Origin of the sequence: Staphylococcus sp. Marseille-Q1834, assembly GCF_916858875.1 — a bacterium.
GTDB classification, from domain to species: Bacteria; Bacillota; Bacilli; order Staphylococcales; family Staphylococcaceae; genus Staphylococcus; species Staphylococcus pragensis.
The window spans coordinates 461,372-519,042 of the sequence record NZ_CAKASN010000001.1 but is presented as its reverse complement, the minus strand read 5'-3'; the positions used below and the strand labels follow the sequence as shown (position 1 = coordinate 519,042).

At 32.3% G+C, this 57,671-nt stretch carries 58 protein-coding genes and 1 pseudogene (1 of these 59 cut by a window edge); 42 read left to right on the top strand and 17 right to left on the bottom strand.

Annotated elements, in window-relative coordinates:
- Nucleotides 1–113 precede the first annotated feature (113 nt).
- From LIX58_RS02670 to LIX58_RS02660, 3 genes and pseudogenes are all read left to right on the top strand, one after another.
- Nucleotides 114–289, top strand: a pseudogene (locus LIX58_RS02670) (IS6 family transposase); the annotation flags it as partial.
- A 207-nt stretch (nt 290–496) separates the two neighbouring features.
- A complete protein-coding gene (locus LIX58_RS02665; RefSeq protein ID WP_126564962.1) occupies nt 497–595 on the top strand; it encodes a type I toxin-antitoxin system Fst family toxin in 99 nt (32 codons plus the stop codon).
- A 504-nt stretch (nt 596–1,099) separates the two neighbouring features.
- Nucleotides 1,100–1,549 (top strand): DUF523 domain-containing protein, encoded by a 450-nt coding sequence (locus tag LIX58_RS02660; protein WP_126564963.1) that lies wholly within the window; start codon nt 1,100–1,102, stop codon nt 1,547–1,549.
- Nucleotides 1,550–1,831: 282 nt separating this feature from the next.
- Here LIX58_RS02660 and LIX58_RS02655 read toward each other — a convergent pair whose 3' ends face one another.
- From LIX58_RS02655 to hypR, 3 genes are all read right to left on the bottom strand, one after another.
- The gene (locus tag LIX58_RS02655; protein WP_049426256.1) at nt 1,832–2,035 is read right to left on the bottom strand and encodes a cold-shock protein; all 204 of its coding nucleotides are present in this window, start codon (nt 2,033–2,035) and stop codon (nt 1,832–1,834) included.
- Nucleotides 2,036–2,270: 235 nt separating this feature from the next.
- Nucleotides 2,271–3,593 (bottom strand): hypothiocyanous acid reductase MerA, encoded by a 1,323-nt coding sequence (gene merA, locus LIX58_RS02650; protein WP_126564965.1) that lies wholly within the window; start codon nt 3,591–3,593, stop codon nt 2,271–2,273.
- On the bottom strand, nt 3,580–4,020 hold the full coding sequence (gene hypR, locus LIX58_RS02645; RefSeq protein ID WP_226386044.1) for a redox-sensitive transcriptional regulator HypR: 441 nt from the start codon (nt 4,018–4,020) through the stop codon (nt 3,580–3,582). The genes merA and hypR overlap by 14 nt, the downstream gene beginning before the upstream one ends.
- A gap of 129 nt (nt 4,021–4,149) precedes the next feature.
- Between hypR and LIX58_RS02640 the strand changes: the two genes are divergently transcribed.
- From LIX58_RS02640 to LIX58_RS02620, 5 genes are all read left to right on the top strand, one after another.
- Nucleotides 4,150–5,085: an aldo/keto reductase gene (locus LIX58_RS02640; protein ID WP_154836459.1), complete on the top strand. Its 936-nt coding sequence runs from the start codon at nt 4,150–4,152 to the stop codon at nt 5,083–5,085.
- A gap of 321 nt (nt 5,086–5,406) precedes the next feature.
- Nucleotides 5,407–5,943 carry a flavodoxin family protein gene (locus tag LIX58_RS02635; protein ID WP_126564968.1) on the top strand — a complete coding sequence of 179 codons (537 nt, stop codon included), beginning with the start codon at nt 5,407–5,409 and terminating at the stop codon, nt 5,941–5,943.
- Between the two features lie 125 nt (nt 5,944–6,068).
- Nucleotides 6,069–6,545, top strand: coding sequence for a GNAT family N-acetyltransferase (locus LIX58_RS02630; protein ID WP_126564969.1), 477 nt, complete (start codon nt 6,069–6,071; stop codon nt 6,543–6,545).
- 30 nt (nt 6,546–6,575) lie between these two features.
- Nucleotides 6,576–7,880, top strand: coding sequence for an HD domain-containing protein (locus LIX58_RS02625; RefSeq protein ID WP_126564970.1), 1,305 nt, complete (start codon nt 6,576–6,578; stop codon nt 7,878–7,880).
- 69 nt (nt 7,881–7,949) lie between these two features.
- On the top strand, nt 7,950–8,456 hold the full coding sequence (locus LIX58_RS02620) for a YwhD family protein (protein ID WP_126564971.1): 507 nt from the start codon (nt 7,950–7,952) through the stop codon (nt 8,454–8,456).
- A gap of 92 nt (nt 8,457–8,548) precedes the next feature.
- On the opposite strand, the gene larC is transcribed toward LIX58_RS02620, so the two are convergent.
- The 4 genes from larC to larA are packed head-to-tail and all read right to left on the bottom strand — an operon-like array spanning nt 8,549 to nt 12,637.
- On the bottom strand, nt 8,549–9,742 hold the full coding sequence (gene larC, locus LIX58_RS02615; protein WP_126564972.1) for a nickel pincer cofactor biosynthesis protein LarC: 1,194 nt from the start codon (nt 9,740–9,742) through the stop codon (nt 8,549–8,551).
- A 15-nt stretch (nt 9,743–9,757) separates the two neighbouring features.
- Nucleotides 9,758–10,516, bottom strand: a complete 759-nt coding sequence (larB, locus tag LIX58_RS02610) for a nickel pincer cofactor biosynthesis protein LarB (RefSeq protein WP_126564973.1) — start codon at nt 10,514–10,516, stop codon at nt 9,758–9,760.
- Nucleotides 10,517–10,528: 12 nt separating this feature from the next.
- Entirely contained in the window at nt 10,529–11,356 is an 828-nt protein-coding gene (gene larE / locus LIX58_RS02605; protein ID WP_168210203.1) for an ATP-dependent sacrificial sulfur transferase LarE, read from the bottom strand.
- An 18-nt stretch (nt 11,357–11,374) separates the two neighbouring features.
- Entirely contained in the window at nt 11,375–12,637 is a 1,263-nt protein-coding gene (gene larA / locus LIX58_RS02600; protein WP_126564974.1) for a nickel-dependent lactate racemase, read from the bottom strand.
- 303 nt (nt 12,638–12,940) lie between these two features.
- Between larA and adhP the strand changes: the two genes are divergently transcribed.
- The 15 genes from adhP to LIX58_RS02525 all read left to right on the top strand — a co-directional run bounded on the left by adhP (nt 12,941) and on the right by LIX58_RS02525 (nt 26,929).
- Nucleotides 12,941–13,951 (top strand): alcohol dehydrogenase AdhP, encoded by a 1,011-nt coding sequence (gene adhP / locus LIX58_RS02595; RefSeq protein ID WP_226386043.1) that lies wholly within the window; start codon nt 12,941–12,943, stop codon nt 13,949–13,951.
- Between the two features lie 212 nt (nt 13,952–14,163).
- Nucleotides 14,164–14,685 (top strand): VOC family protein, encoded by a 522-nt coding sequence (locus LIX58_RS02590; RefSeq protein ID WP_226386042.1) that lies wholly within the window; start codon nt 14,164–14,166, stop codon nt 14,683–14,685.
- Between the two features lie 70 nt (nt 14,686–14,755).
- Nucleotides 14,756–15,913, top strand: coding sequence for an alpha/beta hydrolase (locus LIX58_RS02585; protein ID WP_168210204.1), 1,158 nt, complete (start codon nt 14,756–14,758; stop codon nt 15,911–15,913).
- A 372-nt stretch (nt 15,914–16,285) separates the two neighbouring features.
- On the top strand, nt 16,286–16,699 hold the full coding sequence (locus tag LIX58_RS02580) for a DUF1934 domain-containing protein (protein WP_168210205.1): 414 nt from the start codon (nt 16,286–16,288) through the stop codon (nt 16,697–16,699).
- On the top strand, nt 16,699–18,360 hold the full coding sequence (gene argS, locus LIX58_RS02575; protein WP_126564979.1) for an arginine--tRNA ligase: 1,662 nt from the start codon (nt 16,699–16,701) through the stop codon (nt 18,358–18,360). The genes LIX58_RS02580 and argS overlap by 1 nt, the downstream gene beginning before the upstream one ends.
- 97 nt (nt 18,361–18,457) lie before the next feature.
- On the top strand, nt 18,458–19,099 hold the full coding sequence (locus LIX58_RS02570; protein ID WP_126564980.1) for an endonuclease III domain-containing protein: 642 nt from the start codon (nt 18,458–18,460) through the stop codon (nt 19,097–19,099).
- Nucleotides 19,100–19,189: 90 nt separating this feature from the next.
- Entirely contained in the window at nt 19,190–19,954 is a 765-nt protein-coding gene (locus LIX58_RS02565; RefSeq protein WP_126564981.1) for a MerR family transcriptional regulator, read from the top strand.
- Nucleotides 19,955–20,023: 69 nt separating this feature from the next.
- A complete protein-coding gene (locus LIX58_RS02560) occupies nt 20,024–20,518 on the top strand; it encodes a DUF805 domain-containing protein (RefSeq protein ID WP_126564982.1) in 495 nt (164 codons plus the stop codon).
- 200 nt (nt 20,519–20,718) lie between these two features.
- Complete coding sequence (locus tag LIX58_RS02555; protein ID WP_186805164.1) at nt 20,719–21,654, top strand: ABC transporter substrate-binding protein; 936 nt, start codon at nt 20,719–20,721, stop codon at nt 21,652–21,654.
- A 114-nt stretch (nt 21,655–21,768) separates the two neighbouring features.
- Nucleotides 21,769–22,725 carry a FecCD family ABC transporter permease gene (locus tag LIX58_RS02550; protein ID WP_126564984.1) on the top strand — a complete coding sequence of 319 codons (957 nt, stop codon included), beginning with the start codon at nt 21,769–21,771 and terminating at the stop codon, nt 22,723–22,725.
- 54 nt (nt 22,726–22,779) lie between these two features.
- Complete coding sequence (locus LIX58_RS02545) at nt 22,780–23,484, top strand: HAD family hydrolase (RefSeq protein WP_126564985.1); 705 nt, start codon at nt 22,780–22,782, stop codon at nt 23,482–23,484.
- A 1-nt stretch (nt 23,485) separates the two neighbouring features.
- Nucleotides 23,486–24,280, top strand: coding sequence for an alpha/beta fold hydrolase (locus tag LIX58_RS02540; RefSeq protein WP_126564986.1), 795 nt, complete (start codon nt 23,486–23,488; stop codon nt 24,278–24,280).
- A gap of 154 nt (nt 24,281–24,434) precedes the next feature.
- Nucleotides 24,435–24,941, top strand: coding sequence for an SA0570 family protein (locus tag LIX58_RS02535; protein WP_126564987.1), 507 nt, complete (start codon nt 24,435–24,437; stop codon nt 24,939–24,941).
- Between the two features lie 300 nt (nt 24,942–25,241).
- Nucleotides 25,242–25,958, top strand: a complete 717-nt coding sequence (locus LIX58_RS02530; RefSeq protein WP_226386041.1) for a hypothetical protein — start codon at nt 25,242–25,244, stop codon at nt 25,956–25,958.
- Nucleotides 25,959–26,119: 161 nt separating this feature from the next.
- Entirely contained in the window at nt 26,120–26,929 is an 810-nt protein-coding gene (locus tag LIX58_RS02525; RefSeq protein ID WP_126564989.1) for an alpha/beta fold hydrolase, read from the top strand.
- Nucleotides 26,930–27,084: 155 nt separating this feature from the next.
- Here LIX58_RS02525 and sarA read toward each other — a convergent pair whose 3' ends face one another.
- The 5 genes from sarA to LIX58_RS02500 all read right to left on the bottom strand — a co-directional run bounded on the left by sarA (nt 27,085) and on the right by LIX58_RS02500 (nt 30,498).
- Nucleotides 27,085–27,459 (bottom strand): global transcriptional regulator SarA, encoded by a 375-nt coding sequence (gene sarA / locus LIX58_RS02520; protein WP_103297334.1) that lies wholly within the window; start codon nt 27,457–27,459, stop codon nt 27,085–27,087.
- A gap of 321 nt (nt 27,460–27,780) precedes the next feature.
- Nucleotides 27,781–28,719 (bottom strand): HlyD family efflux transporter periplasmic adaptor subunit, encoded by a 939-nt coding sequence (locus LIX58_RS02515; protein WP_154836463.1) that lies wholly within the window; start codon nt 28,717–28,719, stop codon nt 27,781–27,783.
- Between the two features lie 149 nt (nt 28,720–28,868).
- Complete coding sequence (locus tag LIX58_RS02510) at nt 28,869–29,795, bottom strand: DMT family transporter (RefSeq protein WP_126564991.1); 927 nt, start codon at nt 29,793–29,795, stop codon at nt 28,869–28,871.
- Between the two features lie 204 nt (nt 29,796–29,999).
- Nucleotides 30,000–30,224 carry a DUF2922 domain-containing protein gene (locus LIX58_RS02505; protein WP_126564992.1) on the bottom strand — a complete coding sequence of 75 codons (225 nt, stop codon included), beginning with the start codon at nt 30,222–30,224 and terminating at the stop codon, nt 30,000–30,002.
- A 67-nt stretch (nt 30,225–30,291) separates the two neighbouring features.
- Entirely contained in the window at nt 30,292–30,498 is a 207-nt protein-coding gene (locus tag LIX58_RS02500) for a hypothetical protein (protein ID WP_126564993.1), read from the bottom strand.
- A gap of 146 nt (nt 30,499–30,644) precedes the next feature.
- Here LIX58_RS02500 and LIX58_RS02495 point away from each other — a divergent pair, with 146 nt between their 5' ends.
- The 10 genes from LIX58_RS02495 to LIX58_RS02450 all read left to right on the top strand — a co-directional run bounded on the left by LIX58_RS02495 (nt 30,645) and on the right by LIX58_RS02450 (nt 40,380).
- Nucleotides 30,645–31,202, top strand: coding sequence for a tyrosine-type recombinase/integrase (locus LIX58_RS02495; protein WP_126564994.1), 558 nt, complete (start codon nt 30,645–30,647; stop codon nt 31,200–31,202).
- 33 nt (nt 31,203–31,235) lie between these two features.
- On the top strand, nt 31,236–33,638 hold the full coding sequence (locus tag LIX58_RS02490) for a DUF4040 family protein (protein WP_126564995.1): 2,403 nt from the start codon (nt 31,236–31,238) through the stop codon (nt 33,636–33,638).
- Nucleotides 33,625–34,050: a Na+/H+ antiporter Mnh2 subunit B gene (gene mnhB2, locus LIX58_RS02485; RefSeq protein ID WP_126564996.1), complete on the top strand. Its 426-nt coding sequence runs from the start codon at nt 33,625–33,627 to the stop codon at nt 34,048–34,050. The genes LIX58_RS02490 and mnhB2 overlap by 14 nt, the downstream gene beginning before the upstream one ends.
- Nucleotides 34,047–34,397, top strand: coding sequence for a Na+/H+ antiporter Mnh2 subunit C (gene mnhC2 / locus LIX58_RS02480; RefSeq protein ID WP_126564997.1), 351 nt, complete (start codon nt 34,047–34,049; stop codon nt 34,395–34,397). The genes mnhB2 and mnhC2 overlap by 4 nt, the downstream gene beginning before the upstream one ends.
- Nucleotides 34,387–35,886, top strand: a complete 1,500-nt coding sequence (mnhD2, locus tag LIX58_RS02475) for a Na+/H+ antiporter Mnh2 subunit D (RefSeq protein ID WP_154836464.1) — start codon at nt 34,387–34,389, stop codon at nt 35,884–35,886. Before mnhC2 ends, mnhD2 begins: the two co-directional genes overlap by 11 nt.
- Nucleotides 35,883–36,365, top strand: a complete 483-nt coding sequence (gene mnhE2 / locus LIX58_RS02470; protein WP_126564999.1) for a Na+/H+ antiporter Mnh2 subunit E — start codon at nt 35,883–35,885, stop codon at nt 36,363–36,365. The genes mnhD2 and mnhE2 overlap by 4 nt, the downstream gene beginning before the upstream one ends.
- Nucleotides 36,362–36,664, top strand: coding sequence for a Na+/H+ antiporter Mnh2 subunit F (gene mnhF2, locus LIX58_RS02465; RefSeq protein WP_226386040.1), 303 nt, complete (start codon nt 36,362–36,364; stop codon nt 36,662–36,664). The genes mnhE2 and mnhF2 overlap by 4 nt, the downstream gene beginning before the upstream one ends.
- Complete coding sequence (locus tag LIX58_RS02460; RefSeq protein WP_226386039.1) at nt 36,639–37,172, top strand: Na+/H+ antiporter subunit G; 534 nt, start codon at nt 36,639–36,641, stop codon at nt 37,170–37,172. The genes mnhF2 and LIX58_RS02460 overlap by 26 nt, the downstream gene beginning before the upstream one ends.
- 330 nt (nt 37,173–37,502) lie before the next feature.
- Nucleotides 37,503–39,545, top strand: a complete 2,043-nt coding sequence (locus LIX58_RS02455) for a cation:proton antiporter (RefSeq protein WP_154836465.1) — start codon at nt 37,503–37,505, stop codon at nt 39,543–39,545.
- Between the two features lie 187 nt (nt 39,546–39,732).
- Nucleotides 39,733–40,380, top strand: a complete 648-nt coding sequence (locus tag LIX58_RS02450) for a metal-dependent transcriptional regulator (RefSeq protein ID WP_126565002.1) — start codon at nt 39,733–39,735, stop codon at nt 40,378–40,380.
- A gap of 97 nt (nt 40,381–40,477) precedes the next feature.
- Here LIX58_RS02450 and LIX58_RS02445 read toward each other — a convergent pair whose 3' ends face one another.
- A complete protein-coding gene (locus LIX58_RS02445; protein WP_154836466.1) occupies nt 40,478–41,221 on the bottom strand; it encodes a M50 family metallopeptidase in 744 nt (247 codons plus the stop codon).
- A gap of 274 nt (nt 41,222–41,495) precedes the next feature.
- On the opposite strand from LIX58_RS02445, the gene tarA reads away from it, so the two are divergent.
- On the top strand, nt 41,496–42,257 hold the full coding sequence (gene tarA / locus LIX58_RS02440; protein ID WP_126565004.1) for an N-acetylglucosaminyldiphosphoundecaprenol N-acetyl-beta-D-mannosaminyltransferase TarA: 762 nt from the start codon (nt 41,496–41,498) through the stop codon (nt 42,255–42,257).
- A 447-nt stretch (nt 42,258–42,704) separates the two neighbouring features.
- On the opposite strand, the gene LIX58_RS02435 is transcribed toward tarA, so the two are convergent.
- The 3 genes from LIX58_RS02435 to tagH all read right to left on the bottom strand — a co-directional run bounded on the left by LIX58_RS02435 (nt 42,705) and on the right by tagH (nt 45,254).
- Complete coding sequence (locus LIX58_RS02435) at nt 42,705–43,730, bottom strand: NAD-dependent formate dehydrogenase (protein WP_226386038.1); 1,026 nt, start codon at nt 43,728–43,730, stop codon at nt 42,705–42,707.
- 242 nt (nt 43,731–43,972) lie between these two features.
- Nucleotides 43,973–44,335, bottom strand: a complete 363-nt coding sequence (locus LIX58_RS02430; RefSeq protein ID WP_126565006.1) for a DUF2294 domain-containing protein — start codon at nt 44,333–44,335, stop codon at nt 43,973–43,975.
- A gap of 124 nt (nt 44,336–44,459) precedes the next feature.
- Entirely contained in the window at nt 44,460–45,254 is a 795-nt protein-coding gene (tagH, locus tag LIX58_RS02425) for a teichoic acids export ABC transporter ATP-binding subunit TagH (protein WP_226386037.1), read from the bottom strand.
- A 330-nt stretch (nt 45,255–45,584) separates the two neighbouring features.
- On the opposite strand from tagH, the gene LIX58_RS02420 reads away from it, so the two are divergent.
- The 4 genes from LIX58_RS02420 (at nt 45,585) to tagD (ending at nt 49,183) form a co-directional block, all read left to right on the top strand.
- Complete coding sequence (locus LIX58_RS02420) at nt 45,585–46,397, top strand: ABC transporter permease (RefSeq protein WP_126565417.1); 813 nt, start codon at nt 45,585–45,587, stop codon at nt 46,395–46,397.
- A 98-nt stretch (nt 46,398–46,495) separates the two neighbouring features.
- Nucleotides 46,496–47,584: a teichoic acid glycerol-phosphate primase TarB gene (gene tarB, locus LIX58_RS02415; protein WP_126565008.1), complete on the top strand. Its 1,089-nt coding sequence runs from the start codon at nt 46,496–46,498 to the stop codon at nt 47,582–47,584.
- Complete coding sequence (locus LIX58_RS02410; RefSeq protein ID WP_154836467.1) at nt 47,581–48,645, top strand: glycosyltransferase family 2 protein; 1,065 nt, start codon at nt 47,581–47,583, stop codon at nt 48,643–48,645. The genes tarB and LIX58_RS02410 overlap by 4 nt, the downstream gene beginning before the upstream one ends.
- Before the next feature lie 139 nt (nt 48,646–48,784).
- Nucleotides 48,785–49,183: a glycerol-3-phosphate cytidylyltransferase gene (gene tagD, locus LIX58_RS02405; protein WP_103298519.1), complete on the top strand. Its 399-nt coding sequence runs from the start codon at nt 48,785–48,787 to the stop codon at nt 49,181–49,183.
- A gap of 72 nt (nt 49,184–49,255) precedes the next feature.
- Here tagD and pbp4 read toward each other — a convergent pair whose 3' ends face one another.
- Nucleotides 49,256–50,542: a penicillin-binding protein PBP4 gene (gene pbp4, locus LIX58_RS02400; protein ID WP_126565011.1), complete on the bottom strand. Its 1,287-nt coding sequence runs from the start codon at nt 50,540–50,542 to the stop codon at nt 49,256–49,258.
- 157 nt (nt 50,543–50,699) lie between these two features.
- Between pbp4 and LIX58_RS02395 the strand changes: the two genes are divergently transcribed.
- The 4 genes from LIX58_RS02395 to LIX58_RS02380 form a co-directional block, all read left to right on the top strand.
- Nucleotides 50,700–52,427, top strand: a complete 1,728-nt coding sequence (locus LIX58_RS02395) for an ABC transporter ATP-binding protein (RefSeq protein WP_126565012.1) — start codon at nt 50,700–50,702, stop codon at nt 52,425–52,427.
- Between the two features lie 328 nt (nt 52,428–52,755).
- The gene (locus LIX58_RS02390; protein WP_154836468.1) at nt 52,756–54,927 is read left to right on the top strand and encodes a bifunctional glycosyltransferase family 2 protein/CDP-glycerol:glycerophosphate glycerophosphotransferase; all 2,172 of its coding nucleotides are present in this window, start codon (nt 52,756–52,758) and stop codon (nt 54,925–54,927) included.
- A gap of 267 nt (nt 54,928–55,194) precedes the next feature.
- Nucleotides 55,195–56,424: a NupC/NupG family nucleoside CNT transporter gene (locus tag LIX58_RS02385; protein WP_126565014.1), complete on the top strand. Its 1,230-nt coding sequence runs from the start codon at nt 55,195–55,197 to the stop codon at nt 56,422–56,424.
- Nucleotides 56,425–56,970: 546 nt separating this feature from the next.
- Nucleotides 56,971–57,671, top strand: partial view of a YitT family protein gene (locus LIX58_RS02380; RefSeq protein ID WP_126565015.1) — the 5' portion only. 133 nt of this gene lie beyond the right edge of the window; 701 of the gene's 834 nt are visible here — the first part of the coding sequence; it begins with the start codon at nt 56,971–56,973; the stop codon falls past the right edge of the window.

Here is a 57,671-nt window from a genome sequence, read left to right as displayed (position 1 = left end):
AAAACTTAGTAATAAGGGATTCTGTTGCAAAGTTAATTTTATAGTATAAGTTTAATAAAAAAGAAGCGTTCTCTACAAACTATTTCAGATATAAACAATTTAACAAGGACGTCATAACTGTAGCTGTTGGCTACTGTATAAGATATGCACTTAGTTATCGTGATATATTTGAAAATTAAGAGAACGTGATGTAAAGATTCATCATTCAACGGTCTACCGTCGGGTTCAAGAATATGCTCCTATTTCGTATCGAATTTGGAAGAAAAAGCATAAAAAAGACTATTATAAATGATGTGTTGATGAGACATACATCAAAATAACAGGGACAAACCTTATTATATCAAGGTTTGTCCCTTTCTAAAGCGTTATGATTTATACATATAGACATAATGCCATTTATCGGAAGTTATCTATAACTCATCTAGTACAGATGATATAATATACAGGTCGCCTATCTCTCAGGCGTCAATTTAGACGCAGAGAGGAGGTGTATAAAGTGATGCTTATTTTCGTTTACATCATAGCGCCAGCCATCAGTGGCTGTGCCATTGCGTTTTTTACTCATTGGCTAAGTAAACGCAATAAAAAAAGGTGACATATAGCCACACCAACAAAAATCCCCTCACTATTGCGAGTAGTGGGGGGATTGGCGTATAAGTGAATACTTATTTTCGTTACTTAAATTATAACACTGTTGAGTGAAGAAATGCAAAAAGCAATTTTTCAATGCAAATTAGAACTTCTTACAGCGCCTGAAAACAGATGATAATAATCTATTTAAAAATGAAATTTTCTAATGGAAGATCACCTATAAAAAAGGAGATAGTGTATAAAAATTAAAAAGGGGTATTAAGCGATGGAAATTTTGATTAAAATGATAGATATAATCGTTGCTATTGTATCTACTTTTACGGATGAGACTTCGAAATATTTAGCGAAAATAAAAGAAAAATGGGATAAAATTAAACAATAAGATTGAACTTTTAAGTTTTAAGTTTTTCGTTGGTTATATTGGTATCATTTTTCAGTTATTCTTTTATCATTTTTATCAAGAAAAGAAGAAACTCGTTTCCAAAACCTAAAATCTGGAGGTTAATAAATGATTTTTATAAGTGCATGTTTAGTCGGCCAAAATGTTAGATATGACGGAGGAAACAAACTCAACAACAATTTAAAAAAACTTGTAGATCAAGGTATTGCAAAACCAATATGTCCTGAAATTTTAGGAGGACTATCCACTCCAAGAAATCCTGCAGAGATCGTAGGGGGAGATGGTTTTGATGTTTTAGAAAATAAAGCTAAAATCATTGATAATCAAGGAAACGATGTTACACAAGAATATGTAAATGGAGCAATGAAAGCATTAGATACTTGTCAAAAAATGAACTGTAAAACATTAATCCTAAAATCCGATAGCCCAACTTGCAGTTCAGAAAATATTTACACTGGTGAATTTAACGGAAACAAAAAACAAGGGGTAGGAATATTTTCGGCACTACTAATAAAAAACGGAATACAAGTTTATAACGAAAAAAACTATAATATTTAGAGAAAAGAGAAAACGTATTTTTCATATCGAATCAGTATTCAAGTTGATAATTGCTCTTAATAAGCTAAGTAGACTTATTAAGAGCTCTTTTTAATTTTGTCTAAATTTCTACGTAACCACTCATAATAAATATAGTTGGTCAGTTGAGAGAATACTACCATGTTAAAATGATGATTAGTTATATTTTTCTGACTTTGTAACAGAAACTAATTTGCTTATATAAATGTAAAAAACGCTAGAAAGATTCAAGTATCTTCCTAGCGTTCAACTTAAAATTTAATCTTATGACATTACAACTACGTTAGTAGCTTGTTCGCCACGTTGACCTTCAGTAATGTCGAAATCAACTTTTTGGCCTTCTTCTAAAGTTTTGTAACCTTCACCAGCAATACCGCTGAAGTGTACGAATACGTCACTTCCGTCTTCTCTTTCGATAAAGCCAAAACCTTTTTCTGCGTTAAACCATTTTACTGTACCGTTATTCATATAGAATACCTCCATGTGCTTTTGCACGAAATATTTGTAACAAATTCATTTATAAAAAAGAGAGTATTCTAAACAAACACACTACAATTAAATTCACGAGCTTTTATTACGTAAGGTTAACTATAAAGGTTTACATTTAATAAGTAAAGCTTTTTATTTTTTTAGATTTTGATAAATTAATATTATTGCTATCATAATACTGTCATAACAGTATATAGTCTCTTAAAAAATTTTTTTAAATATTAAATAAATCGTTAAAAGATTCTACCATTGTTGGATGTGTATAAATATCATCTCTTAAAACTTGGTAAGAGATATGCTGATCAATTGCTAATTTGATTAAATTAATAATTTCCTCTGATTCTTTACCATATAATGTAGCGCCTAAAATTTCACTATTCTCTTTATCTATAACGACTTTAAACAAACCACGTGGGTCGTTGTTAATTTTATGACGAGGTACTGTATTAATAGCTAATTTATTTTCAATAAAATCATAGCCTTGTGCTTCGGCTTCTTTCGCTGTTAATCCAACGCGAGAGAGTGGAGGATCAATAAAGACAGTATACGGAATGACGCCACGATTTTCTGTAGTACGGTCGCGATTACCAAATAATTCAGATTTTAAAATTCTAAAGTCATCTAATGAGATATAAGTAAATTGTAGACCCCCTTTAACGTCACCAGCTGCGTAGATATTTTCAACTGAAGTTTGAAGATGCGCATTAACTTTAATTTCACCACGTTCTCCAAGTTGAATATCCGTATTTTCAAGCGCTAAGTCTGTATTTGGAACACGTCCTGTTGCTAATAAAATTGCATCAGCTTTAAACGTTCCTTTTGAAGTTTCAACAATTGTATGCGAGCCGTCATTTCTGAAGGCTTGTGTTTCTGCTTCTGTGACAAACGTAATTCCTTTCGCTTCCAAATCTTTTAATGCATATTCCACTACTTCGTTATCTTCACGTGGCATGATTTGTTTGCCATACTCCACGACAGTCACGCTTGATCCAAAGTTTGCGAACATCGATGCAAACTCTAAGGCAATATAGCCACCACCAATAATCACTAAATCTTTAGGCTGTGTCTCAATATTTAATAAACCGCGCGAATCGTAAATATTTTGTGCGATATCAAGCCCTTTAATCTTAGGAATATTGGATTTTGCACCAGTGTTAATTATGATTTTATCCGCTGTAAGCGTATGTGCAACAGTACCATCTTCGTTCAATAACTCAACTTCGGTATTTGATTTAAATTGAGCTTTATAATCTAGAACATCAATATTTGCATCGTTTGCTAAATGAGCGTAGTTCTTTTTATTTAGGGCACTGACCACTTCTTTTTTTCTTGAAAATGCAGGACCAAAATCTGCACCGTCAATTCCGTCATGCACAAGTACTTTACTAGGTATACAGCCATGATTTATACAAGTACCTCCGTAGTTATTTGATGATTGTTCTACTAAAGCGACTTGGTGTCCTTGTGATGCTGCGTATTTTGCAAGTGTTTTACCGGCTTTACCGAAACCGATGATTAATAAATTATAATGTGTCATTTATTGTTTCCTCCTGAAGCGTTTCTTTGAGTACGTCATTAATCGTCAAGTTACTATAAAAGTCGAGGGTTAAAGCTATTTCTTGCGCTTTGTAGCGATTCATTGTGTGTGCAATGTTTCTTGATATTTTACAATGACTCTGCTCGTTACCTGTAAAAATGCGTTGTGCGTTAGCTTTATCTAACACGAAAAGCTGATAAAGTGTAGACAACTTGATAGAGGGGGTTCTATCGTTTGCTCGGTAGCCTCCGCCTTTTCCGCGAAGGGTATCTATATAATCATTATGATTCAATATAGTGGTGACGCGACGTAGTTGAACTGGATTAAGACAGGTAAGCTGGGCTAGGTCTTGGCTACTGAAATGTTGATCTTTATGTTTAGTTAGAAAAGTTAGAACGTGAACTGCGATATTAAATTCTAAATTCATAGTGTACTCCTTTAATGTAACTTGATTAGTTACATTAAAGTATATTTTTACAAGTTAGTCAAGATGAATGTATTATGGGTATTGGGGTAAACTATAAATAGTTAATTGAAAATAAAGGAGCGATAATGAATGGCAAATTTAGTACAATTAGGTAAATCAGATGTAAATGTATTCCCAATCGCATTAGGTACGAATGCGGTAGGTGGTCACAACTTATATCCGAATTTAGATGAAGAACAAGGCAAGGAAGTTGTACGTAAGGCGATTGATAATGGCATTACTTTATTAGATACAGCCTACATTTATGGACCTGAACGTTCTGAAGAATTAGTTGGCCAAGTGGTTCAAGAATATCCTCGTGAGAAAGTTCAAATTGCGACTAAAGGTTCTCACGTTATTCAAGAAAATGGAGATGTTATACACAACAATGATCCTGAATACTTAAAACAACAAGTTGAGAATAGTTTAAAACGTCTTCAAGTAGATTATATCGATTTATATTATATTCATTTTCCAGATGAAGATACGCCAAAAGATAAGGCTGTCGCTGCATTACAAGAATTAAAAGAAGAAGGTAAAATTAAAGCGATTGGTGTATCTAACTTCACATTAGATCAACTTAAAGAAGCGAATAAAGATGGATACGTTGATGTTGTGCAATTAGAATATAACTTATTGCATCGTGAAAATGAAGAAGTGATGAAATATGCAGCTGAAAATAACATTACATTCGTACCATATTTCCCATTAGCGTCTGGTATCTTGGCAGGTAAATACGATGAGAATCAAACATTCGATGATCATCGCGCTAGACGTCGTGATTTCCAACCTGAAGTATTCAAAGACAACGTTCGTCGTGTAAAAGAATTAAGTAGTATTGCTGAAGCACATAACACTTCAATTGCTAATGTCGTATTAGCATTCTATTTAACACGTCCAGAATTAGATGTTGTAATTCCTGGTGCCAAACGTGCTGAACAAGTTGTAGAGAATATTGAAGCGGCGAATATACAATTAACTGATGAAGAAATTAAAAAAATTGATGAACTTTTCCCTATTGAATAATAAAAGATAAAATTTTAAATGATTTAAAGTAATTTAAGCTCCTACTCCGTTTATAAAGGTGTAGGGGCTTTTCAATATAGATGATTGTAGAGACTGGTTAAATATTTTATAAACTTATTACATAAAAATGCAATGACAGGGTACAACAATAGTGTAGAAATATTTAGGGTATTTTAAGTTTTTTTGAAGCGAATAATTAACATTTTTATAGTAAAATAAATGAAGTTTAGTGTTTTGATTAAAAATAATTATATTAATTTATATATATTATAGGAATTTGACTAATAAGTTTACGGGTTTATTGAAAGTGAGGAATGTTAGATGATAACTGTCTTATTTGGGGGAAGCCGTCCAGAAGGTAATACGGCACAAATTACAAAGTATGCTTTAGAAGGTTTAGATTATAATTGGATAGATTTAACGCAATATCAATTCACTCCAGTTAGAGATTTACGTCATGAAAATGAAGATATTAAAACGTATTCAGATGACTATAAAGAAATTATCGATAAAGTTTTAGAAAGTGATACAGTTATTTTCGCTTCACCAGTTTATTGGTACAGTATTTCAGCCTCATTAAAGGCATTTATCGATAATTGGTCTGAAACACTCATTGATCCTAACTACAAAGACTTTAAGGAAAAGATGGCTAAAATAGATTTCCGTCTTATTTTAGTAGGGGGAGATTGTCCTAAGGTTAAAGCTAAACCTTGTATTACCCAAATGAAATACACATTGGACTATATTGGTGCTGAGTTAAAAGGATATATCATTGGTACGGCTGAAAGACCAGGGGATATTATGAAAGATGCATTTGCATTAGAAAGAGCTAAAGAGTGGAATGAAACGTTAGGCTAAGTGATAAGAAAGTAGTTTCACGCTCTGAGTTATGAGTCTGAGGTTTACTTACATAGTAAGCGTTTAACAACAGACTATGATATAATTCGATTATTAATTCCATTGTAAAGTCAGGAGAATCAAGTATGTTTAAAGTCAGAGAAGCGACAGCAAATGACGTTGTAGCTATCAGAGATGTTGCTACTAAAGCATGGTATAACACTTATTTAAATATTTACGCTGCATCAACGATTAATGAGTTACTTGCTGCTTCGTATAATGAAACACATTTGAAAAAACGTTTAGAAGAACAACTTTTCTTAGTAGCTGAAGAAGAAGAGGAAATCGTAGGGTTTGCTAATTTTATTTATGGTAAAGAATTATATTTATCAGCACACTACGTTCACCCAGAATCTCAGCACAAAGGCTATGGTACAAGTTTACTTGAGAAAGGTTTAGAATATTTCCAAGATAAATATGATGTGGTTTACCTTGAAGTTGATAATAAAAACGAGGGTGCAATCAAATATTACCAAAATCATGGTTTTGAAATTGTACGTTCTTACCAACCAGAAATGTATGGTGAACAATTAGATTTAGCCTTAATGAAGAAAAAATTATAAAGAAAAGCGTATGTTCTTATGAAAGGGAGGATGACATTGACGCAAACACCTTATGTTGAACAAAAATTAGCTGAGGAGAAAGTATTTAAAGATCCGATTCACAAATACATTCATGTTAAAGATCAGCTTATTTGGGATTTAATTAAGACTAAAGAATTTCAACGTTTACGTCGCATTAAGCAATTAGGCACACTTTATCTTTCTTTTCATACTGCAGAACATAGTCGTTTTGGTCATTCTTTAGGTGTTTATGAAATTGTACGTCGTATGATTGACGAGTCTTTTGTAGGGCGTGAAGCTTGGAATAATGAAGATAGACCGCTAGCTTTATGTGCAGCTTTATTACATGATTTAGGGCATGGTCCTTTTTCACATAGTTTTGAAAAGATATTTAACACAGATCATGAAGCATTTACACAGGCTATTATTACTGGTGGCACTGAAGTGAATGAAGTTTTAAGTCGTGTGTCTGAGACGTTTCCACAAGATGTGGCCGATGTTATTAATAAAACACATGAGAATAAATTAGTCATTTCTATGATTTCTTCACAAATTGATGCTGACCGCATGGACTATTTGCAACGAGATGCCTATTTTACAGGCGTTTCTTATGGCACATTTGATATGGAACGTATTTTGCGTTTAATGAGACCTTCTAAAAAAGAAGTACTTATCAAAGAAAGCGGCATGCATGCTGTAGAGAATTTCATTATGAGTCGCTATCAAATGTATTGGCAAATTTATTTCCATCCTGTTAGTCGAGGGGGAGAAGTGCTTTTAAATAATTGCTTAAAACGAGTGAAACACTTGTATCAAGAGGGTTATCATTTCAAGACGTATCCCCAAGATTTTGTACCTTTCTTTGAAGGGAATATTACGATTGAACAATATGTTGAATTAGACGAAGTGGTCGTTTTATATTACTTGAAAAAGTGGATTGAAGAAGACGATGTCATACTTAGCGATTTAGCGCGACGATTTATTAATCGTGATTTATTTAAATATATTCCATTTGATGGTTCGATTATTACAATTACTGAACTACAAGAATTATTTATTGAAGGTGGCATAGATCCAAATTATTATTTCGTTAGTGAAGCCTTTTCTGATTTACCATATGATTATGACCGTCCAGGTTCAAATCGTAAGCCTATTCATTTATTAAGACGAAACGGAAGTATTAAGGAAATCAGTAGTCAATCTTTAGTCATTTCAAGTATTACGGGTATAAATCGTGAAGATTATAAATTGTATTATCCTAAAGAAATGATTCTTAATATTAAAGACCCACAAGTTAAAGGTTCAATTATCAATTTATTGAATGAACTAAATTAGTAAATTGAAACTTTTTTATATAACACGTATGATATGCTATGGAATTTAAGTTTGTTGGAGGTGTAACACGTGTCTGAGAATAAAGGTTTTAAATTTAATATTATTAAGAATGATCCTCTAGATGGCCATAAAGGTACAAATATCGGAGCGATTAGTTTAGATAATATTGCACCGGTATTTATAGATGTAGCAAATAAAGAAGCGTTTATAGATATTGGCGGAATGCATGCACGTGCTCAAGTTGAAAAAGGCGTAAAATGGATTAACGAGAAAGAAGAAGTTGAAGGTGACGAAGCTAAAGAATATTGGCTTTGTTGGGTAACTACTGAACGTGGTGAAAATGGTCCGTATTATGCTGGTGTCACTGCTTGTTACTTACTTGTTAATAAAAGTATCCGTAGAGGATATAAAAGTATGCCTGAACATGTAAATATGATGGATAAATCTATGAAACATAAATTTATCATCGATCAAATTGGTGAAGATAATAAAAAAGTGCTCAAAGACTTTTTACAATCCCATAACGAAGAAATGTGGAATAATTCGAGTGAGGAATTATTTAAAGCATTTGAGTAAATAAAACATATTAAAAATCCCCATCATTGATAGACCAATGGTGGGGAGAATTATAGTATTTATAGTCGCTTGTTAGCTGAATTACATACATTCTATTTTTCTAATGTATCTCCAATGCTAAATTGATTATAGACTGTCTTCATAACCTCATTATATACGCTTTGTAATGGTAAGTTAGCGTGTTTACTTGCCAGTTTTATGTCTTCAAATTCAGGTTTCATTTTTAATATTTTTCCTTCTTTTAAAGAAAATTTAATCGTAATTTCCCCATATGACGTATTTACTTTACGAAATGTTCTACTTAAAATTTGGCGATCAACTGAATAACTACGTACACCTAAAGAAGAAGTATGTGTTAACACTAAGTCTTCAATATATTGTTTGTCACTAGTTTTACAAATAATAGTAAGTTGAACAGCAGGACGGTTCTTCTTCATAGTAATAGGTGTGTAGTAAACATCTAACACTCCTTTATGTAAAGCAGTTTCCATAAAGTGACCTAACATTTCAGGCGTCATATCATCAATCTGGCATTCAATGACCTGTACTTGATCATTGGCGTGTCGCGATGCATCTTCAAATTGAATAACTCTTAATACATTTGGGAAGTCGAAATCTTTATTACCTGCACCATACCCAATTTCTTTCATAGTTGCAGCTGGAAATGGTCCGAATTGGGTAACTAAACTTTTAGCAAATGAAGCGCCTGTTGGTGTCGTTAATTCACTTGCAACATCGAATTCAGCTAACGGGATACCTTTTAAGATTTCAGCTGTAGCTGGTGCCGGAATTGGGTAAATGCCATGTGCGATGTTAATTTTGCCATTACCCGTTGGAATAGGTGAGCAGTATAATGTATCGATACCTAATTGTTCTAATGCGATACAACCACCGATAATATCTATAATAGAATCCATTGCACCTACTTCGTGGAAATGAACATCTTCAATTGTCATGCCATGTATTTTTGCTTCAGCATAGCCAATTGTTTCAAATATCGCTTTACTACGTTCTTTAACACGATCTGCTAAGGTACTTTCATCAATCATTTTAAAGATATCAGCAGCTTTTCGATGGTGATGATGTTCATGGAAGTCAATTTTTAAAGTCATCGCATGAATGCCTTGTTTAATTTTCTTTTCAAAATGAAGCTTAAAATCATCGATAGGTAATGTTTTTAGCTCATCTTCAATAGCTTGAGGATTGGCTCCTAAATCTACCAATGCAGACAGTAACATATCCCCAGCAATACCTGCATGGCAGTCTAAATATAATGCATTACTCATATTTGTAACTCCATTCTATTTATTTTCTAGCATATTAATAATCATTGCGGCGTTATAGCCAGCTCCAAAACCATTATCTATATTGAGAACACTAGTGCCTGGAGCACATGAATTAACCATTGATAATAGGGTAGTGACACCATTTAAGTTTGCGCCATAACCTACGCTTGTAGGAACGGCATAGACTGGATGATCTACTAGTCCACCAACTACACTTGCAAGTGCGCCTTCCATTCCCGCTATCACTATCGAAACTTTACCACAACGAATCTCTTGAATTTGTTCAAATAAACGATGAATACCAGAGACCCCGACATCATAAAAACGTTTCACCTGTATACCCATAACTTCAGCGGTAATAGCAGCTTCTTCAGCAATAGGAAAGTCAGATGTACCAGCACATAATATTGAGATATAGTGATTTGATTTTTTAATCGTCTCAATGGGTGTACATATTATTTGCGCTTTAGGATGATATTCTAATTCAGGATGGTGTTCTAAAATGTGTGATGCTTTAGCTTCATTTACACGTGTAGCGAGTATAGTAGTTTCATGGTGAAGTAAACTTGTAATAATCTGGTCTATTTGTTCTTTCGTCTTTCCTTGACCGAAGATGACTTCAGGAAAGCCTTGGCGCTTTGCTCTATGTAAATCAATTTTAGCAAAGCCCAATTCGTCATAATGACTGAGTTGGGCTTTAGCTTCATCAATGGATATTTGATTCGATTTAACGCTTTCGAGCAAGTCTTCAATAAAGTTAGAATCTTTACTCATGTGTATACTTCCTTATACTAGTTTAGTTGTATCTGTATCTATCACTTCGTTCATGCTACCTGTTCTGTAACCTTCTAAATCTACAGTGACATAATCGAAACCAAGTTCTTTTAAACGTAATGTGATATTTGAATTATTGTTAATCACTGTCATTAAATCATCTTCCGCTACTTCAATACGTGCAATATTATGGTGGTAACGTACACGTACATTATTTACTCCTAAGCTTAGGATATATTTTTCAGCTTCATTTACTTTGTTAACTTTAGTGAAGCTTAATTCTTCGCCATAAGGAATACGTGACGCTAAGCTACATAATGCAGGTTTGTTCCATACTGGTAAACCAAGTTGTTGGCTTAATTCGCGCACTTCAGTTTTATATAAATTTGCTTCTTGTAAAACGCTGCGAACGCCAAATTCTTCGCGTGCTTTTAAACCTGGACGGAAATCTTCTAAATCATCCATAATCATACCATCTAATACATAATTGAAACCTAATTCATCTTTGATTTCGTCTAATTTGCCATACATTAAACGTTTACTATAGTACCAGCTTTCCGGCGTATTCTTCACGATGTTTTCATCTTCTAGTTCAGCCATCTCAGCTTCCATTACTTCAACACCTAGATTACGACCTAATTCAATTGCTTGGTTAAATTCTTCATTTCTGAAAAGTTCAGATTTCACAACAACGGGTTTAACATTTTCAGTGCCTAATACATCAATTGCTTTTTTAAGAACTAGACTGCTGTCTACACCTCCTGAAAAGGCGATTACAACGCTTTTCATATCCTTTAATAATGTGTCTAATTTTAACTCTTTATTGTTTAATTCAGTCATGTTTATCATTCCTTTCAATTATTCTTCTACATATGGAATTGTTAAAGGCCCTTGTGGCATAACTCCGATGCTCAATTTACGTCCTGCTTGTTCTTCTAATTCAGCAATCGTTTCTTCGATATTTGAAGTAGGATTCAACATTGAATCTTTTAATTGTTGATCTGTTAGTTGTGAATAGACATAGACATTTGCGAATGTTTGAATGCTTGCTTGTTTTTGAACTTGCCATTGGTCTACTTCTGAAAAGTTAGGATCATGAATAAGGTCTAAAATACCTTGCGGTGTATCCGCCATTTTGAATATTTCAGCGAATTTACCATGGTCTGGGAATCCATCTGCACATTCAGATACCATGATAATTGTTCCATTTTCCTTAACAACTTTACTAGCTGCGCTCATACCTTTAACTGTTTGATATAAGTTTTGGTCTAGAGGGTAACCTGAATTTGAAGCGATCACGATATCAAAACGATCATCACATTTAAACATAGCGTGTTCTTTAACGTAAGCACAACCTTCTTTGTGGGCTTCAAACACTTCACCACCAAAGGCAGCAGTGATTTTTTTATCTTTGTTTAAAGCTACGTTTAATAAGAAGTCAGGTTTACACATGCGATTAACCTCACGTGCCATGTCTTGAACAGGATTATCTTCTAAATTACCCCAAGTCGAACGTGGGTCGCCAATCATCTTAGCATTGTGGAATGTTTTAATTGTTTCTATACCAGCGATTCCAGGCATGATGCCTTTAGGACCACCTGAGAAACCTGCGAAAAAGTGAGGTTCAATGAATCCAGTCACAATTTTAAAGTCAGATTCCACATAGTCTTTATTTAAATAAGCATCGCAACCATATTTACTATGGCCCACTTTAACTAAGCTTTCTTTTTCATGACAATGATTGTGAACAATTTTTACACTATCAACGATATATTCACCTAACATTTGAATAAGTTCGTCACGTGTTTGATCACGATGCGTACCTGTTCCATTGATAATAACGAAATTTTCACGTGGGACGTGATTTAATTCTTCAATTAGCAAAGGAACTAAAATGTGGTTAGGTGTAGGGCGTGTAATATCACTAATCACAATTGAAACAATATCGTCACTTTTAACCATATCTTTTAAAGGTTTAGAACCTGTAGGATTTCTTAAAACTTCTTTTATAGCTGAAGTATAATCTTCAAGTGCATCAATACTTTGAGGTTCAATAACCGTGCTGTCAGCAGGCACATTAACTTCAACTTCAGATTTACCATATAGGACGTGCGTTTTCATAGTTCTTCCCTCCATAAATCATGCTGATAACGCATAATAACTACGAAATGATATATTTCTTACAATTCAAATTATATCATATTTAATAACTCTGTATTAATGGACAAAGTGATTAGGTAAATCCATTTATTAGGCTAGGCAGTACAATTGACTACCTGAATTTTGTTTTAACTCTATCAAAACAAAAATTGTAAATCCAAATATTATAAAGTTGAAATATTCCCATATTTGTAAGCGATTACATATAATATACTTAGTTGTAAAGATACACAAAAATTATATTTGAACAGGGAGTGGTTTACCATGAAAGCAGCAGTAGTAACTCAAGATCATAAAGTAAGTGTTGAGAACAAAGAATTACGTCAATTAGAACCTGGTGAAGCTTTAGTTCAGACAGAATATTGTGGTGTATGTCACACAGACTTACATGTTAAAAATGCAGATTTCGGTGATGTTACAGGACGCGTATTAGGTCATGAAGGGATTGGCCGAGTAGTTGAAGTAGCCGAAGATGTAAAATCACTTAAAGTAGGGGACCGCGTGTCCATCGCTTGGATGTTTGAAAGTTGCGGGCATTGCGAATATTGTACTACAGGACGTGAAACACTATGTCGTGACGTTAAAAATGCTGGTTATACAGTTGATGGTGCAATGGCAGAGCAAGTCATTGTCACAGTGGATTATGCAGTTAAAGTTCCTGAAGATTTAGATCCAGCAGCAGCTTCATCAATTACATGTGCTGGTGTCACAACATATAAAGCGGTAAAAGTAAGTAATATTAGACCAGGTCAATGGATTGGTATCTTTGGCGTAGGAGGTTTAGGTAACTTAGCGCTTCAATATGCCAAAAATGTATTTAATGCTAAAGTGGTAGCGTTTGATATCAATGATGATAAATTAAATTTCGCTAAAGAACTAGGTGCAGATGTAGTAATTAATACACAAAATCAAGATGCCGTTGAAGAAGTCAACAAAGCTACAGATAATAAGGGATTAGATGCTACCGTTGTAACTTCAGTCGCTAAAACACCGTTTAATCAAGCAGTAGATGTGGTTAAAGCAGGTGCACGTGTTGTAGCGGTTGGTTTACCAGTGGAAAAAATGGATTTAGAAATTCCGCGTTTAGTTTTAGATGGCATTGAAGTCATTGGTTCATTAGTAGGTACACGACAAGACTTGAAAGAAGCTTTCCAATTTGCAGCAGAAGGAAAAGTTGTACCAAAAGTTCAAACTCGTGAATTAGAAGAAATCAATGAAATCTTTGAAGAAATGGAACAAGGAACAATTACTGGACGTATGGTGATTAAGTTTTAATTTCAAAGTGAAGTAAAATTTGGAAGAGGCTGAGACAAAATTAAAGTGTCTCAGCCTTTGCTGATATATTGGCAATAGCTGACTGATTTGAAAATGCGCTTAAAGAAAGCTGGGAATGACGACGAAATTTATTTTAATTTCTGTCTCACTCCCTTTTTTTATTTGTAATCATTTAGGATAAATGAATTATGAAAGAAGAAAGGGAGAGGTTCATGAATAATATTAAAGGAATTAATCATATTGGTTTAACAGTTTTAGATATTGAAGAAGCTACAAGATTTTTAAAAGAAGCATTTGGTGCGAAAATTGCATACGATGCCTTAACATACAAAGATGAACCGCGAGAGGGCGCGGAAGTTGAACGTATGTTAGGTTTATCGAAAGGGGCTAGAATCGTTCGTCAAAGAATGATTGTAATTGGAAATGGTCCAAATATAGAAATGTTTGAAGTAGAAAGTAACAATCAGAAAGGTCCACTTAAATTAGAGGATTCAGGGTTTAATCATATCTCATTAATGGTGGATGGCATTGAAGGTGTTCTAGAAGATGCTAGACGTGTAGGTGCTGAACCTTTATCAGAAACGCACGGTAACTCAACATATGAAGACTCAAAAGGCAGTAAGAGCGTTTACCTTAAAGCCCCTTTTAACGCTTTAATTGAGCTTCAATCTATACCAAACGGTTATTACTATCCAGATGATAGTGAAGCTAAAGTGTTCATTCCAGGAGAATGATTACTATAGTGTATTGATAACTAAATAATTCTGAAATACTGATATAACTGGTATAAAGGAAGTTATGTTCATGAAACATATATTCAAAATAATTGGGTTAAACTTACTTATTCTCATTGCTTTCAGTACAGCATTATTGCTGTTTTATATTTTAGATATGCATAGTTGGGCTTATATGCTGTGGGGAATATTACTCGTTGTTACATGTGCTAATTTCTATTTTAAATGGTTAACAGGATGGAAAAGTGTACTTGGTGTTACTGGTGTAATAGCTTTATTGGTAATATTGACATTTGTTGGACGCGTAAGACATGATGTTTCTTTTCAAGGGAATTTAGTAGCTGGTACGTTAAGAGTATTAACAAGAGATTTAGGTAATCATAGTCAAAGTAATAATGAAGCGCAGAATAACTCGTATAATTGGAAGAATTGGCGACCACCTAAAGGATATAACAATGAAAAAGTATCGGTAGGCAAAGTGGACGGGTATCTCTTACAGAAAAACAAGAGTACTCATAATAATAAAATTGTTTATCAAATTCACGGCGGTGGTTACGTCAATGGTTTCGATGATATGTATAATAAAGCAGCGGTTAATTATTCGAAAGCAGCGCATGGTGCACCTGTTTTTTCAATTGATTATAGAGTAGCGCCTAAGCATCAATATCCAGCTGCACTTGAAGATGCTATATCTGGATATAATTGGCTACTACATCACGGTTACCACTCTAAAGATATTATTGTGGCAGGAGATTCTGCCGGCGGTGGCTTAGCATTAGCTTTAACACTTAAATTGGAAAATGAAGGAAAAAACTTACCGCGCATGTTGATTCTTTCTTCTCCTTGGACTGACTTAGCTGCTCAGGGCAAATCTTATAGAGAAAATTTCCATAAAGATGTGATATTCGGATCGAATCAAGCACCCACAAAAGCAACAACAGATATTAAAGTACCTTATGCATCTAAAAATGAACTAAAAAATCCATATGTTTCACCAGCTTACGGTCACTATAATAATATGCCGCCTATGCTTATTCAAACAGGTAAAGATGAAATGTTATTGAGTGATAGTAAGATAGTCGCACACAAAGTTAATCAAGATGGAGGCCATGCTAAATTAATTACTTATGCAGGTATGTTCCATACATTTTATATTTTAACGCCATGGTTACCAGAATCGCATCAAGCTTGGAATGAGATTGAACAATTTATTAAAGAAAATAAGTAGCTATTTATATACTAATCCCCTCATTATTGCCTTAATGAGGGGGTTTTTGGTGTGGCTAAATGTTACTTATTTTTTATTACGATTACATAGGAAATGAGTAAAGTTCCAATTGCGCATGATATGAACGGAAATTAATTACCAATTTATGCAATGCTTCTTTACGCTAAAATGAATCTCTACGAGGTAATTGATATTTACACAATATGATTCTAGTCACTATTAAGACATTTATCGTTCAAGATTTACAGTTTAATAAAGTGCTAATTTAAATTTCTTTAAAATGCGCTAATAACCTATATCTATCAACTACAAGCACTACTCAATCTATGCTATAATGATTTGTATTATTTAGAAATTAAGGTGAGTCAAACGTTGGATAAGAATATAAACATTCAAACGAAACAAGTCTTAAAACAGAATGGTGAGAAACAAAAATTTGAGTTTGTAGCACAAGGATCTTGGCAAAAAAAGAATGCAGATTACATTCGCTACCAAGAACAAATTGAAGAAGCGGTTGTTAATGTGACGATTAAAATTGAAGAAAGTGGTGTAAAGTTAATACGTAAAGGTGATATTAACATGAATCTCCACTTTGTCGAAGGTCAAGAAACTACAACGCTTTATGATATCCCAGCTGGGCGTATTCCATTAACAGTAAAAACACGTAGTATTCTTCACTTCGTTAATGACAATGGCGGGAAGTTGAAAATTCAATATGAGTTACATCAAAATGATGAAAAAATGGGTTCTTATCAATATGAAATTAATTACAAGGAGATAGGCTAATGAATATTATTGAACAAGTAAAAAATACGTTAGTACAAGAGATCGAAACAAGTATTAAAAAAGCTGAACTTGCTGAAGATATTCCTGAAATTAAAGTTGAAATTCCAAAAGACACTAAAAATGGAGACTATTCAACTAACATTGCGATGGTATTAACTAAAATCGCTAAACGTAACCCACGTGAGATTGCTCAAGCGATTGTTGATAATTTAGATACAAGTAAAGCGAATGTTAAAAAAGTAGACATCGCAGGCCCTGGGTTCATTAACTTCTACTTAGATAATCATTATTTAACTGCAGTTATTCCAGAGGCTATCAATAAAGGGAATCAATTTGGCTATGCAGAAGAACCTAAAAATAAAAAAATCTTACTAGAGTATGTGTCAGCTAACCCAACTGGTGATTTACACATCGGTCATGCTAGAAATGCGGCTGTAGGTGATTCTTTAGCAAACATTTTAAATGCTGCTGGCTATGATGTAACACGTGAATATTATATTAATGATGCTGGTAATCAAATTACTAACTTAGCACGTTCAATTGAAACACGTTTCTTTGAAGCACTTGGTGACACTAGTCACGAAATGCCAGCAGATGGTTACAATGGTAAAGATATTATTGAAATCGGTAAAGATTTAGCAGATAAACATCCTGAAATGAAAGATTACTCTGATGAAGAACGTCTTAAAACATTTAGACAATTAGGCGTTGATTATGAAATGGATAAATTAAAGAAAGATTTAGCTGACTTTAATGTTCATTTTGATAATTGGTTCAGTGAAACATCATTATATGAAAATGGTGCCATTGATAAAACGTTAGCTAAAATGAAGGAATTAGGTTACACATATGAAGCAGATGGTGCGACTTGGTTACGTACGTCAGACTTTAAAGATGATAAAGACCGTGTATTAATTAAGAAAGATGGTAACTATACTTACTTCACACCAGATACGGCATATCACTATAACAAAATTAATCGTGGCAATGATATCTTAATTGACTTAATGGGTGCGGATCATCACGGTTATATTAATCGTATTAAAGCAAGCCTTGAAACATTTGGGGTAGATAGTGATCGTCTTGAAGTTCAAATTATGCAAATGGTACGTTTAATGCAGAACGGCGAAGAAGTTAAAATGAGTAAACGTACGGGTAATGCGATTACATTGCGTGAAATCATGGATGAAGTAGGTATTGATGCTGCACGTTACTTCTTAACAATGCGTAGTCCAGATTCACACTTCGATTTTGATTTAGAACTTGCGAAAGAACAATCACAAGATAACCCTATTTACTATGCACAATATGCGCATGCACGTATTTGTTCAATCTTGAAACAAGCGAAAGAACAAGGGGTCGAAGTTACAACTGATGCAGACTTTTCAACAATCACTAATGAAAAAGCAATTGACTTATTGAAGAAAGTTGCTGAATTTGAACCAACAATTGAAAGTGCAGCAGAAAGTCGTGCACCACATCGTTTAACAAATTATATTCAAGATTTAGCTTCTGCATTCCACAAATTCTATAATGCTGAAAAAGTATTAACAGACGATGCAGAAAAAACAAAAGCTCATGTGGCGTTAATTGAAGCAGTTAAAATTACATTACACAATGCCTTAGCATTAGTAGGTGTTTCAGCACCAGAATCTATGTAATTATATAGAAGTAAATTACTTTAAATATTTTTGTTATACCCTCATAAATTTTGATTTATGAGGGTATCATTATGTGATGAATGGAGTGGAAATAGAGATGCTTAGTACAGAGACACTTTATAAAGAACTATTAAATCACATGGGTCCACAAGGCTGGTGGCCGGCAGAAACGCCAGAGGAAATGATGCTTGGGGCAATTCTTGTACAGAATACAAACTGGAAAAATGCAGATATGGCATTACTACGGTTAAGTGAAGAAACACAATTTGAACCTCAAAAAATTCTTGCTCTCCCCTTAGAAGAGCTACAAGAAATTATCCGTTCTAGTGGCTTTTATAAAAATAAAGCAAAAGCCATTCACGCTTTATTTCAATGGTTAAATCAATTTAAATTTAATTATGAAAAAATTGCTCAAATTTACGGTGATAACTTGAGAAAAGAATTACTAAAAATTCGAGGCATCGGTAGCGAAACAGCTGACGTTTTACTCGTCTACATATTTGAAGGTGTCGAGTTTATTCCTGATAGTTATACGAGACGTTTGTATAGTAAGTTAGGTTACACCCATACAGAAAGTTACGATAAATTTAAAAAACAAATTACTTTACCTTCTCATTTTACAAATCAAGAGGCGAATGAATTTCATGCGTTATTGGATAATTTTGGGAAAAATTATTTTAATGGAAAAGGTGAAGAACGATATACATTTTTAGATAAATATTTTGTAGAAAAAGGTTGACCTTAACGTTACGTTATAGCGCATACTCCTTTATAGATGATGAATATAAGTTAGTCAGAAAAGATTAAACGTTAAGGTGGTATAACAACAATGAAGAAAAAAGATTATTTTACCCCTAAAGAAATAAGCCAAATCACAGATATTAGCACGCGCACTTTACATTATTATCATGAAATTAAATTACTCATCCCGAGTCTTGTTACAGACAATGGCTATCGGTACTATTCAACGCAAGATATTGCCAAACTTCAAACCATTTTATTTTTAAGACAACTGAATTTATCGCTTGAAGATATTCAAAGCTATTTTGATAAAAGTATTTCCGAAAAAAATAAAATTTTAGAAGAAAATGTCAGTCGGCTTGTGCAAAAACGCAATCAACTTAATAAAATGATTAACTATTTAGACCATCATCTTAAAAATGATGAAAATGAGGAGATTAATATGGATAAATTTAATGATTATGATATTCAACAACAATATGATAAAGAAGCAGAAATGAAATATGGTGATACGAAATATTATCAAGCATTTAAAGCACAGCGTAATACATTAAATAAAACGGATAATCAGCGTAATGATAAAGAAGTAAGCCATCAATTTAATCAATTCTTCGACGAAATGAATAATTTCTTAGACAATGGGCATCATGCTAATGAAGAGCATGTCTATCAACATATCAAAGAATTACAAGATATTTTACGCATGCAAGTACCTAATGCAGATAATGAATTTTTAGAATGTATGGCACACCTTTATCAAAGTGATGAACGCTTTGCGAAAAATATTAATAGAGGGCGTAATGATAGCCTAAATCAATTTATTGCAGATGCAATTCAAGCGTATCTTCAATAAATTATTTGCATAACTCCTAAAATGTGTGATGATAAAAATATTAAAACACATTTTAAAGGAGTTTAAGCAATGGTTGAAGCATTTCAATTATTTTGGAAGAATTATTTTAACATTCATGGACGTACAAGACGACGTCATTATTGGTATGCAATTTTAGATACTACTCTTATTTTAATTGCTTTAAGCCTAATTTGTGATTTATTATCTTGGAGTTTTGGTGCAAAAAGATTGTTTGAAACAATTTACAACATTGTGGATTTAGTTATCTTTATAGGAGTATTCACAATGTCTGTGCGTCGCTTTCACGACGTTGGTCGTACGATGACAATCCCACTCATTTTATTTATCGTTATGTTGTTACAAAACATACGAATGTTGACTGACGATTATGTGGGTTATTCCATGGATAGCTATTCTGTAGGGATAGGCCTTGTCATCGTAAGTATTATATCTGTAGCTATTTCAATAGCTTTATTAATTCTTTTAATTATTGCAGTAGTATATTGTGCGACAGATAGTGAGCCGAGTATGAATAAGTATGGCCCGAATCCTAAAGGAGAATAATTGATTGAAGTGACACCGATGATTTCTACAATAAGAAGTCATCGGTGTCTTTATTATGCTTTCTTTTCGGAAAAAAATAAGTAAAACAAACAATAATATAAAGTTACACAATAAAATATTAAAACTTTAATTTAATTAGAAAAATAATTTGGTATGATGAATATATACATAGAAATAGGAAGGGAAGGTTTAATATCTCGATGAAGAATAGTAAGGTATGGTTTATACTTCTAGCATTGATGGTTGTTTTAGCAGCATGTGGTCAAAGCAATCAACATAAAGAAGGTAATAAACAAAGTCAACAAGCAGATAAATCAACGGAACAAACATCTTCTAAAGATGGTAAAAAGAATGACAAATCATATAAGCGCATCATTTCCCTAATGCCAAGTAACACAGAAATTTTGTATGAGTTAGGATTAGGGAAAAATATTGTAGGTGTATCAACTGTAGATGATTATCCTAAAGATGTTAAAAAAGGGAAAAAACAGTTTAATGCAATGAACTTAAATAAAGAAGCATTACTTAAAGCAAAACCCGATTTAATTCTTGCCCATGAATCCCAAAAAGGAACTTCTAAAAAAATTCTAGATAGTGTAGCAAATAGTGGAATAAAAGTGGTTTATGTTAAGGATGCACAATCACTTGATCAAACATATGACACATTTAAGCAAATCGGTAAAGTCACTGGACGTGAAAAAGAAGCTAATGACTTAGTTGATGAAACAAAACGAAACGTTGATAAGGTGATTAAGTCGGTTCCGAGACATAATAAAACACAAAGCGTCTTTATGGAAGTATCTTCTAAACCTGAAATTTATACAGCCGGTAAAGATACAATTTTTAATGATATGCTTGAAAAGTTAGGCGCTGAAAATAGCTTTTCAAATATAAAAGGTTGGAAAGCTGTAGATAAAGAAAGTATTATCAAGAAAAATCCTGATATTTTAATTTCAACAGAAGGTATTTCTAAAGCAGATTATTATAAAATTATTAAGCAACGCGATGGTTTCAGCCAAATTAATGCGATTAAAAATGAACGTGTTGAAACTGTAAATGGCGATGAAATTTCTCGACCAGGTCCTCGCATTGATGAGGGATTAAAAGAATTAAGAAACGCTATTTATAAACGTTAAATACTGAATACTAGTGTATTAAAGTGGTGTAGTTCAATGTACCAATGAGCTACATCACTTTTTAAATATTAGTTATAATGAACATTATATAAAACATATAACAGAGTGGAGATTATGACAAAGAAAATTTACGTTACATTTATGATTTGGATTATGTGTTTATGTGTCATAACGAGTTTAAGCTTATGTTGGGAATTAGGATCGCTAAATGATTCATTTAATCAAACTATTTTATATAAAGTTAGAATTCCTAGGACGTTTGAGGCGCTTATTACTGGGGCGATTTTAACGTTGGCAGGGCAAATGTTTCAAATTGTATTGAATAATCCTCTTGCTGATAGTTTCACGCTTGGATTAGCGAGCGGTGCTACATTTGGCTCAGGATTAGCATTATTTTTAGGGCTTTCATTTATTTGGCTCCCTATATTTTCAATAGGGTTTAGTCTCTTTACCTTAATCATCGTTTTAATGGTTGCGACTATCGTTTCTAAAGGTTATCCCGTTAAAATATTAATTGTGACAGGCTTAATGATTGGGGCGTTGTTTAATGCTTTATTATATATATTAGTATTAATTAAACCGAGTCAGATGAATCAAATTGCCAATTATTTCTTTGGTGGTTTTGCAGCGGCTGAAACGAAAGAAATGATATATATTAGTGTTGTGGCAATACCTAGCGTAATCATATTATTCGGGATGATATCCTCTATTAAGTTGTTGCAACTAGGCGAATTAAAGGGTCAATCTCTTGGTTTAAATGTTCAGCGTGTCACGTTTATCGTGCTTACACTGGCTTCAATTATGACTGCTATTGCTGTCGCGTATGTGGGTGTCATCGGATTTATAGGTATGGTTATACCTCAACTTATACGCCGATACTACTCGGGCTACACCATAGGAATGCAAATGATTCTTAATATTTTAATTGGAGCGACGATGATGTTATTTGCCGATTGGATAGGAAGTATCATTATCAATCCAGTACAAATTCCAGCAAGCATTATTTTAGCATTAATCGGCATCCCAACTTTATTTTATATTTTAATTTCCCAGTCCAAAGTATTACGTTAGCTGACGTGATTTGCTAAAATAAGAATACTATTATATTGAAGAGGAAAAATAAGAATGGATTTAAGTCATATAAAAGCAGTTGTCTTTGACTTAGAAGGTACTTTATTAGATAGAACAAAGTCTAGAGACAAATTTATCGAAGAACAGTTTGAACGTTTTCATGATTATTTCGTACATGTTCAACTTGCTGACTTTAAAAAGAAATTTATCGAATTAGACGATGATGAAGATAATGATAAACCTGATTTATACAAAGCGATTATTAAACAGTTTCATATAGATAGATTAACTTGGAAAGATTTATTTCATGATTTTGAAATGCACTTTTACCGTTATGTCTTTCCATACTATGACACACTTTATACATTGGAAAAGCTATCTGAAAGTAACTATTTGTTAGGTGTCATCGCAAACGGGAAATCGAAAATCAAGCAATTTCGCTTACACTCTTTAGGTGTAGGTCATGTTATCAATTATTTATCTACTTCAGAAACAGTAGGATATCGCAAGCCACATCCGCGTATATTCGAAGATATGATTGATCAATTAGACGTTTTGCCAGAAGAAATTATGTATGTAGGCGATGATGCGTTAAATGATGTTGCGCCAGCCCGTGCAATGGGTATGGTAAGTGTATGGTTTAAACATGACGATGATGATCTAGAACCTCTTGAAGAAGAGGTAGATTATATTATTACAACAGTTGAAGAATTATTATCTATCTTACCGATTGATATAACACAGAAAGGAGATAACTAAGATGGATTTATTTACTAGAAGAGGAGGACTTTCTCTAAACTATAATACGATGGGAGAAGGTTACCCGGTAGTATTAGTACATACTGCATACGAGAATGCTTCAATTTTTCAAAATGTAGCAAAAGAACTCGCAAAATCATTTCAAGTAGTATTAGTGGATTTAAGAGGGCATGGGTATTCAGATAAACCTAGACAAATTAAATTTAATGAATTTGCAGATGACATTATTCTATTATTAGATTATTTATATATAGATGAGGCAGCATTTATTGGACATGAAATGGGCGCTAATATTGTGGCTGATTTAGCAAATCGTTACAAAGATTATGTTTCTTCTTTAATATTAGTGACACCAACTTCAATTGAGGGAGAGTTACCAGAAGAACGCTTATTTAGAAAATATGCGCACAAAATACGTAACTGGGATGAAGTAAAACAAGATAAATTCTTAGAAAAACGTCGATATTATAAACCACGTAAAATGAATAAATTTTTAAAACATGTTGAAGACACGAATGCAATTTCTACAAAAGAAGAAACGCAAGCGGTTGAAGATGTGTTTAAACAAGAAGGTATTAGCGAAGTATTTGAACATGTAACAAAACCAACATTTATTATTGCAAGTGAATATGGTGAACGTATTACTACAATTGAATCAAAAGAAGTAGCAGATTTAATAGGTAATGCACGTTTTGATGTATTTACCGATTCAAGCCTGTATCCTTTTGAAGAAGAACTAGAAAAGTTTGTTGAAGAGGCGACACCTTTTATTAAGGAAAATATGCCTAAACGCTAAAAAATTGCCTAATTTATATAATGTAATAACGAGGTTGTTACAAAAAATGAAAAAATCTGTAATATTTTTGTAATAGTAGTGTTATTTTAGTAATAATTGGGGTATACTATAAGTAAGCACAAGATAAGAATGAGATAAAGGAGAGAGAGTGCTTATGAAAAAATTAGTAGCGGCATTTTTAGTTTCAGGACTAGTAATGACAGGAGTAGGCGTTAATCATGCTGAAGCAGCTAGCGGAAATTCAATTCAAACAGTTCAACAATTAACTCAAGGACAAAGAACATTAGAGAATATCACACTTGGTGAATCAATTAAAAATGTAAATAATAAATATGGTACTCCGATCTATTCTAAAAATCCAAACACTAACGAAGGTTATTACGAATATCGTACTGCTAAAGGTTTAATTGTAGTAACAGCTAAAGGTAAACAAAACCAAGGCTATGTAACTAGAATTTCTATGACTTATAATGCAGCAAATGGCCCAACTTATAATCAAGTTAAACAAAGCGTTGGTCAAAATGCGATTACACGTGCTCAATACAATAAAGTAAGTGGTAACTTTGGTTACATTCAAAAAGGCAATACAAGCTATCAATTTGGTTCAAATGGTCCAAAAGATAAAGTTTTAAAATTATACCGTATTGATGTTGCTCAATAATAAACATCACGCATAGTATTTATAAGAATACTTCAGAATTAAATATTTGTAATAGATTAAAGCGACAATTTCTACTAAATAATGTAGGATTTGTCGCTTTTGACGTATATAAATCACATTTGCCTTATAACGATATTTCATACAATTACATCTAAATGAACTTGATATATACAAGAAAATTGCACAAATGTATGATAAAATTCTTAATTGAATCATTCAATGATTATTGAGATAGAGAAAATTGGATCTTATTTTTTATTCAGTAACAAAATTACTAGCAGTCTAACAAAGGAGTAACTCATGAGAACTAACGATAAAGTGTTACTTGAAAATATTAACGATTATTTTAGCCATAAAGGCATGGCCCTTAATTTAATTGATGATATTAAAGAAAATTTACGTACAGATTTAAAAAAGTCTGAAACAAAAGATCAAGATTATTTGGAATATAGAGGTAAATCACCTGCACAAATTATTTTAATCATTCAACGTAATCTTTTTGGTTTACAATTGAATCCAGTCATCTTTTTTATTATGAATTTCATCTTAATTTCTTATTTATATGATAAACAATATGTACCGTTTCAAGCAGCAACAGCAATTTCAATTTTTTATTGTATTGTTATACTGCCTATCACTATTTTTATAAATATCCGAATAGATAGGAAAAAATATCTTTATAGCAATCGATTTGAAATTATGATTGGATATGTGATTGCGGTTACTGCACTGATATTAATCATTATGCGTGCATTTAATATCACTTGGGGCATCGTTCCCATTACTATTTATAGTCATCAATTTGTCTTTTTTGTAGGTATTATTTTTAGCTTAACTGGATTATTCATCAAAAAATTAGAATACACTGGCATTGGTTTATTATTTTGTCAAAAAACAGTAGATGCGGTTTTAACAAAACCAGAAATTGCTCAAATCGCCTCATTAATTATTTGGATACTTATTGTAGTATTAGTAGTATTTTATACTGTGCGACTCTCTTCAAGAACAAAAGTTTAATAGGATGATTATTACTCAAGTGCTATCAACATATGATAGTACTTGAGTTTTTTTAAAATTTATTTTTAATTTTATTTTATAAAAAATAAATTAATGGTATTTACATTCATAGCGTAAATTTTATTGAATTGGGTATAGTAACAAATAAGGGAGGTGCCAATATGAAGAAGATCGAAACGTTAAACCGAACGAAGATAGCTTATCAAGAAGAAGGGCAAGGTCTTCCCATTATTTTAATTCATGGTTTAGATGGTAATTTAGCTGCGTTTCATATATTAAAACAACAACTGCAAAATCAATATAAAGTGATTACTTATGATGTTAGAGGACATGGTAAATCTTCTCATCCTAATTCATATAATTTAGTGGATCACGTTAAAGATTTATATATTTTAATGACTAAACTTGATATTCAACACGCACATATTTTAGGACATGATATGGGAGGTATTATCGCCAGAGAGTTTACTGAGAAACACGAAGATAAAGTTTTATCACTAACAATTATTTCTTCAAAAGCAGAAGATATCGTTCATGGTTTTACGAAATTAATGATTGAGCACCAAGATGAAATCGCTGGATTTAATAAATCTGAAGCGCTATTGTTATTATTTCCTTATATTTATAAAGAACGTGAAGAAGCAATGAAGTGGTTTCAACGCCAACGCTTATATAGTAAACAATGTTCTGAAGATAGTGCGGTAGCTAGTCGAGCGCTTTTAGATACAGTCAGCGTAAACAGAGAGTTTAAGCGTTCTGTCAAAGTCCCAACACTTATTATTAATGGTCGTTATGACCCCATTATTGCTGATAAAGAACATTACAAATTAGAAGAGCGATTCCAACATGTGGAGAAAGTTTTATTTGAAGATTCAGGACATGCACCTTATGTAGAAGAGGCAGATAAATTTCTCTCTATCTATTTAAACTTTTTAAAAAATGTAGAGCATATGACACAACAGAATGATTAATACTTATTTATATTTCAATAAACTATACCAATCTGACACCATTGGGTATAGTTTATTTTTTATGGAAAATTTAAATAAGTCAGTATCTTAGAAAATTGGACATAAAAAAAGCCCACATCATTATGCGGACAATTTTTTATGAAGTCATAAAGAATTTATAAATCTGTTTCTTTGTTAGCTTCTTCTATACGATTGTTTACTTTATTTAATAAGTCATCAATTTTTTTACGTTGTGTTGCATTTACAAGAATTAAAACAGTTCTTTCATCATGCTCGTTACGTTTTTTATCGAAATAATCTTCTTGAGATAAGTTTTTAACAGCTTTAACTACTTGTGGTTGTTTATAGTTTAAGTGATTAATAATATCTTTCAAATAATATTCGTCTTCTTTGCTTTGACTAATATAAGTTAAAACCGCGAATTCTTCAAAGCTAATTGAGAATTCTTTTTTGATAATACTTTTTAATTTATCAGCGTAAGTAATCATCGCTAATAATTCAAAACAATCGTTTATTTTTGAAATAGCCATATGGAAACCTCCCCAACTAATATCCTCTCTATAATGAGTGCGCCCGTTAAATCTATATATGACGTCATTTAATCGTTAAAATACTTTTAATAATTTAGATTAAATAAATTTTGATAAATTAATTTAATGCTATATTATTTAGTTAATTATAACTAAATAAAATTAAGAAGTAAACGAAAAACTACTTAATAAAACAATATTTTGATTATTTAATACTTTGTTTAGAAAAACAAGCAAATTTTTATAACCAATTAATTATGGACAATTATTGTTACTCTCTATTAAATAAAAAATTGTCTGAATATTAAGTTATAAAAAATATCACTTATCGTTTTTTAAAAGTGATGACGTAGGGTGCACAATAATTTTTTCTCCAATATTTATTCCATCGGATGCCATAATATACCCACTTTTTTGACTTTTAATATATTTAATACTTCTTTTAATAATTTTTTTATTGTGTGTAATCAAAATAAAATGGTCTTTATAAATCACGGATTTTGGTAATTCAAAATATGCGCTACCAATGTCTATATCAAAATGTCGTCCAATCGGGTATTGATCATCTGAAGAAATATCAACACGATAGAAAGAATCTTTCTTAGTTATTTTAGAAGGGACAGGGGAGATATAACGAATATTTCCAGTAAATAATTTCGAATGGTTCGAGGTTACATTGACATTTTGTTTAACTTTTAATTGTTTGAGTTGAGATTCACTTACTATAGCACGAATCATACGTCTATCACTATTAATAACCATCATTTTAGTAAGAGGTTTGGAAGGAAACTCATTGAGTAGCGTGACTTTGCCTTTAATAGGAGAAAATACTTGAGTACGAAGACGACTTTGTAACTCTTGAATTTGATTAGTTAATTCATATTGTTGTAAAGGGAGTGTTTTAGTGTTTGTTTGAGGTTGTTGTAAAGAGGATAATGTTTTCTTTTTAGTTGCAATTAATTTTTCAATGTTGGGATTGTAGTATTCGAGTAAGGGTGTATGTGGGGTAATGGTTCCTTCATTTTTCACTAAAATATCAGAAATAGTACCTAATTTAGGAGTGAAGTATAAGGTGAAAGATTGTTCAGCTTGTTGAATGCCACTAAAAGTAAGTGTGGTTTGAGGTTTTGCCTCTATCGTTTCTAATTTAGAAAGATTTGGCTCTTTAGGCACTTTCGTATAAATATAGTACCCAAAGCTAATGATAAGAAGGAGAAGGATAGTGGATAAAATAGATAGGGGAGTAAAAAGTTTTTTCAAATAGGTCACCTCTATTAAGTTGTTATGTTTCAATTATACCCCATGAAACCCCTAGATATAGCTACTAAATAATGGTAAATAAAAAAATCTTCTCAATTATTCATTAAGAAGATTTCGTATATAGTAAATATTGATTTTTTGTTTAAAAATTAGAAAAGACGTAACAAAATAATGCCGATAGCAATAGCAGTTAAGCCGATTAATTTACGCAAAGTAATACGATTCTTAGGTACACCTAAGCCAAAATGATCGATAATTACGCCCATTAACATTTGCCCAAGCATCGCAATAATTGTGGTTAAAGCAGCGCCTAAAAATGGCATTAATATAATATTTGAGGTCACAAATACCACACCTAAAATACCGCCAATAAAGTAAACAGGTTTGATTTTACCAATGTTGGGTTGAACCGTCTTAATTTTCAAGCTACGGTTAAAGATTAACGTCAGAATGAATAGTGCTAACGTTCCCACTGAAAATGAAACCAGTGACGCAAATAAAGAAGAACCCATTTGTTGAGAAAGACCACTATTAATTGTCGTTTGCAAGGGAGGTGCAAAACCAAAGATAAAACCAGCTACAAGCCATAAATAAAAGGTAGGGTTTACTTTATCTTCAAGTTTACTTTTAGGTATATAATTCATTAACAAAATACCGAAAAATAAAATAACAATGCCGACACCTTTAAAAAACGTGAATGCGTGGTGACTTGCACCTAATAAACCGAATGTATCGATGATGACTCCCATAATAATTTGACCAGCTACCGTCATAACCACAGTCAAAGCAGCCCCTAAACGAGGTAACAATAATAAGTTACCTGTTAAGAAACAGACACCTAATAGACCGCCGACCCACCAATGATAGTTAAAAGAGTGTCCAGCGTAGAATGAAGTCGTAAACATTTGGGTATTAAATATTACGTTTAATATGAATAAAAATATAGTACCGACGAAAAATGAAATGGTAGAAGCATAAAAAGATGATTCAGTATATCTACCTAAACGAGAATTAATGGAAGTTTGAATAGGGACCATCATTCCTGCCACGATACCGAGAATAAATAAAAATATCATGTTTGCTCCCTCAACTTTCTATTTTTATGAAACATTATTATTATACTTATTTACTATTGAATTTTCAAAAGCAGTAGGAACACTTGGGATGCCTTGACACTACTCATAATAACAATATAAATAGCCCAAAGTCGTTATTTTAAAATTTAAAAGCGACCTTGAGCTATGTAGTTAAGTGTTATGAATTTATAAAATGTAACTTAATTATTTTGTTTCGAAAATAACAGTCGTTGTTTTGTCTACGATTTGAGCAGAAGCGGGTTTGATAGGTGTGCCAGTGGTAGGTTTTAAAATATTTAATTTTAGGATATTTTCCATGGCATTTTGAGCACTAGCCTCAGTGACAGAAGTGACGCCAATATTGGGGAATTGTAATTTAGCAGATTTGTTTAAATTCGTTTTAAATATGAGCTCTAATGTTTTAGACATGCTACATACCTCCTTATTAAATGATTAATGTTCCACGTGAGTTTTAGCGATATTCAAATATTTTTGATTAGGCTACAACTTGTGTTTTAACTACTTCGACTTTATCAAAGACTTCTCCGATTAAATTAGAAATGATATCGGTGAATGCTTTAATGTCTGATTCAGTAGCGCTAGTGTTTAAATTGGTAAAGCGACGTTTTGTTTCTTTCGCTTTACCATTTTCGTCGTGATAAATATGCGTACAAACAACAGTTAATTGAGATACTTCATTCATGATTGTTTCACCTCCTTTCACTTTATATATCGAATCTTTTTGAAAAAAGAGACACCCTAAAATAAAAAAAATAGGCAAAAAGGTTTAATGTTACTAAAATATCATTTATCATTAAATAAGAAACCTAAACGATAAGAGGTGAACAAATGAATCAAGTTGAACCTATTAGAAATAAAGAAGATATTAAAAGAATGTATCAAGTGTTAAAAGCAAAATCCGATAGAGATTATCTGCTATTTAAATTAGCTATACATACAGGTATTCGATTAATGGATTTATTAAATCTCAAAGTGGAAGAGGTTTTAAAGCGAGAAGATGAGGATATTATTTCATCATGGATTCAACAATGTGCGCCATCCATTAAAATTATGTTACCAGATGATTTACGCTCTGAAGTGAAAGCTTATATTGAAGCTAATCAACTCACTTGTGATCAACTTTTATTCCAATCGTTGCGTACACATAAAGAGTTATCGAGGCAACAAGCTTACCGAATTATTCATCACGCGGCAGAAGAATTAGGTTTGTTACATATTGGTTTAACAACATTACGTAAAACATTTGCTTATCATGCTTATAAATCGGGTATTTCTATTGCAATCATACAAAAGTATTTAGGTCATCAAACGACACAAGAAACAGTGAAATTTATAGGACTGTCATCTAAAGAAGAGCATCATACTATCATTGCTTTGAACTTATAATACTATTAATAAAGGAGGTATTTGAGGTATTTGATGAGCTTAGTCTATTTACTAGGCAGTCTCATCTTAGTGATGGGGTTAGTCTTAGTAACATTATTTATTAAGCCTCTAAGACGCTACTCAAGTTACATATCATTACTTGCACCAATTATAGCTTCTGTTTATTTTCTTTCTCAGATTCCTAATGTGATGCATCAAAAATTGATTACATTTAAAATCCCTTGGATGCCTGTTATTGATGTTAATTTCGATTTGAGGTTAGATGGCCTTGGACTCATGTTCGGGTTGATTATTTCAATTATTGGTGTTGCTGTCTTTTTCTATGCGACACAATATATGGCGGATAGCAGTAATAATTTACCGCGTTTCTTCCTATATTTACTCTTATTCATGTTTAGTATGTTAGGTATTGTGATTTCTAATAATACCATTTTAATGTATGTCTTTTGGGAATTAACAAGTGTATCCTCATTCCTATTAATTTCATATTGGTATAGCAATCCCAATAGTCAATTAGGTGCGATTCAATCATTCATGATTACTGTACTAGGTGGCCTGGCTTTATTAACTGGCTTTATTATGCTTTATATCATTACCGGTACTAATACTGTTTCTGAATTGATAGCACAAAGACATCAAATAAGTGATCATGCTTTATTTATACCGATGATGATAATGTTGCTTATAGGTGCTTTTACAAAATCAGCGCAATTTCCATTTCATATTTGGTTACCGAAAGCAATGGCTGCTCCTACGCCAGTAAGTGCGTATCTACATTCAGCCACAATGGTTAAAGCAGGTATCTTTTTACTATTCAGATTTACTCCAATATTAGGTTTAAGTGATAGTTACATTTATACAGTAACGTTCGTAGGACTTATTACAATGATGTTTGGTTCGATTACAGCTTTAAGACAATATGATTTAAAAGGAATATTAGCATATTCTACAATAAGTCAACTCGGTATGATTATGTCTATGGTCGGTTTAGGAGGCGGTATTGCTCAGCATCCATCTGGTCCTATGGCAGAGATATATACGCTCATTTTATTTGCCGGCTTATTCCATTTAATGAACCATGCGTTATTTAAATGTGCTTTATTTATGGGTGTAGGAATTATAGACCATGAGGCAGGTACAAGAGATATTCGTCGTCTAAGTGGTATGCGTAAATATTTCCCTAAAATGAATTTAGCAATGACTTTAGCTGCCTTATCAATGGCAGGCGTACCATTTTTAAATGGTTTCTTGAGTAAAGAAATGTTCTTTGACTCATTAGTTAAAGCTATAAAGTTACAGCAATTTGGTTTACCGTTAACTATTTTAGTAGTGGCTTTAGGAGTAATTGCTAGTATTTTTACATTTGTTTATGCAGTTTACATGTTAAAAGAAACATATTGGGGCGAATTTGATGGAGAAGAAGTGCCGAAGAAACATATCCATGAGCCTTGGCTCTTTAGTTTACCAGCAATGATTTTAATGGTTATGTTACCAATTATTTTCTTCGTACCTAATTTCTTTACACATCACATTGTGTTACCAGCTTTACGCAATGTTACGTATTTAGGTGCCAATGTAGATACACTAGCACCGCATGTTTCACAATGGCATGGCGTTAATTTACCATTAATATTTAGTGTAATTGTTATCGTAGTAGGACTTATTTTAGCCTTGAAGATTGATTGGAAGTATCTCACACATCGCGTTGTAAAATATGCCTCAATTACCAATGCGTATCGCAAAGTTTATCGAGAATTTGAAAGCTATTCTGGTCAAAGTATTCGACATTTAATGAATAACCGCTTGAATCATTACAATATTATCACGCTCATGATTTTTGCGATTTTAGTAGCTTATGGCATTATGCAAGTCGGTTTCCCTAAACTACATCAAATTCATGTTACCGACTTCGGTCCATTAGAAGTTATTTTAGCAATAATGGTAAGTATTGTAGGTATCGCATTAGTATTTATTCGCCAACGTTTAACAATGGTTATATTAAACGGTATTATTGGTTATTCTGTAGCACTATTCTTTTTAGTAATGCGTGCGCCAGACTTAGCATTAACACAATTAGTAGTCGAAACAATTACAACCATTCTCTTTATTGTTAGCTTCTCACGTTTACCAAATATTTCTCGTAGAGCAAATAATTTAAAAGTAGAAAGTATTAAAATAATTGTGTCATTTATTATGGCAGGTGCAGTTGTGACACTAGTCTTTATAGCTCAACAAGGTGATGGACTAGAAACGATTTCTAAATATTATATGAATGCTTATAAATTAACAGGTGGTAAGAATATAGTTAATGCCATTTTAGGTGACTTTAGAGCATTAGATACAATGTTTGAAAGTCTTGTATTAATTATTGTTGGTTTAGGTATCTATACATTATTAACTTATAAAGATTGGAGGGGCCAAGATGAAAGAGAATGATATTGTTTTAAAAACAGTCACTAAAATTGTGGTTTTCATCTTACTCACATTTGGATTTTATGTGTTCTTTGCAGGTCACAATAATCCAGGTGGCGGTTTCATTGGAGGACTTATATTTAGTTCAGCATTCATCTTAATGTTTTTAGCTTTCGATGTGAATGAAGTATTAGAAAGTTTGCCGATAGATTTCAAGAAGCTGATGATTATTGGCTCCTTCATTTCAGTATTAACAGCAGTCGTTCCTATATTCTTTGGTAAATCTTTCTTACATCAAAGTGAAGCACATATTCCTTTACCTATCTTTGGCGAACTTCATGTGACTACAGTAACTCTTTTTGAAGGTGGCGTATTACTTACTGTAGTGGGCGTCATTGTTACAGTAATGTTGTGTTTAAGTGGTGGTAATTCATGAATTTAATTTTACTTTTTGTGATAGGATTCTTAGTATTTATAGGAACGTACATGATTCTATCTTTAAATTTAATACGTATCGTTATTGGTATTTCAATTTATACTCATGCAGGTAATTTAATTATCATGAGTATGGGTCACTATAGTAATAAAATGGTTGAACCATTAATTCATGGTTCAAATAACAATTTCGTAGATCCATTATTACAAGCGATTGTACTAACAGCTATCGTTATTGGATTTGCGATGACAGCTTTTCTATTAGTATTGATATATCGAACATATCGTGTAACAAAAGAATCGGATATCAATGTGTTGAGAGGAGAGGAGGATAAACATGAACAGTAATATTTTAATCCTCCCACTTTTATTACCTTTAGTATGTGCATTAGTGCTCGTATTTACGAAAGATAAAAATACTTTATCAAAGATTTTGTATATCGGTACGATGTCACTCAATACAATTATTTCTTTTGCTTTACTCATTTATGTATTAAAGCATAAGCCGATTACACTAAATTTTGGTGATTGGTCAGCGCCATTTGGTATACAATTTTTAGGAGATTCACTTGGTCTATTAATGACTACAGTAGCTTCCTTTGTAGTAACTTTAATCATGTCATATGGATTTGGACGAGGCGAACAACGTGTCAATCGATTTTATATGCCTTCTTTTATTTTATTCTTAACAGTAGGCGTCATCGGTTCTTTCTTAACTTCAGATTTATTTAATTTATATGTCATGTTTGAAATTATGTTACTTGCGTCCTTCGTGTTAGTAACGCTTGGACAATCGGTAGAACAACTACGTGCTGCGATTATTTATGTAGTATTAAATATCATTGGCTCATGGTTATTCTTACTAGGTATCGGTTTGTTATATAAAATAGTAGGTACATTGAATTTTTCTCACATTGCCTTACGTTTAGATCAAATCCATGATAATAGGGCAATTATTATTGTTTCTATCGTATTTATGGTAGCTTTTGGATCTAAAGCGGCTTTGGTACTCTTTATGTGGTTACCTAAAGCATATGCAGTATTAAATACAGAACTTGCTGCCTTATTTGCAGCTTTAATGACGAAAGTAGGGGCTTATGCGTTAATCCGCTTCTTTACTTTACTATTTGATCAACATACTGGCGTTACGCATCCGCTACTCGTATTTCTATCATGTATTACGATGATTATCGGCGCATTTGGCGTGATTGCTTATCGCGATATTAAGAAAGTAGCATCTTACCAAGTTATTTTATCAATTGGCTTTGTCATCTTAGGATTAGGTTCTAACACATTTGCTGGCGTTCATGGCGCTATCTTTTATTTAGCAAATGACATTATTGTTAAAACAATGCTGTTCTTTGTCATTGGTAGTTTAGTTTATATGTCAGGCTATCGAGAATATCGATATTTAAGTGGTTTAGCTAAAAAAGAACCGTTCTACGGGGTTGCCTTTATAGTAATGATCTTCGCGATTGGAGGCGTTCCACCGTTTAGTGGTTTCCCAGGAAAAGTCCTTATCTTCCAAGGGGCAGTTCAAAATGGAAATTATATTGGCTTAAGTTTAATGATTATTACAAGCTTAATTGCCATGTATAGCCTCTTTAGAATTTTATTCATTATGTACTTTGGAGATAACGACGGTGAACAAGTTGATTTCAACCCATTACCAATGCATCGTAAAAGTATTCTAGGTATTCTAATTGCCGTAGTATTAGCAATGGGTATCGCTGCACCAGTGGTGATGAAAACAACAGAAAATGCCACTAAATTAAATATAGACGATCATTATTTCCATAATTTAGTCAATACACATTTAAAGGAGGAGAATAAATGAGACAAATTGTTTTAAACATTTTAATTGCGTTTCTATGGGTGCTCTTCCAAGATGAACATTCATTTGTATTCTCTACCTTTGTAGCTGGCTATGTGATTGGCTTAATAGTGATATATATTCTTCACCGTTTCTTTAACCAGGAATTTTATCCTAAAAAGATATGGGTTGTAATTAAGTTTTTAGCAGTTTATTTATATCAATTAATAACATCTAGTCTTAGCATTATTAATTACATTCTTTTTAAAACAAAAGATATGAATCCCGGACTCTTAACTTATGAAACGAGTCTTAAAAATGATTGGTCTATTACATTTTTAACAATTTTAATTATTATTACGCCTGGATCTACAGTTATTAGAATTTCAAAAGCGACCAATAAATTTTTTATTCACAGTATTGATGTTTCAGAAAAGGAAAAAGAAAGTTTATTGAAAAATATCAAGCAATATGAAAACTTGATTCTGGAGGTGACACAATGATTGAGTCACTCATCAATTTCTTTACGACAAGCGCACTCGTGTTATTTGGTATAGCGTTTTTAATTGGTCTTTTCCGTTTGATTAAAGGACCTACGACGGCAGATAGAGTTGTAGCCTTTGATGCTTCGAGTGCTGTAATTATGTGTATAGTAGGCATTATTAGCGTGATATACGATACGGTGTCTTATCTAGATTCAATTATGTTAATTGCGATTATATCCTTTGTAAGTTCAGTCTCAATTTCTAGATTTATAGGGGGAGGTCGAGTATTCAATGGAACAAATAAACGAAATCATTGAATTAATCGCCGCCATCCTTATCTTTCTAGGAAGTATCATTGCAGTGATTAGTGCGATTGGCATAGTCAAATTTCAAGATGTCTTTTTACGAAGTCATGCGTCTACTAAGAGTTCGACGTTATCTGTGTTGTTAACACTAATAGGCGTATTAATTTATTTCATCCATTCACAGAGTTTCTTTAGCGTACGATTATTGTTATCTATTATCTTTATCAATTTAACTTCTCCGGTAGGCATGCATCTGGTAGCAAGAGCCGCTTATCGTACAGGTGCTTATATGTATCGCAAAGACGATGTTCCTAGAGAATCAACTATTTTATTAAGCTCAAATGAGTTCAATACTAAAGAAGAATTAGAAAGTAGAGCGAAACAGCGCGAAGAGAAACGTGAACAAGTTTATCACGACATTCAAAAACAAAAAGAATTAGAAGATGAAAAGGCTCGAAAAAAACAAATTGAAGAAAATAAAAAATTCATAGAAAAAGCAGAAAAAGATTTAGAAGATTGATACTATTTTTATTTACACGTGAATGCCTTCTACTTCTAATATAAATGATGTATAAAATCCCTTCGCTATTCAATATCGCATAGTGAGGGGATTAGTCATTTGTTCTAATAAATTAATAATAAAATAAATATTTTATAACATGTTAGCAATTTAATTCTTTTCATATAAGCATGAGTGCAAGTTAGTTAATTCATAGTCAGAATAATGGTAAAATTATAATTAACTGATTAAGAGTTTAAGATGAATCATTTGTGGATATAATTAGACATAAAAATATTATTAAGCAGATCTTATTTCTCTAATTCAATAAGAAAATAATGGGGTGAAAGTTTGGAAATATTTGAAACGATTCTGATATTTCTGGCTGTAGTGATTATAAGCTCCTTTGTTCATACTTTTTTACCTAAAGTACCTCTGGCATTTATCCAAATTGCTTTGGGCATGCTCCTCTTTTTATTACCAGTACCTGTGGAATTCAACTTCGATTCTGAACTCTTTATGGTAGCCACAATAGCGCCTTTATTATTCGTTGAGGGCGTTAACGTTTCTAGAGTCCATTTACGTCGATATCTTAAGCCTGTTATGTTGATGGCGTTAGGTCTAGTTATTACTACAGTTATTGGCGTTGGATTATTTGTTCACTGGATTTGGTCAGATTTACCAATAGGTGCAGCATTCGCTATAGCTGCAATTTTATGTCCAACAGATGCTGTAGCAGTTCAAGCTATTACAAAAGGTAAGGTTTTACCTAAAGGTGCTATGACGATTTTAGAAGGTGAATCATTATTAAATGATGCTGCCGGTATCATATCTTTTAAAATCGCTGTAGGAGTGTTAATTACTGGAGCGTTTTCTTTAGTTGAAGCGGTGCAACAATTCTTAATTGCTTCTATAGGAGGCGCAATTGTTGGTTTACTCATTGGTATCGCATTAGTGCGATTCCGTTTAACGCTTACAAGACGCGGTATTGAAAATATCAATATGTTTACGTTCCTTCAATTACTTACACCATTTGTAACGTATCTCGTAGCTGAAATGTTTCACGCGTCAGGTATCATTGCGGCTGTAGTTGCTGGTTTGGTACATGGTTTTGAGCGTGATCGTATTGCGCAGACACGTACGCGTCTTCAAATGAGTTATAACCATACATGGAATATTCTAGGTTATGCTTTAAATGGTTTTGTTTTTTCAATATTAGGATTTTTAGTGCCAGAAGTAATTGGCAATATTGTAAAAACTGAGCCACATAACTTATTATTCTTAATGATTATTACTGCTTTAGTTGCTTTAGCTGTGTATTTATTTAGATTTATTTGGGTGTATGTACTCTATCCATCGTTTTATTTGTCGGTCAGCCCTTTTCAAAAAATGATGAACGATGAAGGCGACGATAAGAGAAAAGAGAAACCACCTAAACGTAGTATGTATGCGTTAATTATGACGCTATGCGGGGTTCACGGAACCATTTCTTTAGCTATCGCATTAACGTTGCCGTATTATTTGGCGAATCATCATGCGTTTACCTACAGAAATGACTTATTATTTATTTCTTCAGGAATGGTAATTATAAGTTTAGTTATCGCGCAAGTTGTCTTGCCATTTGTCACAGCTTCTGCGCCTAAAGCCAAAATTGGAAGTATGAACTTTAAAGAGGCCAGAATATATATTCTTGAACATGTAATTGATTATTTAAATCATCATTCTACATTTGAAACAAGTTATCGCTATGGTAACGTAATCAAAGAATATCATGATAAATTGACATTCTTGAAATCTGTGGAAAAAGATGATGAGAACTCTAAAGAACTTGAACGTTTACAAAGTATAGCGTTTAAAGTTGAGAATAAAACGCTTAAAGATCTTGCAGACAAAGGCGATATCACTAAAAGTATGTTAGAAAACTACATGAGATATGCCGAAAGAACGCAAGTATATAGACAAGCATCATTAATCCGTCGTATTATCGTCGGCTTGAGAGCTTGGCTTTTAAAACGTCATATTCGTACACGTACGAATGCTGCTTCATCATTAAGCGTAACGGATAACTTAATGGAACTTTCAAAGATTAATAAACTTGTCCATTACAATGTGGTGAGTCGTTTAGTAGATGAAGCCAATGAAGATAATAAATTAGAAGTTGGAATGATTTGTGACGGTTATCTAATGAGAATTGATAACCTCTCTCCAGCTAACTTCTTTAACACACGTGCCGAAGATTCGATTACGAAGATTAAACTCAATGCTTTAAGAGAACAACGTCGTATTTTAACTGATTTAGTGAATGACGATGAAATTACTGAAAGTACAGCATTGAAGTTGAGGGAAGCGATTAACTATGATGAGATGGTTATCGTGGATAGCTTGACGGATTAGAATGATATTATATTAAGAATCCCTGATGTATCTTGCATTAGGGATTTTTTCTTTGAAAAGGTAGAACACGATACGTTTATAATTAATTATCTTTAGCTACTAGGGACTGCCTTTTCAAAATGTGAGGCAATAACATTTGCGTGCAATTCGTGATACAATAAAGTGAATGCTTAGGTGAGGTGAAATAATGTTAACTGAAGAGAAAGAGGATTATTTGAAAGCGATATTAGCGAATGATGGTGATCACTCATTTGTTTCAAATAAGAAATTGTCTCAGTATTTAAATATTAAGCCTCCTTCAGTTAGTGAAATGGTAGGGCGTTTGGAAAAAGCTGGTTACGTCGAAACGAAACATTATAAAGGTGTGAAGTTATCGGACGAAGGCTTGAAGCATACGTTGGATATCATTAAGCGTCATCGTCTGTTGGAGTTATTTTTAATAGAAGTTTTACAATATAATTGGGAAGAAGTCCATCAAGAAGCGGAAATTCTAGAACATCGTGTTTCTGATTTATTTGTTAAAAGATTAGATAAATTACTAGATTATCCTGAAACATGTCCGCACGGTGGAATTATTCCGCGTGATTATCATTTTAATGAAAAATTTACTACCTCATTACTTGAATTTGAACCTGGCGATCGTGTTCATATTAAACGTGTGCGCGATAAAACAGAATTACTAATTTATCTTTCAAGTAAAGATATTTCAATTGGTAATGAAGTTGAAATTGTTACTAAGGATGAGACTAATAAAGTCATTATTGTTAAACATAATGAGACTGTGACGATTTTAAGTTACGATAATGCGATGAACATCTTTGCAGAGCATGTGTAAGAGTAAGGGTAAATAATTAAAGGTTTAAATTATAAATTCATCTCCGATAAGCGGTTAACCACTACTTATCGGAGGTTTTTTTATTAAATTGAGGCTTTTAAAATGTGAATTTGAACATTAAATATAGAGCGAAAAAATTAATGGCTATCCATAGTACGCTAAATAGGACAGTTGGAATGTGGGTTATTGTTGCTAAAGTGTGACCATCCCAGCTTGGCGCTGGCTTTTGGAATGTAAGATTAAAAATTGTCCAACTGGATTGTAAAACTTCGCCTAATAAAAGACCTAATATTATATGATAACTCAATAGTACGACATAATAAATCAATGCTTGATTATCATGTTGTATTAAAAAATATAAAAGTGTACCTAATATGACGAGCACTATAATCGGTGAAACTTTTCTAGAAGTTAAAAATAAATAATAGATAAAAATAAAGATATAAGCGGTTAAGAATAGACTAGGGTGGTTATAATGCGCTGCACTTAAGCCGATTAAAAGCATAATTGGAGGCATAACGTAACCTCCTAAAGTAGTGATACATTGACCTACTAAATGCTTTGATTGCGTAATTGCATAACCTTGTTGCATCGTTTGTAGTCGCTCACTTGGACGCATCACTATGACTAAATCTTTTGCTTTACCGCCACTGATTTTATTAAATAAGACATGACCAAATTCATGCGTTAACACTGGGATATAGTTAAAATATATATCTAAATATTGATTGATAGTATGTTGCCTATTATGATGGATAAAAATATATAGAATAGCTATAATAACGATTAAATAAATATTTAAATTAAACGTCGTCGTGAAAAAATTCTCTAAATAAAGCATAATCAACCTCGTTTACTTCATATATATAGTTTCTATTATAATTGAAAAGCTTTATTTTAGCGTTTAGACTTTAGGCCTATTTTTAAGGCGTTAAGGCGTTCGGAACAAAAGTGTTTAAAGTTTCCTATATTATATATACTTTTAGTCTTAATCATATATATGAATTTAAGAGGTTGATTGTAAAAAAATTGTTAAGAAAAAAGTATTCATATATTTTAAATTCTCATATAATATATGGATACGAAATTGTATGGAGAGTAAGGAGATTACTTAAATGTGTGATCAAATAAAAACAAAAACTCAAAAAGTAGATATTTTAGGTGTGTATTTCGATAATGTAACTATGCTTGATATGATTGAAAATGTTAAAAACTTTTTTCATGAAGATACATCCGACAATCTATTTATTGTGACGGCTAATCCTGAAATTGTTGATTATGCTACTGAACATGTCTCATATCGACAACTTATTAATCAAGCAGATTATATTGTTCCAGATGGTACAGGTATAGTTAAAGCTTCAAATAGATTAAAAACACCATTGAAACGTCGAATTCCTGGAATTGAATTAATGAATCATTGTATGAAAATAGCTCATGCTAATCATCAAAAAGTATATTTATTAGGTTCAACTAAAGAAATTGTTGGACAAGCACATGAGAAATTACAACAAAGATATCCTCAAGCTCAGTTTGAACATCATCATGGTTATATTGATTTAAATGATGAGACAGTGATTAAACGCATCAAACGTTTTAATCCTGATTATATTTTTGTAGGTATGGGCTTTCCTTTACAAGAACAATGGATTGAAAAGCATAAACAATCATTTGACCATACACTATTCATGGGCGTAGGTGGCTCTCTAGAAGTGTTTAGTGGCACCAAAAAACGTGCACCTAAACTATTCCGAAGATTAAATGTCGAATGGGTATATCGTCTCTTGATTGATTGGAGACGTATAGGTCGAATGAAAAGTATACCTAAATTTATGTACAAAGTATTAAAAGTTCAACGTAAAAATAAGAAAAAATAAAAAAGAGAGGAAGATGACCAGGGAGTATCATCTTTCTCTCTTTGTTTAAGGGGAGAAATTTTTATATTAAATCATCAAGTTAACAGGGAAAGTTTGATGATTCAATATAATCATTTATATATTAGAATTTAGTGATTGCGAGTCAGCTATAGAACGTAAACCTTTAAACTAATTGATTTGAATTGGGGAAGAATCAATATTACTTAAAGAGCTACGTCTACGCTTAACTTTTAACTTTGAGTTTTTAAGCTTATGATGACATTTATGGCTCATCTATAAGTTATAACTCGTATTTTTATTTTAATTATATATATTAATAAAATACGTTTTAATTTTTAGGGTTTTACATTTCTAGGATTAAGTTTAAGCAATTAAGCATAAAAGACTACAGGGAATCATCTTATTACGCAAATAATTAATCAATATAACGTTTATAAATGCTATCTATTATTTAGCAGTGTAACTAGCACTTGAAATTTTACCGCTAGAAACGATGATGTCTTTATCTTGGAAGGGTTCATTATTAAAGAAGCGGTTTAAGATATCTTTTACACCGTCTTCAATTCGTGCTTGAGATTCTAAAGTCATACCAGAATAGTGAATCGTCATAGCATTACGAGGCATATTTCTCCAAGAGTGATCAGCTGGAGCTGGTTGTGGGTACCAAACATCACCTGCATAACCTTGAATATGACCTTTGTTAACTGCTTCGGCTAATGCTTCAGTGTTAACGATTTTACCACGAGCTGTATTAACTAAGTAGCTACCTTCTTTCATTTTACTTAATACTTCTTCATCAAATAAGTTATCTGTTGAAGGAGTAAGAGGTGCATGAATTGTGATAGCATCACTTGTTTTAATTAATTCATCAAATTCAACGAATTTAGAGTTTTCATTGTCTTTTTGATTAATTGGATCGTAGTGTTGGATTGTTACATTGAAAGGTTTTAAGCGTTCAGCTACTAATTGACCGATACGTCCGAAACCAAAAATACCAATTGTTTTATTTTGTAATTCACGAGCTTGGTTACCTACTTTAGATAAATCCCATTCACCTTCAACTGATTGACGATGACCTTCCATGAAATTACGTAATACAATTAATAAGTCCATCACTGCATGTTCAGCAACGCTAACAGTATTACTGCCTATTACTTCTACAACACCAACATCATGTTGACTAGCCGCTTCTAAATCAACGTGGTCAGAACCAACACCTGCAGTAATTGCTAATTTTAAATTTGGTGCTTTTTCAATACGTTCTTTACTCATATAAGCAGGGTAGAATGGCGCACTGATGACGATATCCATATCACTTAAATGTTGGTCTAAATCTTCTTCACCATTTTTTAAAATAACTAATTCATGTTCAGTATCTTTTAAAAAATCTCTAAGACCTATTGCTTTCTCAGTATTTAATAATTGATTGTCTAAACCTTTATCTGTTTCTGGGAATAATGCTACTATTTTCATAAATATACACTCCTATAAGAATTTTCTAGTAATTCTAAGTTGAGAGCACTTATAACGTTAAAAAAATACTCGATGCTTCTTTGCCTGGACCACCTCCTTGAATTAAACAATAGATTCAATAAAGTGGGTTAGCAAACAGCACCGAGTACCTTACACCAATCCCAAAAAAGTTAAGACAGTAAACCTATCTTACTTTAAAGTTGAATGTTATTAAATTATATATCGTATATAAAATTGAAGTACTAATCTTCAATTGATTGATCAAAAACAAATATTGAAATGACTTCATCGTTTTCTAAATCGACGTCAGTAAAAAGTTTTACAAATTTAGCGCCAACAAGTTCTTCCATTTCTTTTGGAGGTTGACGTTTATATAAATCTTTGATTTCTTCTGTACGTCCTTGTTTAAGCATACTTGTAAAATCTTTATTTTGCAAATAGAAATTTTCGACTTTACTTAAACTTCCAGTCATGTGACATATAGCCCAATTATCCTTAAAGAAAACTTTGATATTTTCAGGACCTTTACCAATATAAGATTTTCTATAAGCTCGCACTAAATTTGCGAATTGTTGTGTTTTATTAACTGAGGCTATGATGTTCACCTTCTTTATATGTGAATAATATTCATAAATTCCACTATTTATAGTAGTACTTTTAACTCAATTTTTAAAGTAATAAACTCAAAATAAATAATAAAGTTTATTTATTTTTAGTTATAAATTGTTTTTATTTTACGACGAAACGTTTCTCATCCAACTGCTTTCTAAATTTCTTTTGTTCTGCTTTAGATTTCTTCTTGAAATCTTTTAAGAACTGTTCATATTTAGGTAATACGTCATCTAGTTCGCCAAATTCTTTTAATTTACCGCCCTCTATCCAAGCAATTTTAGTACAGAATTCGCGCACTTGTCGGATGTTATGACTAACGAAGAAAATGGTTTTATTTGCTTCTTTAAACTCATAAATTTTATCTAAACACTTTTGAGTAAAGGTTTGGTCTCCCACTGAGAGCGCTTCATCAATAACTAAGATATCAGGATTAATCGTTACATTAATAGAGAATCCTAATTTCGCACGCATCCCACTTGAATAGTTTTTAACAGGTTGATAAATAAATTCACCCAACTCGCTAAATTCAATAACTTGAGGCATAAGTCTTTTAATTTCTTTCTTTTTAAAGCCCATGCACAACATCTTAAATTCAATATTTTCTACACCAGTTAAACGACCGTTTAGTCCCGCGTTAATGGCGATGACGCTTACTTCCCCGTGGCGTTCGATTGTTCCAGAACTAGGTGATAATGAGCCACCAATCATATTACTTAATGTTGATTTCCCAGACCCATTGATGCCTACTAATCCGATTACATCGCCTTCATTGGCAGTAATTGACACATCGTCCAAAGCAAAGAATGTTTTATTCTTATTTTTAGGGATTAAGGCATCTTTAATACGCTCTTTATTATTACGATAAATGCGATATTCTTTTGTCACATTTTTAATGTTAACAGATACGCTCATAAGTATTCCTTCCTTACAGATAGTTATATCGATTATAATACATCACACAACAGTTGTTAAATTTATTAACCTAGTGTAAAGTGTATAAGTGATTTTGTATAGTTTTTGTAAATATAAAAGATTATTTTTTTATTTTTGAAAATGAATATGCAACATAAAAATCGTTTTTTAAATAAGAAAATAACAGTATATAAAATGATATACCTTTATACTTCAATTATATTAAACTTTTCGAGAAATGTTATATATAATGAATGTAAGTATTCAAGTGATAAGTTAAAGAATTTAAATGCCATCGTGGATATTTAAATGAAAGTGTGGTTTATTTCAATGTCGGCAGTAGGATCTGTTTTTAAAGAACATATAAAAAATTTCTATTTAGTACAACGACTCGCACAATTCCAAATCAAAATTACAAACACTAATAATTATTTAGGCGTAGCATGGGAATTACTTAACCCGGCCTTACAAATTATGGTTTATTGGTTTGTATTTGGTATGGGAATTAGAAGTAATGCGCCGATTCATGGCGTGCCATTTATTTTATGGTTATTAGTAGGTATCAGTATGTGGTTCTTCGTCAACCAAGGTATTCTCGAAGGTACGAAATCTGTATCTATGAAATTCAATCAAGTTGCGAAGATGAATTTCCCATTATCTATTATTCCTACTTATATTGTGACAAGTAAGTTTTATGGTCATATTGGATTATTGGCCATCATTATCGCTATTTGTATGGGGAATGGCATTTTCCCATCTATACACATTGTACAATTACTAATCTATGTACCACTCACATTTTTCTTTACTGCGTCAGTTGCATTATTCACTTCAACATTGGGCATCATCGTGCGTGATACTCAAATGATTATGCAAGCATTATTGAGAATTTTATTTTACATGTCACCAATCTTATGGATTCCTAAAGAAACAGGAATTAGTAGCGTGATTAATGATATTATGAAATTTAATCCGGTTTATTTCTTAGCACAATCTTATCGTGCAGCGATTTTATTCCATGAATGGTACTTCGTTGAACATTGGAAATTATTCCTTTACAACGTAGCAGTTATCTTGATTTTCTTCGTTTTAGGTTCAATCCTGCATCGTAGATATCGAGATCACTTTGCAGATTTCTTATAAATGTAAACTAAGGCTGAGACATTTTATATTTGTCCCAGCCTGTTTTATATATTCAGAAAGTTTTATTTTTAATTTTCGAAAAGGTGGGAGGTAGACGTATGCGACTAATTATAAAAAACATTTATATGATAATGATTGCGATATTGAACTTCATTTTCAAAAGTAAAAAAGTAAAAAATAACCATATTGTAGTGATGATGACATTTCCACAAGATGTGTTACCAATTATTCAGCAGCTGCATCACAAAGGGTATCATCTTACAGTGATAGCGAATGAGAAAGAACAAGAGAGAATAAAAGAATTCAAGAGTGTTTCATTTTTACCAGCTGGAAATAAACATATTTTCAAGCATATTAAAGCGTTGAGCAGTGCCAAGGTCATCATTATTGATACGTATTATTTAATGTTAGGTGGCTATGCTAAGAAAAATGGTCAATCTATTATTCAAACTTGGCATGCTTCTGGGGCTCTAAAGAATTTCGGATTAACTGACCATCAAGTAGATTTAAATAATAAAAAAATGGTTAAACAATATCAACGTGTATATCAAGCAACTGATTATTATCTTGTCGGTGGAGAAGAAATGGTAACATGCTTTAACGAGGCTTTCGGGGCTACAGATAAACAAATGTTACGTTTTGGATTACCACGATTAATGAATTATTTAAATTTCAATCTTAAGACTGAACAAGCGCGTTTAAAAGAACATTATAATATTACTAATAAATTGGCGATATATGTTCCTACCTATCGTGAAGATGCAAAGGATAATCGTCAATTAGATAAAGCTAATTTTGAAACTCAGTTGCCAAATTATACATTAATTAATCAGTTGCATCCGTCAATTTCTGGACATCATTCAGAAATATCTACTTCTGAATTAATGATAATGGCAGATGTGATTATTAGTGATTATAGTTCTTTGCCTATTGAAGCAAGTTTGTTAAATAAACCTGTTATTTTCTATGTGTATGATGAAGAGAAATATGAGAAAGTACGTGGTTTAAATCAATTTTATAAACAAATCCCTCAACACTATAAAGTATTCAGTGAAAAGGAACTAATTTTTAAAATAAAAAATAGTGAAGATATATTACAGCCATTATTTAAAGATTGGCATCGCTACAATACTTCTAAAAGCTTGCAACAAATTATAGAATTTATTGAAAAGTTGGTGAAAGAATGAAAATAGCTGTGATTATTCCAGTATTTAATGCAGAACATACAATTCGAAAAGCTGTAAAATCAATTGATACAAAGCATGAAGTTGAAATTATTTGTGTTAATGATGGTTCTACGGATAAAACGAAACAAGTGTTGATGCAGTTACAAAAAGAAGTAAAAAATATGATGGTTTACAATCAAGAAAATGCCGGTGCAGCTAAGAGCAGAAATTTCGGTTTAGCCTCAATGTCGGATGATGTTGAAGCGTTTATGTTCTTAGATGCAGATGATCAATTCTTACCTGGAAGAATTGATAAAATGATTGATTACTATGAGAAAAATAAAGAAGTCGATATTGTCGTTGGGCAAATTGGGTGTGGCGTAAACGGCGACTGGAAAGTCGTGCCTACGCATGAGGAGATTAATCGCGAGAGCATGGTTACACTTGCAGAAGTACCTGAGTTATTACAATCTATTGGTCCGGGCGGGAAATTATTTAACTCTAAATTTAACGCATTAAGATTTGATGAAGATGTGGTATTTTGTGAGGAACATACATTTATTACGCGTGCTTATTTAACTGCACGAGATATCCAGTTAATACCGCTTCTCGTATACGGATATAATGAGCGAGAAGGCTCTGTAACCGATAAGCGTGCGGACACCTTTTTATCTTATATAGAGGATGCTCGTAAAGTACGCCATCGTGTAATGGAAATGTTGTTATTAACTAATGAAAAAGTTTATTACAGTTATCGTATGGATGATTTGATTGTAAGTTACTTGATTCAAGCTTATCTTTTAAAAAATAGTGATGTGACAACGTCATTTATTGAACAAGTAACGCGTTATATTAAAGAAATGCAACATACAGAATATTCAGGGGACGCTTTATTTAGAATCGTTCAAGCAGTAGAACAAGGTGCTACAAAATGGACACATGAAACGTATGAAATTTGGCGTCAAACTCTTGTAAATGTAGGTATAGGACGCCCAGGGTACTTACGATTTAAAGCACAAGTCTTACCTAAAAAAGCAGTATTCAATGGTAAACAATCGTTAAAACACATACTTAAACGTTAATTCTTTTAAGATATAGAGGCATAGTGACGTCTAATGGCTTAACATGTCTGCTTTTATAAAAGATGGTATGTAAAAAATATTTATGCTAAATTAAGATTATGAAGAATGATTAAAGATTTAGTAAAGGAGACAGCAAAAAATGAGAAGAGTCATTACTTATGGTACTTATGATTTATTACATTATGGCCATATAGAACTTTTAAGAAGAGCTCGTGAAATGGGCGATTACTTAATCGTTGCGTTATCAACAGACGAATTCAATCAAATTAAGAACAAGAAATCTTATTATGACTTTGAACAACGTAAAATGATGTTAGAATCTATTCGCTATGTAGATTTAGTTATTCCAGAAAGTGACTGGGGTCAAAAAGAAATCGATGTTGACCGTTACGATGTTGATGTTTTCGTTATGGGCCACGATTGGGAAGGCGAATTTGACTTCTTAAAAGACAAATGTGAAGTTGTATACTTAAAACGTACTGAAGGTATTTCAACAACTAAAATTAAACAAGAACTTTACGGTAAAGACGCAAAATAATATAACTTATAAAGATAAAATCCACATTTCCTAAAATTTTAAAAGGAAATGTGGATTTCGTTTTCTAATTAATTATTTATGTTTAAAAATACGATGTAAAATCATATAAATGATTAATATAAATGCAATGGCAATCAATCCTAATCCTATGAAAGTTAAGATAGGATGAGTTTTCCATGTACTTTGAGCGACTGAATCTGCTTGATGTATGAATGAACGTGTGACTTTTACGCTAGGAGGTCCATCATTGTTAGTTAAAAATTGACGAGGATACTCTAAGTGCACACGACCATCTTCAACTACATACTTGTAATCATCTTTTTTCATGTTTTTTGGAATAATATCGTATAAGTCTTTAGCTACGTAATATTTTTTGCCATTCAGTTGATGTGTACCTTTCGAAAGTACTTTCTTATATTTATACTGATCGAATGAACGGTTCATTAATGCATTCCCAATCATGTTACGTTGCATTTCACCGCCTAAATGAATAAAATCGCCAGCACCCATAATAACTTGATTGATACGCAATTTATTTCGTTTTGTAGTGATGGTATGATTATAGTCAGCGACATCGCTTGAACCTGTTTTTAGTCCATCTGTACCAGGTAAACTCATCTTCGCTCCTTCTAAAGAATGGTTATAAGTTGGAAAAGTGACGTTATGTACTGTAGGTTCAAGTTGCTTTGTAAAATCTAAAATTTCAGGCGTATCCTTAATGACGTGTTGATCTAAGATGGCCATATCTTTTGCAGAGGAAACGTTATTTTGATGATCTTTATATTTTGAAGGTGCAAAGTCACGTAAACGTTTATTCATGGCACCAGTAGGGTTCACAAAGCGTGTATCATTCATGCCAATTTCCTTGGCTTTCTTATTCATTAAGTCAGTAAAGTCATTGACGTTACCAGAGACTTCTTCACCAAGTATTAGAGCAGCAGCATTACTAGAGTTTGAAACAGTGATTTGAAGAAGTTCTGCGATGGTATATGTTTCTCCAGGATACAATTTGGTATTACTCAATTCTGGCAAAGTTGACATTTGATAGTGTGCTTGCGTAATATGTACTTTGTCATTTAACGAAAGGTCACCATGTTTGATGGCTTCTAATGTAAGATACATCGTCATCAACTTAGACATTGAAGCAGGATACCATTTTTTATCAGCTTGATATTGATATAATATTTGTCCTGATTGACTCACATTGATAGCACTTTCTGGTTGATAGGCATCTGAGACATCGGGATAACCATATTGACGTGTAATTTCTGTAGGTGTAGGTTCTTTAGCTATAGCTATCGGTGATATAATGAGAGCCGTAGATAAGATGAGTAAAACGAGATAAGTTATTCTTTTCATTTATTTATCTTTCCTTTTATACAAAAATTGTCAATGAAAGTATTCTATCATAATGAAAACTTGTGAAAAACATAATTTTTACACTTTAAAGTTGTTATAAATAATTATAAGTTTTAAGTATTAAAATTAAAAAATGAATATAAAAGAGGGGTAATTTATGAAAGGACAAAATCCATTATTTTTCTTATTTAAACGTTTGTCATGGCCATATGGATTAATCATTGCTGCTATTATCATTTCTTCTCTAGGAAGTATTAGTGGTCTACTTATCCCATTATTTACTGGTCGTTTAGTTGATAAATTTTCAACAAGCAGTATTAATTGGAATATCGTTATTTTGTTCGCAGGCATTTTTATCGCCAATGCCTTACTTAGTGGTATCGGTATTTATTTATTGAGTAAAATTGGTGAAAAAATGATTTACGATATTCGCTCATTATTATGGGAACATATTATAAAATTGAAAATGCCATTTTTCGATAAAAATGAAAGTGGGCAATTAATGAGTCGTTTAACGGATGACACGAAAGTGATTAATGAATTTATTTCACAAAAATTACCACAACTATTGCCTGCAATCATTACCTTGGTAGGCTCTATCATCATGTTATTCATTATGGACTGGCAAATGACATTGTTAACATTCATTGCAATTCCATTATTCATGGCAGTAATGATTCCATTAGGTCGCAAAATGCAAAAAATTTCTATACATACACAGTCAGAAATAGCTAATTTTAGTGGGTTATTAGGGCGTGTGTTAACAGAAATGCGTTTAGTTAAAGTGTCTAATACAGAACGTCAAGAATTAGATAATGCGCATAGTAACTTACGTGAAATTTATAATCTTGGATTAAGACAAGCTAAAATCACTGCGGTTATTCAACCTATTTCAAGTCTCATAATGTTATTAATGATTGCGGTTATTCTTGGTTTTGGTGCTATCCGTATTGCCACAGGCGCAATAACAGCGGGGGCTTTAATTGCTATGATTTTTTATGTGATGCAATTATCTATGCCATTAATGAACCTTACAACCCTTGTTACAGATTATAAAAAAGCTGTAGGTGCAAGTAGCCGTATTTACGAAATCATGCAAGAGCCAGTAGAACCAATGACTGAATTAGAGCCAATTAAAAATGTAAACATCACTCCTGGAGAAATAGAATTTACAGATGTAAATTTCAAATATGATGTTAAAGATATATTAAAAAATGTTTCTTTCCGTATCCCTCAAGGAGAAGTAAGTGCTTTTGTTGGTCCATCAGGTTCAGGTAAGAGTACGATTTTCAACCTAATTGAACGCATGTATGAAATCGAATCAGGGGATATTAAATATGGTAATCAAAGTATCTATGATATTCCTATGGCAAATTGGCGTAATCAAATTGGATATGTGATGCAGTCTAATTCAATGATGAATGGCACAATCCGTGACAATATATTATATGGTATTAATCGTGAAGTTTCTGACGAAGAATTGATTAAATATGCTAAATTGGCAAACTGTCATGACTTTATAATGCAATTTGATGATGGATACGACACATTAGTTGGTGAACGTGGCTTAAAATTATCAGGAGGTCAAAGACAACGCATCGATATTGCTCGTAGTTTTGTTAAAAATCCAGATATTTTATTACTAGACGAGGCAACAGCAAACCTAGATAGTGAAAGTGAACAAAAAATACAAGAAGCGTTAGAAGTGTTAATGGAAGGACGTACAACTATTGTGATTGCGCACCGACTTTCTACTATTAAAAAAGCAGGGCAAATTATCTTCCTCGATCAAGGTCAAGTAACAGGACAAGGTACACATGCAGAACTAATGAAGCATCATGAAAAATATCATCAATTTGTAACTACTCAAAATTTAACAGAATAAGGTAATCAAGCAGGTTGAAGGATGTAATACTCCATCAACCTGCTTTGTTTTGTGATGAAGTTGATATTGTAGAGAATAAAGCTTGTAACAAAAATAGAGATAGACGTTGAGACCATCCTTAGTAAATGAATATACGATAGAGAAAATGGTATACTTATAAATAACGGTGAGGTCATAGCGTCAATAAAGCTATGGAATAGAAATGGCTAGAAATATACGCTTCAAAGATGTAAAATGGAGTGAAAATTTGGCGTAACATACGCTTAGAAAAGTTATTAAAAAATATAAAGTCTACCTATTATAAATAGATTAATTGGAGAGAAATGTTTTGAATAAATTAACGATTATTATTACCTATTATAATGTTGAAGATTACATTGCTGAATGTATTGATAGTTTAAAAAGTCAAAGAAATCAAGATTTCGACCTTGTGATTGTAGATGATGGTTCGACAGATCAATCAACAGAAATTTTACAACAAGCATTACAATCTTATGATAAAGAGGTTAATTTCATCCAGCTTCCTGAGAATACAGGCCATGCACATGCGCGAAATGTCGCACTTAAAGAAGCGGAAGGGCAATATGTGATGTTTCTTGATGCAGATGATCAGTTAGCTTCATATGCCATTGATTATTACTTCCGTCATCTTAATGGTTTAGATACTTTAATAGCACCCATTCATAAATTCGCAATGCAACGTCCACAATACGTGGATCAAGATAAAGTGCGTATTCAATATTTGTCACATAAAAAGAATCCTAACTCAATTTTGAGAAAAGAATCTGTATGTAACATTTTATTTAGAAACGCTATCATAAAAGCACATAATATACAATTTAATGAGAATCTAAACATCTTTACAGATACTTCTTTCGCTTTAGAATATATAAAATATGCGGAAAACTTTGTGAGAATATTAAATTTCCCATTTTATTTCCGTGGAGAAGTATATGATCCATTTGTCGGCAATACATTAAGTGGACAAGATTTTGTTAATAAATTTGATGATTATGTAGATAGTTTCTTTGATGCTATGCAAAGAACAGAGGATAAAAAGGTGAAAAACTTCTTAATTCAAAGAATGAAAAATGAAATTAAGAAAGGATTTGACCCTTCACTAAGAGATATTAAATTAAGATACCTTACACTAGAAAATTCTTTAGTCAAAATAGTAAAAGCTTTAAAATGGAACATCATTAAAGATGGAAAATTGTTATATAATCTAGAAGTTTTATTCTTGTCTATGGATGATGTGGAAAACGCAAAATACGTGAACGATCTTCGTAAACGTTCTCGATTAATTAAAAACATTGTGACGAATAGTAAAATGAAAGAACGTTCAAGATACCAATTAACAGATAGTGAAGAAGCAGTTGATCCACATACAATTGTCTTTGAAGCATTTGGAGGTAAAAATTATAGCGACAGTCCTAAATATATTTATGAATATATGCAAGATCATTATCCACATTTAAATTATATTTGGGTATTTAATAAACCAGATAACAATAATGTCCCAGGAAATGCTACTAAAGTTAAAAAAGGCTCAAAAGAATACTATGAAGCATATGCTAAAGCAAAATATTGGGTATCGAATGCAAGATTGCCACTATATTTAAATAAAAAAGAAAATCAAACGTACATTCAGACTTGGCATGGCACACCGCTTAAACGTCTTGCTAATGATATGAAAGTCGTTAGAATGCCAGGTACAACGACTGCCTCATATAAGAAAAATTTCTATGCTGAAGCGTCTAGATGGGATTACTTGGTATCACCGAACCGTTATTCATCAAATATATTTAAAACTGCTTTTTGGATGGACGAAGATAGAATTTGGGAAATCGGATACCCTCGTAATGATGTCTTAGTCAATCGCCAAAATGATATCGAATATCAAGAAGAGATTAAACGTAATCTAAACTTACCTAAAGATAAAAAAGTAATTATGTATGCACCAACATGGCGTGATGATGAATTTGTGAAAAAAGGTCAATACTTATTTGACTTAAAGATTAACCTTGCAAATCTTCAAAAAGAAATTGGTGATGAATATGTTATCTTATTAAGAATGCATTATCTCATTGCTAATGCTTTGGATTTACATGGTTTCGAAGATTTTGCTATCGATGTTTCAAACTACAATGATATTTCTGAATTGTATCTTATTTCTGATGCGCTAATTACCGATTACTCTTCAGTAATGTTTGATTTCGGTATCTTAAAACGTCCACAATTCTTCTTTGCTTATGATATTGAAAAGTATGATAAAGGATTACGTGGTTTCTATATGGATTATATGAATGATCTTCCAGGTGAAATCATTACAGATGAATTTAAACTAGCCGAAGAATTAAAACAGCTCGATCAACATAAAGTAAAATATAAAGACAAAATTGATAAATTCTATAATGACTTCTGTTCATTAGAACAAGGAAAATCATCTCAATTTATCGCAGATTATATTTATAACGATATAGAAAACAATAAAAAATAGAAATTTATGATAGAGAGCACTAAAAATGTGATTTAAAACAAATCGCGTTTTTAGTGCTTTTATTAAAGTTCATTAAAAAATTACAACTCATAATTATACTAACGAAATTCTTTAAAATATTATTTTATCGAACATTTCCTCATGGTATAATGTTAAATATATGTTTTACAGAACTTTAGTGCTTTATATTGGGGAAAAGTACGGTTTTGTTATACTAAGTAATATTTACATAGTAAGTTGAAAAATTAAAGTCTAGGTAGGTGCCTCATGTTTTTAATCATTAATATCATTGGGTTACTTGTGTTTTTGGGAATTGCAGTTTTATTTTCAAGAGATCGCAAAAATATCCAATGGAAATCAATTTTGATTCTTGTTATTTTAAACCTTTTCCTTGCTTGGTTCTTCGTGTACTTTCAAATTGGTAGATCGATTGTTGAAGGCTTAGCTGCTGCAATCGCTTGGGTGATTCAATCAGCGCACACTGGAACGGGCTTTGCATTTAGTAGTTTTACAAGTGGTAAGCAAATGGATATGGCTATTAGCGCCTTATTCCCAATCTTACTTGTTGTTCCACTATTTGACGTATTAATGTATTTTAATATTTTACCGAAGATTATCGGTGGTATTGGCTGGGTATTAGCTAAGATTACACGTCAACCTAAGTTTGAGTCATTTTTCGGAATTGAAATGATGTTCTTAGGTAATACAGAAGCATTAGCGGTCTCAAACGAACAATTAAAACGTATGAAAGAAACACGTGTTTTAACATTAGCAATGATGTCAATGAGTTCTATTTCAGGTGCGATTGTTGGTGCCTATGTACAAATGATCCCTGGTGAACTTGTATTGACAGCGATTCCGCTAAATATTATTAACGCCATTATAGTGTCTTCTATCTTGAATCCGGTAACGGTTGAAGAACGTGAAGATGTGATTTATAGCATTAATAATGGTGAAACTGAGCGTCAACCATTCTTCTCATTCTTAGGAGATTCCGTTTTAAATGCAGGTAAATTAGTGTTAATTATTATCGCGTTCGTTATCAGCTTCGTAGCTTTAGCTGATTTATTAGATCGCTTTATCAATTTAATTACTGGCTTAGTCGGCGGTTGGATTGGTATGAAAGGTAGTTTCGGATTAAACCAAATCTTAGGTGTCTTCATGTATCCATTCGCATTATTGCTTGGTTTACCTTGGGGAGAAGCATGGATTGTGGCTCAACAAATGTCTAAGAAGATTGTTACAAACGAATTCGTTGTAATGGGTGAGATTACTAAAGTAGTTAAATCTTATAGTCCTCATAGACAAGCGGTCATTTCAACCTTCTTAGTGTCATTTGCTAACTTCTCAACAATCGGTATGATTGTTGGTACACTTAAAGGAATCGTAGACAAGAAGACTTCAGATTTTGTATCTAAATATGTGCCAATGATGCTTTTATCAGGTATCCTTGTATCATTATTAACAGCAGCTTTTGTAGGTTTATTCGCATGGTAAACTAATAGAGCTAAATATTTCTTCAAAGGAGCAAGTTTAAAATCATGTTTTTCTTACGTGATTTTGGATTTGCTCTTTTTTCTTTGAAAAGGATGAATAATACTCGAATATACAATAAAAACCAAGTATGTAGAGTGAGGAGACACTCTATATACTTGGTTTTTATGGGAAATGAATATTAATGTACTTGTAACGGTAAGGACTAGGTACTGTCACAGTACTTCGAGCAAAATTTGTTTTGTTACTATAAACAACACAAAGGAGATAACTTCTCTTATTAAGAAGTTATACACAGTATAGCAGAAACAATCTTGTAAGTAAACGAAAAATTCAGAAAATTTTAATTTGTTCATAAATTGTTCTCATATTTATATTTAATTCAAATCTGAGTGAATCTATAGGAAAATTCGATAATAAACATAAATTGTTATAGTTTAAATTATTTAATTTTTATTTATTTAACATTTTTTAGAATAGTATATTGTAGCTTTATCAGAGAGTATGCTAACATTTTTAATGATAATAAACTAAAAGGGGTTGGTATATGTGAATAAAAACATTAAAGATTTACTCCTTGTGATACTAGGCTCTTTCATATTTTCAGCTGGAGTTAATTCATTCATTATTTCAGGTAATTTAGGTGAGGGAGGCGTAACAGGAATTGCTATCGTATTGTATTACGCTTTTCATATTTCTCCATCTATAACGAACTTTGTAGCTAATGCAGTACTTATTGTTATCGGTTATAAATTTTTGAGTAAAAAAAGCACAATTTTAACTATTGTTGCTACTGTACTTATTTCTGTATTTTTAGACTTAACAGATGCTTGGCATGTAGAAACTGGAAACGTCATTATTAATGCTGTGTTTGGCGGTATCTGTGTAGGATTAGGCATCGGTGTTATTGTACTAGCTGGTGGTACGACTGCCGGTACGACTATCCTTGCTCGTATTGCTAATAAATACTTAGAAGTAAGCACAGCTTATGCGCTATTATTCTTTGATTTATTAGTAGTATTAATATCTTTAACAGTACTTCCATTGCATAAGGCACTCGTAACGGTCATCTCATTATACATTGGCACAAAAGTAATGGAATATGTTATTGAAGGTCTTAATACGAAAAAAGCTATGACAATTATTTCTAATAAACCAGAAGAAGTTGCTAAAGCGATTGATGAACAAGTAGGACGCGGTCTTACAATTTTAGACGGTCATGGCTATTATAGTAGAGAAGAGAAAGATAT

Bases quoted from the DNA above. Each gene is read 5' to 3' on its own strand.
- LIX58_RS02560 (WP_126564982.1), top strand. From the start codon at position 20,024: ATGGTTGAAGCATTTCAATTATTTTGGAAGAATTATTTTAACATTCAT.
- mnhF2 (WP_226386040.1), top strand. From the start codon at position 36,362: ATGATTGAGTCACTCATCAATTTCTTTACGACAAGCGCACTCGTGTTA.
- LIX58_RS02590 (WP_226386042.1), top strand. From the start codon at position 14,164: ATGAATAATATTAAAGGAATTAATCATATTGGTTTAACAGTTTTAGAT.
- mnhE2 (WP_126564999.1), top strand. From the start codon at position 35,883: ATGAGACAAATTGTTTTAAACATTTTAATTGCGTTTCTATGGGTGCTC.
- LIX58_RS02420 (WP_126565417.1), top strand. From the start codon at position 45,585: ATGTCGGCAGTAGGATCTGTTTTTAAAGAACATATAAAAAATTTCTAT.
- LIX58_RS02490 (WP_126564995.1), top strand. From the start codon at position 31,236: ATGAGCTTAGTCTATTTACTAGGCAGTCTCATCTTAGTGATGGGGTTA.
- LIX58_RS02445 (WP_154836466.1), bottom strand. From the start codon at position 41,221: ATGCTTTATTTAGAGAATTTTTTCACGACGACGTTTAATTTAAATATT.
- LIX58_RS02585 (WP_168210204.1), top strand. From the start codon at position 14,756: ATGAAACATATATTCAAAATAATTGGGTTAAACTTACTTATTCTCATT.
- LIX58_RS02505 (WP_126564992.1), bottom strand. From the start codon at position 30,224: ATGTCTAAAACATTAGAGCTCATATTTAAAACGAATTTAAACAAATCT.
- LIX58_RS02510 (WP_126564991.1), bottom strand. From the start codon at position 29,795: ATGATATTTTTATTTATTCTCGGTATCGTGGCAGGAATGATGGTCCCT.
- LIX58_RS02635 (WP_126564968.1), top strand. From the start codon at position 5,407: ATGATAACTGTCTTATTTGGGGGAAGCCGTCCAGAAGGTAATACGGCA.
- merA (WP_126564965.1), bottom strand. From the start codon at position 3,593: ATGACACATTATAATTTATTAATCATCGGTTTCGGTAAAGCCGGTAAA.
- LIX58_RS02570 (WP_126564980.1), top strand. From the start codon at position 18,458: ATGCTTAGTACAGAGACACTTTATAAAGAACTATTAAATCACATGGGT.
- LIX58_RS02500 (WP_126564993.1), bottom strand. From the start codon at position 30,498: ATGAATGAAGTATCTCAATTAACTGTTGTTTGTACGCATATTTATCAC.
- tagH (WP_226386037.1), bottom strand. From the start codon at position 45,254: ATGAGCGTATCTGTTAACATTAAAAATGTGACAAAAGAATATCGCATT.
- LIX58_RS02535 (WP_126564987.1), top strand. From the start codon at position 24,435: ATGAAAAAATTAGTAGCGGCATTTTTAGTTTCAGGACTAGTAATGACA.
- LIX58_RS02410 (WP_154836467.1), top strand. From the start codon at position 47,581: ATGAAAATAGCTGTGATTATTCCAGTATTTAATGCAGAACATACAATT.
- mnhC2 (WP_126564997.1), top strand. From the start codon at position 34,047: ATGAATTTAATTTTACTTTTTGTGATAGGATTCTTAGTATTTATAGGA.
- LIX58_RS02385 (WP_126565014.1), top strand. From the start codon at position 55,195: ATGTTTTTAATCATTAATATCATTGGGTTACTTGTGTTTTTGGGAATT.
- larE (WP_168210203.1), bottom strand. From the start codon at position 11,356: ATGACTGAATTAAACAATAAAGAGTTAAAATTAGACACATTATTAAAG.
- tagD (WP_103298519.1), top strand. From the start codon at position 48,785: ATGAGAAGAGTCATTACTTATGGTACTTATGATTTATTACATTATGGC.
- hypR (WP_226386044.1), bottom strand. From the start codon at position 4,020: ATGAATTTAGAATTTAATATCGCAGTTCACGTTCTAACTTTTCTAACT.
- LIX58_RS02460 (WP_226386039.1), top strand. From the start codon at position 36,639: ATGGAACAAATAAACGAAATCATTGAATTAATCGCCGCCATCCTTATC.
- pbp4 (WP_126565011.1), bottom strand. From the start codon at position 50,542: ATGAAAAGAATAACTTATCTCGTTTTACTCATCTTATCTACGGCTCTC.
- LIX58_RS02540 (WP_126564986.1), top strand. From the start codon at position 23,486: ATGGATTTATTTACTAGAAGAGGAGGACTTTCTCTAAACTATAATACG.
- LIX58_RS02550 (WP_126564984.1), top strand. From the start codon at position 21,769: ATGACAAAGAAAATTTACGTTACATTTATGATTTGGATTATGTGTTTA.
- LIX58_RS02530 (WP_226386041.1), top strand. From the start codon at position 25,242: ATGAGAACTAACGATAAAGTGTTACTTGAAAATATTAACGATTATTTT.
- adhP (WP_226386043.1), top strand. From the start codon at position 12,941: ATGAAAGCAGCAGTAGTAACTCAAGATCATAAAGTAAGTGTTGAGAAC.
- LIX58_RS02395 (WP_126565012.1), top strand. From the start codon at position 50,700: ATGAAAGGACAAAATCCATTATTTTTCTTATTTAAACGTTTGTCATGG.
- LIX58_RS02545 (WP_126564985.1), top strand. From the start codon at position 22,780: ATGGATTTAAGTCATATAAAAGCAGTTGTCTTTGACTTAGAAGGTACT.
- LIX58_RS02660 (WP_126564963.1), top strand. From the start codon at position 1,100: ATGATTTTTATAAGTGCATGTTTAGTCGGCCAAAATGTTAGATATGAC.
- mnhD2 (WP_154836464.1), top strand. From the start codon at position 34,387: ATGAACAGTAATATTTTAATCCTCCCACTTTTATTACCTTTAGTATGT.
- sarA (WP_103297334.1), bottom strand. From the start codon at position 27,459: ATGGCTATTTCAAAAATAAACGATTGTTTTGAATTATTAGCGATGATT.
- larC (WP_126564972.1), bottom strand. From the start codon at position 9,742: ATGAGTAATGCATTATATTTAGACTGCCATGCAGGTATTGCTGGGGAT.
- LIX58_RS02630 (WP_126564969.1), top strand. From the start codon at position 6,069: ATGTTTAAAGTCAGAGAAGCGACAGCAAATGACGTTGTAGCTATCAGA.
- LIX58_RS02565 (WP_126564981.1), top strand. From the start codon at position 19,190: ATGAAGAAAAAAGATTATTTTACCCCTAAAGAAATAAGCCAAATCACA.
- LIX58_RS02655 (WP_049426256.1), bottom strand. From the start codon at position 2,035: ATGAATAACGGTACAGTAAAATGGTTTAACGCAGAAAAAGGTTTTGGC.
- LIX58_RS02640 (WP_154836459.1), top strand. From the start codon at position 4,150: ATGGCAAATTTAGTACAATTAGGTAAATCAGATGTAAATGTATTCCCA.
- LIX58_RS02625 (WP_126564970.1), top strand. From the start codon at position 6,576: ATGACATTGACGCAAACACCTTATGTTGAACAAAAATTAGCTGAGGAG.
- argS (WP_126564979.1), top strand. From the start codon at position 16,699: ATGAATATTATTGAACAAGTAAAAAATACGTTAGTACAAGAGATCGAA.
- mnhB2 (WP_126564996.1), top strand. From the start codon at position 33,625: ATGAAAGAGAATGATATTGTTTTAAAAACAGTCACTAAAATTGTGGTT.
- LIX58_RS02450 (WP_126565002.1), top strand. From the start codon at position 39,733: ATGTTAACTGAAGAGAAAGAGGATTATTTGAAAGCGATATTAGCGAAT.
- tarA (WP_126565004.1), top strand. From the start codon at position 41,496: ATGTGTGATCAAATAAAAACAAAAACTCAAAAAGTAGATATTTTAGGT.
- LIX58_RS02555 (WP_186805164.1), top strand. From the start codon at position 20,719: ATGAAGAATAGTAAGGTATGGTTTATACTTCTAGCATTGATGGTTGTT.
- LIX58_RS02435 (WP_226386038.1), bottom strand. From the start codon at position 43,730: ATGAAAATAGTAGCATTATTCCCAGAAACAGATAAAGGTTTAGACAAT.
- LIX58_RS02495 (WP_126564994.1), top strand. From the start codon at position 30,645: ATGAATCAAGTTGAACCTATTAGAAATAAAGAAGATATTAAAAGAATG.
- LIX58_RS02525 (WP_126564989.1), top strand. From the start codon at position 26,120: ATGAAGAAGATCGAAACGTTAAACCGAACGAAGATAGCTTATCAAGAA.
- tarB (WP_126565008.1), top strand. From the start codon at position 46,496: ATGCGACTAATTATAAAAAACATTTATATGATAATGATTGCGATATTG.
- larB (WP_126564973.1), bottom strand. From the start codon at position 10,516: ATGAGTAAAGATTCTAACTTTATTGAAGACTTGCTCGAAAGCGTTAAA.
- larA (WP_126564974.1), bottom strand. From the start codon at position 12,637: ATGAAAACGCACGTCCTATATGGTAAATCTGAAGTTGAAGTTAATGTG.